The sequence below is a fragment of the Streptomyces sp. NPDC002867 genome, assembly GCF_053591895.1.
The window spans coordinates 1-57,671 of sequence record NZ_JBSFUR010000035.1 but is presented as its reverse complement, the minus strand read 5'-3'; the positions used below and the strand labels follow the sequence as shown (position 1 = coordinate 57,671).

Below are 57,671 nucleotides of genomic sequence, written 5' to 3'. Positions count from 1 at the left end.
CCGCGGTACACCGAGCGGACCCACTCCACCGGTTCGCCCTGGGCGTCGAGCGAGTGGCGCGAGAGCATCAGCATCGGCAGGCCGACGTCCGTGCCGAGCAGCCCCGCCTCGCGCGGGGTGGCGAGAGACGTCTCGATCGTCTCCTCGGCCTCGGCGAGATGGACGTCGTACACCTCCGCGAGGGCGGTGTAGAGCGAGGTGTACTTGACGAGCGACCGCCGCAGCGCGGGGAAGCGCTTGGCCGAGAGGTGCGTGGTCTCGATGGCCATGGGCTCGCCGCTGGCCAGCCGCAGGCGCTCGATCCGCAGGACCCGCCCGCCCGTCGAGATGTCGAGCAGCTCCGCCAGCGTGTCGTCGGCTGTGACGTATCCGATGTCCAGCAGCTGGGACGTGGGCTCCAGGCCCTGTGCCCGCATGTCCTCGGTGTACGAGGTGAGCTGCAGCGCCTGGGAGACCTTGGGCTTGGCGACGAACGTGCCCTTGCCCTGGATGCGCTCCAGCCGGCCTTCCACGACGAGTTCCTGGAGCGCCTGCCGCACGGTCGTGCGCGAGGTGTCGAACTCGGCGGCGAGCGTGCGCTCCGGCGGCACCGGAGTCCCGGGCGGCAGTGTCTCGGTCATGTCGAGCAAGTGCCGCTTCAGCCGGTAGTACTTGGGCACGCGCGCGGTACGGGCGCCTGCTGCCCCGCTCTCGGCTTCGGTGCCGGCCCCGTCCGTGGTCATGACCCGCCTTCCCGACTGCTGCGCTCCTGCCGTCACCGGCTCCTCCGTCTGTAGCGGCTCACATGGTGGCACGGACCGCTCGCGGGTCGTCGCCCTCCCTCAGGTGTCGGTCCGATAACGGACGCGACTGCCCTTCTTATACACCCTTGACACCCCCAAAGGTCTAGGCCAAGCTCCCGGTACTGGTCTAAACCATTAAAGATCAGATCCCGGCCCCAGGGCAGAATCCGGCGCGCCATTGTCAAGTGCTGCGCGACTCCCGGGTGGTGGGGGGGACTCTTGCATCCCTTGAGGAGGGTGGCGTGAAGCGCAATCTCGTAGCAGCGGTGGGTGTGGCGGCCATGATGGCCTCGGTCGCGGCGTGCGGTTCGGACGGCGGCGGCGAGGCGGCCAAGAATCCGAAGGACCGCAAGGAGACGCTGACCGTCTGGCTGATGGTCGACGCGCAGTCCACGTGGCCCGAGCTGGTGAAGGACGTCAATGACCGGTTCAACGCCAAGTACCCGGGCGTGAAGGTCAACGTCCAGTACCAGCAGTGGGCGGACAAGACCAAGAAGCTCGACGCGGCGCTCTCCGGCGACAAGTTCCCGGACGTCGTCGAGCTCGGCAACACCGAGACCATGACGTACATCCTCAACGGGGCGCTCGGCGAGATCGACCCGAAGAAGTACGAGAACGCGGACACCTGGATCGGCGGCCTCAAGGACACCTGCTCCTACGAGGGCAAGCAGTACTGCGTGCCGTACTACGCCGGTGCGCGCGTGGCCATCTACAACAAGGACATGTTCAAGGCGGGCGCGGGCGTCGAGACCCTGCCCACCACCGAGGCCGAGCTGACGGCCGCCCTGGACAAGGTCCAGGAGAAGTACGGCAAGGACAAGGCGTTCTCGCCGCTCTACCTGCCCGGCCGCTACTGGTACGCCGCCATGTCCTACGTCGCCGCGTACGGGGGCGAGATCGCCACCTACGACGAGGGCACGAAGGAGTGGAAGTCCGCTCTGTCCACGCCCGAGGCGCAGAAGGGCATCAAGCACTTCGTCGACCTGGTCGACAAGTACAACCACGGCGACAAGACCAAGGACGAACAGGACCACGCCAACGTCATGGCCAACGAGAAGGCCGCGCTGCTGTACGGCAACGGCTGGGAGGCCGGCAGCGTCACCGACCCGGCGGGCAACGGCAACGCCAAGCTCAAGGACAAGATCCTCACCGCGGGAATGCCCGGCCCGAACGGCAAGGCGCTCCCCTCCTTCATCGGCGGCTCCGACCTCGCCACCATCTCCAAGTCCAAGGTCCAGGACCTCGGCGAGGAGTGGATCTCGATGTTCACCGGCGCCAAGTCGCAGGAGGTGCTGGCCTCCAAGAACATCCTGCCGAACAACACCAAGCAGCTGGAGCCGCTGAAGGCCAAGCCGGAGACCGCTCCGATCGCCAATGCGGTGCCGGACGCCTGGTTCACCCCGATCGCGCCGGGCTGGGCCGCGATCGAGAAGAAGGAGGTCCTGGAGCTGATGCTGCTGGACATCATCAAGGGCACGCCGGTCGAGGAAGCCACCAAGAAGGCCGACGAGGAGATCGACAAGCTGATCAACGAGCAGTCCTGACTCCGGACTTCTCACCGCGTCGACCAGCGGCGGGGGCGGCGGACCGTGCCTCGGCACGCGCACCGCCCCCGCACTCCGGTACCTCCCGGCCCGTACGTCCGAACGGAAGGCTCAGCACCCATGAGTGCCGCCGACATGAAAGCAGCCGACCCGGTGGTGCCCGTAGCGCGGCACCCCGAGGGGCCCGGCACCCAGCAGCCGAAGGGGCAGGCGCCCAGGCCCCGCAAGGCCGGTGCGCTGCTGCCGTACCTGCTCATCGGCCCGACCATCCTCGCGATCGCCGCGGTCTTCGTGTGGCCGCTGGTCAAGACGGCGGTCATGTCCTTCCAGGACGTCGGCCGCAAGGAGCTGTGGACCGGCGAGCCGGCCCCCTGGGTCGGCTTCCAGCAGTTCACCGACATCTTCCGGGACGGCGCCTTCTGGGACTCGGTCGTCCTCACCGTCGTGTTCATGGCCGCCTGTGTCGTCACCACGCTCGCGGCCGGCCTCGCGATCTCGCTGATGATGCAGCGCATGTCCACCTGGGCGCGGCTGCTGCTGACCGCGGCGCTGATCGCCGCCTGGTCCATCCCGCTGATGGTGGCGGCCTCGATCTTCCGCTGGTTCGCCGACTCGGACTACGGCGTCGCCAACATGGTCCTGTCGAAGTACCTGGGACTGGACTTCCAGGGCCACAACTGGTTCCTCGACCACAAGCAGGGCTTCCTCGTCATCGGCGCCGTGGTGGTCTGGGGCGCGATCCCCTTCGTCGCCATCACGCTGTACGCCGCGCTCACCCAGGTCCCCAGGGAGCTGGAGGAGGCCGCGTCCATCGACGGCGTGGGCGCGTTCGGCAACTTCCGCTACGTGATCTTCCCGGTCATCAAGCCGGTGTTCCAGATGGTGGCCACACTGTCCGTCATCTGGGACTTCAACGTCCTCGGCCAGGTCTGGCTGATGCGCGGCACCAAGCCCGAGCCCGAGTACGAGGTGCTCGGCCTCTACGCCTTCAACAAGGCCTTCGAGTCCAACTCCTTCAGCCAGGGCGCCGCGATCTCCCTGATCACGGTGCTCCTGCTGTCCGGCGTGGCCGTCTACTACCTGCGCCAGCTGCTCAAGATCGGAGAGGTCGAGTGAGCGCCCTCAGCTCCGCCCCGAAGGCCATCCGCCCCGACCGCAAGAAGAAGAGCAGGCACGTCTACAACGCCGTCGGGCTGCTGACCTTCGTGGTCATGATCTTCCCGGTGTACTGGCTGATCATCAGTGCCCTGCGCCCGAACGCCGAGATCCGCAGCTACGACCAGACCCTGTGGCCGTCGTCGGTCACCTTCGACAACTTCGGCCGTGCCATGGACCAGGCCGACTTCGGCACCGCCGTCCAGTCCAGCCTCATCATCTGCGTCACCGCGGTCGTCGGCGCGATGGTGATGGCGACCATCGCGGCGTACGCCATCGGCCGCTTCCGGTTCGCCGGCCGCAGACTCTTCATGATCGTGCTGATCCTGGTCCAGCTGCTGCCGCCGACGGCCATGCTCATCCCGATCTACCTCCAGCTCAACGACCTGGGCGCGCTGAACGAGTACTGGGGCGTCATCGTCATCTACCTCGTCTCCACGCTGCCGTTCGCGACCTGGATGATCCGCGGCTTCGTGATCAACATCCCCAAGGAGCTGGAGGAGTCCGCGATGGTCGACGGCTGCAGCCAGATGGGCGCCTTCTGGCGGGTCGTCTTCCCGCTGCTCGCGCCGGGACTGGCCGCCGCGTCCATCTACTCGCTGATCAATGCCTGGAACGAGTACCTGCTCGCCTACATCGTGCTGCAGGACAACGACAAGTACACCCTCAACGTGTGGCTGGCGAACTTCACCACCTCGCGCGGTGTGGACTACGGCGCGCTGATGGCCGCCTCGACGCTCATCGCCATTCCCGTCGTGGCCTTCTTCATGGTCATCCAGAAGAAGATGGCGGCGGGACTCACCTCGGGCGCAGTGAAGGGATAACGCCGCCTCATGACGACTCTCGTACGGGGATCATCCGACACCCTCACCCGCGACGCCCTCACCGTCCTCCAGCCGGGCTTCACCGGCACCACCGCGCCGGACTGGCTGCTGCGCCGGATCGGCGAAGGGCTGTCCTCCGTCGGACTGTTCGGCCGCAACATCGCGACGCCCGGTCAGCTGGCCGCCCTCACCGCCCGGTTGCGGGCCGAACGCGACGACGTCCTCGTCGCCATCGACGAGGAGGGCGGTGACGTCACCCGGCTGGAGGTCCGCACCGGTTCCTCCTTCCCCGGCAACTACGCGCTCGGCTCGGTGGACGACGTGGACCTGACCCGGGCCGTGGCCCGTGAGCTGGGCCGGCGGCTCGCCGAGTGCGGCGTCGACCTCAACTGGGCGCCGTCCGCCGACATCAACTCGAACCCGGACAACCCGGTCATCGGCGTACGGTCCTTCGGCGCCGGGACGGAACTCGCCGCCCGGCACACCGTGGCGTACATCGAGGGACTCCAGTCCGCCGGAGTCGCCGCGTGCACGAAGCACTTCCCCGGACACGGCGACACCAACGTCGATTCGCACCACGCGCTGCCCCGGATCGATGTGGACCTCGCCACACTGCGCGCCCGTGAGCTGGTGCCTTTCCGCGCGGCGATCGCGGCGGGTTCCAAAGCGGTGATGAGCGCGCATATCCTGCTGTCCGCGCTCGACCCCAACCGTCCCGCGACCCTGAGCCCGCAGATCCTCACCGGTCTGCTGCGCGAAGAGCTGGGCTACCAGGGCCTGATCGTCACGGACGGCATGGAGATGCAGGCCATCTCGTCCACGTACGGCATCGAGCGCGGCTCGGTCCTCGCGATCGCCGCCGGAGCCGACGCGATCTGCGTCGGCGGCGGCCTGGCCGACGAGGAGACCGTACTGCGACTGCGCGACGCGCTCGTCACGGCGGTACGGGACGGCGACCTGCCCGAGGAGCGGCTGGCCGACGCGGCGGCGCGCGTGCGCGCCCTCGCCGACTGGACGCGCCGGGCCAGGGGGGCTGCAGCAGAGCCGGGCGCGGCTTCACAGGAGGGGACCGCGCCCGGCTCCGGCACGGAGATCGGCCTCGTCGCCGCGCGGCGCGCGGTGCGGGTCACCGTCGGGGAGCGGCCCTGCGGGCCGGTCACCGCCGCCCCCCACATCGCCGCCTTCACGCCGGTCGCCAACATCGCCGTCGGGGACGACACACCCTGGGGCGTCGCGGCCGAACTGTCCGCGCTGCTGCCCGGCACCACGACCGGTACCTGCACGAGCGAGGTCGGAACATCCGCTTTGGTGGCAGATGTGCTGGCCGCTGCGGCGGACCGTAGGATCGTCGCCGTGGTGCGCGACGTCCACCGCCATCCCTGGATGGCTGCCGCCCTGGACGCCCTGATCGAGGCCCGCCCCGACACGGTCGTGGTCGAGATGGGCGTCGACGCGGCACCGCCGAGGGGGGCCGTGCACATCGCGACCCATGGCGCGGCCCGCGTCTGCGGACGCGCCGCCGCTGAGGTCATCACCGGCAGGGCCGCCGGGATCTGACCGCAGCGGGACCGTGCTGTGCCGGGCGAGCGCCGGGAGCTCCGGCGGCCGGCACCTGGACCGCCCCGATGGAGGCACCCGGCAATGTCCGCCACGACTTCGGCCGAGCACAGCGAGCACGAGCACCCGGGCCGGATCATGTCCGGCGAGATGGCACAGCAGCCCGCGGTCCTGCGGCGCATCCTCGACGAGGGCGCGCCGCGGATCGGCGAGGTGGCGGCACGGGTAGCGGCCCGCAAGCCGCGCTTCGTGCTGCTGACCGCCCGCGGCACGTCCGACAACGCGGCGCTGTACGCCAAGTACCTGCTGGAGATCCGGCTCGGCCTGCCGTGCGGGCTGACCTCCATGTCCACCACGACCGCCTACGGCGCCCGGCCCGATCTCACCGACGTGCTGGTCGTCACCGTCAGCCAGTCCGGCGGCTCGCCGGACCTGGTGGCGTCCACCAAGGCGGCCCGGGAGGCGGGCGCCATCACGCTCGCCGTGACCAACAACCCGGACTCGCCGCTCGCGGCGGTCTCCGAGTACCACATCGACATCATGGCGGGCCCGGAGAGGGCGCTGCCGGCCACCAAGACGTACATCGCCTCGCTGCTGGCCCTCTACCTGTTCGTCGAGGGCCTGCGCGGAGGCGAGGGGCGCCCCCGGCCGGAGGCCGGGGGAGTGTCTGCGGCCGGGGCGCTGCCGGAGCTCGCCGCGCAGATCCTCGGCCGTCAGGACGAGATCCGCGCCCTGGCGGCCCGCTACCGCTTCGCCGAGCCCATGGTGATCACGTCCCGGGGATACGGCTACCCCACGGCGAAGGAGGCGGCGCTCAAGCTCATGGAGACGAGCTACATCCCGGCGCCGGCGTACTCCGGCGCCGACCTGCTGCACGGACCGCCGGCGATGGTCGACAACGTCTCCCCGGTCATCGCCGTGGTCACCAGCGGCAAGGGCGGCGAGGCGCTCCAGCCGGTGCTCGACCGGCTGCGCGGCCGCGGCGCGGACCTCTTCGTGGTGGGCCCGGCCCCCAGGTGGAGGCGGCGTCCGCGGGGTTCGTGCTGCCCACGGAGGGCGTCCCGGAGGAGTTGCAGCCGATCCTGGAGATCCTGCCGCTCCAGCTGATGGCGTACGCGGTGACGATCGCCCGAGGGCAGGACCCGGACGCGCCCCGGGCGCCGGCGAAGGTCACGGAAACGCGCTGATCCGCAGGCCGTCCCTTTTGACCGGTGCATAAGTATGGCGCGGGAACTAAACTCGGCTGGTGCATGGACAGCCCTAGTGGTCTAGTCCAGAATGAACTGACACAAGCGTCCGCCCTCCCCGCACAGGAGGGTGGAACGAGGTCCCCGGCGCTCTCTGCCCTGACTGCGCCGAGACCTCCACACGGCCGAGCGGGACCGCACACCTGCCGGCCGGGCAACTCCGGGCTGCGGTGCCGGACGGGTTGAGGGTCCCGTCACGGCGCCGCGGCCCGCGGGTACCCTCGCAGACGTGCCCTCCATGAACGATCTCGTCCGCCAGCACACCGCTCTGAGTGAGTCCGACCTCGAGTGGCTCCATCTGCTGGTCTCGGAGTGGCAGCTGCTCTCCGACCTGTCCTTCGCCGACCTCGTCCTGTGGGTCCCCACCCGCGACGGCACCCGCTACGTGTCCGTCGCCCAGATGCGGCCCAACACGGGCCCGACCTCCTACCAGGACGACATGGTCGGCCACCTCGTGCCCCGCGGCCGCCGGCCCCTGCTCGACGCCGCGCTCGACGAGGGCCGGATCGTGCGCGAGGGCGACCCGGAGTGGCGCGAGGAGGTGCCCGTACGGGTCGAGTCGATCCCGGTGCGCCGGGAGGGCCGCGTCCTCGGCGTCATCGCCCGCAACACCAACCTGCTCACCGTGCGCACGCCCTCGCGCCTGGAGCTCACCTACCTCCAGTCCGCCTCCGACCTCGCCCAGATGATCGCGGCCGGTGCCTTCCCCTACCCCGGCGAGCAGGTCGAGATGGACGCCTCGCCGCGCGTGGGCGACGGTCTGATCCGCCTCGACGCCGACGGAGTCGTCCAGTACGCGAGCCCCAACGGCCTGTCCGCCTACCACCGGCTCGGTCTCGCCTCCGACCTCGTCGGGCAGCACCTCGGCCAGATCACCGCCGAACTGGCCCCCTCCCGCGGCCCCGTCGACGAGGCGCTGGTCAAACTGGCCAGCGGCTACGCGCCCCGCGAGTTCGAGATCGAGGGCAACGGCGGCGTCATCCAGCTGCGCGCCATCCCGCTCAAGCCCAAGGGCGTACGCATCGGTTCCCTGGTCCTCCTGCGGGACGTCACGGAACTGCGGCGCCGCGAGCGGGAGTTGATCACCAAGGACGCGACCATCCGGGAGATCCACCACCGGGTGAAGAACAACCTCCAGACGGTGGCCGCCCTGCTGCGCCTCCAGGCCCGGCGCATGGACTCCGTGCGTGGCCGCGAGGCACTCAACGAGGCGGTCCGGCGCGTCGGTTCGATCGCCATCGTCCATGAGACGCTGTCCCAGAATCTGGATGAGCGCGTCCAGTTCGACGAGATCGCCGACCGGGTGATCGCGATGGTCGCCGAGATCTCCCCGGGCAAGGTCGACTGCCGGCGCACCGGCCGCTTCGGCATCCTCGACGCCGAGACCGCGACCCCGCTGTCCATGGTGCTCACCGAGGTCCTGCAGAACGCCCTGGAACACGCCTTCGCGCCGGGCGAGCACGGCTCGGTCGAGGTGTCGGCGGTCCGCGGCGACAGCCGCGCGGAGAAGGCCCGACTGCTGATCACCGTCCAGGACGACGGCCGGGGTCTGCCCGAGGGCTTCGACCCCAAGAGCGCGGGCAATCTGGGACTGCAGATCGTGCGGACCCTGGTCGAGGGCGAGCTGGGCGGCAGCTTCGACATGGTGCCGGTCCCCGAGCCGTCCCGCGGCACCCGCGTCGTCCTCGACATCCCCGTACCCGACAAGCGCTAGCGCTGTGCACAGCGAAGAGCCCCGGACCATGTCACACGGTCCGGGGCTCGAAGCTCGTTGCTCGCATTCGCGATGCGCATCGGGGGGTACTGCGCGCTGCGGCTCGAAGGCGGTGAGTGCGTGCTCGCTGCACGCGCCGCCGGCTCAGGCTCGTAGCAGGGGGCGTCAGGCGCTGGCGTTACGCGCCCGGTTGCGAGCGGCACGGCGCTTCATGGCGCGACGCTCGTCCTCGCTGAGGCCACCCCAGACGCCGGAGTCCTGGCCGGACTCGAGCGCCCACTGCAGACACTGCTCCATGACGGGGCAGCGGCGGCAGACGGCCTTGGCTTCCTCGATCTGCAGCAGCGCAGGACCGGTGTTGCCGATGGGGAAGAAGAGCTCGGGGTCTTCCTCGCGGCAAACGGCGTTGTGACGCCAGTCCATGGCTGCTACCTCTCCTTGACATGACATGCGGGTTGCTTGTGAATGTGAACGCTTTCACGAATCCCCCCGCAAGGGAAGGGCCGATCGCCAGTTGCCCGGCGCTGGGTCCTGGATTCGTGGAGGGGTTCCGGCGGTCTGTGGGGCCGTTGTTGCGGGCCGTCCCGATCGCCATGTAGAGATTCGCAAACCTCGGCGGCGGATACAACCCCTTCCGGAAAGTTTTTTTTGATTCCTCGGTGTCGACTAGGTCACAGCCGTACTTCTATGGGGTGGATGGCAGCCCATACGTTCGAGATAAAGGACTTTTGCGCGTTCCGCTCACACAATCACACGCAGTGCACGGCGAACGCCTGTGAACGTCACGCTTGTGCGCAGCCCCAGGTGGTCACCGTCCATCTGGAAGGGCAGCGGGACCTTGGAATGCAAGGTGAAGTCCGTTTGATCATGGAGCGTGACGGCGTGCTTGCCGTGCGGGCCGCGCTCGGGGCTCGACGTCAGCAGCTGGGTCGCGTAGCGGGCCACGGCCGGTGTCGAGAGCCTCGAGAGCCCGAGCACGTCCAGAGCGGTGTCGAAGGAGGCCTTCGGGGACGCGTACACCGGACGATTGCCCAGGTAGGTCCAGGGGGAGGTGTTGCAGACTATGGACAGCACCAGGTCCGTCACCGGGTCCGTCCCGGGCTGCTCCAGCGTGATCGTGCCGTGCCGGCGGTGCGGCTCGTCGAGGAACTGGCGCAGCACCTGGCGGATGTAGAGCGCGTGCGTGGAGCGTCTGCCGCGTTCCCTCTGCTGTTCGACCCGGCCGACGACACCCGCGTCGAACCCGAACCCGGCGCAGAAGGTGAACCAGCGCTGCGGCACCCCCTCGTCCTCGGTCCCCGGCGTGCCGGCGGCCAGGCCCAGACCGACCGTCCGCTCGGTCCGGTCGCGCAGGGCGTCCAGGATCGCGCCCGTCGCCTCGACCGCGTCGTTCGGCAGGCCGAGGGCCCGGGCGAAGACGTTCGTGGAGCCGCCGGGCACGACGGCGAGGCGGGGCAGGCCCTCGGGATGGGGGCCGTTGTGCAGCAGACCGTTCACGACCTCGTTGACCGTGCCGTCGCCGCCGAGCGCCACGACGAGATCGATGTCGTCGGACTCTGCGGCCCGGCGGCCGAGGTCACGGGCGTGCCCGCGGTACTCGGTGGTCACCGCCTCGAGCTTCATCTCGCTCGCGAGCGCGTGGATCAGCACGTCGCGTGTGCGGGCACTGGTGGTGGTTGCTGCCGGATTGACCACGAGAAGTGCGCGCATGCGATGCAGCGTACCTACCGGGGGGTACCTGGCCCAGCCCCGGGTGCGGGGCGACGGCTACCCTGCAGGGGTGAGCAGTGACGACACCACTCCCCGCCCCGCCCGCCTGACGGCCGCAGCCGCCGTGTGCGCCGCCGAGGGGCTGGCGCTCGCCGCCGGAGGCGTCTACATGCTCGTGATGGGCCTGCTGGGCCGGCCCGACAGCCCCTCGCAGGCCGAGACCGGCGGTGTGACACTGATCGCACTCGCTGTGATCCCGCTGCTGGCGGCCTGCGGGCTGCTGCGCCGGCGCTCGTGGAGCCGCGGCCCCGCGATCATCACCCAGCTGATCGCCCTCATCCCCGCCTGGACCCTGCTGCGCGCCTCGGGCGCCCTGATCCCGCTGGGCATCGTGCTGGCGGCGGTGGCCGTGACGGGCCTGGTGCTGCTGGTCAACCCGACCACGGCCCGGGCGCTGGGCATCGGCGTGGCCCGCGACTGACGCGTACCGCGCGGGCCGCGCCCGTGGGCACGGCCCGCTCCGTTACTCCTCGACGAGCAGTTTCTCCCGCAGCTGCGCCAGCGTCCGGGCCAGCAGCCGGGAGACGTGCATCTGCGAGATGCCGACCTCCTGCGCGATCTGCGACTGCGTCATGTTGCCGAAGAAGCGGAGCAGCAGGATGCGCTTCTCCCGCGGCGGCAGGTCCTCCAGCAGCGGCTTCAGCGACTCGCGGTACTCGACGCCCTCCAGCGCCTCGTCCTCCGCGCCGAGCGTGTCCGCCACCGCGGGCGACTCGTCGTCCGTGTCGGGGACGTCCAGGGACAGCGTGGAGTACGCGTTCGCGGACTCCAGGCCCTCCAGGACCTCCTCCTCCGAGATGCCCAGGCGCTCGGCCAGCTCGTGGACCGTCGGCGAGCGGCCGTGCTGCTGGGAGAGCTCCGCCGTCGCCGTGGTCAGGGCGAGCCGCAGCTCCTGGAGCCGGCGCGGCACCCGCACCGCCCAGCCCTTGTCGCGGAAGTGGCGCTTGATCTCGCCCACCACCGTCGGGGTCGCGTACGTCGAGAACTCGACGCCGCGCTCCGGGTCGAACCGGTCCACCGACTTGATCAGCCCGATCGTGGCGACCTGCGTGAGGTCGTCCAGCGGCTCGCCGCGGTTGCGGAAGCGCCGCGCGAGATGCTCGACGAGCGGCAGGTGCATCCGCACGAGCTGGTTGCGCAGCTCCGCCCGCTCGGGTGCTCCCTCGGGCAGTCTGCGCAGCTCTACGAACATCGCCCGTGCCCCGCTGCGGTCGTGGGCGTCGTGGTGATGCCGCTCGTGGCCGTGCTCGTGCTCGCTCATACGGTCCGCCTGATCTGCCCGCGCCTGCTCCGCCGAGGCCGTCCGGCCGTCGGGCTCGTCCACCACCGGGTGCGGCCGTGCGTGCTGCTCCGGGATGCCGGCCGACGCGCTCAGCACCCGGGGGGCACGCTCTTCGTCCTCCCGCATCGGACCATCCCCGTTTCCGTTGCTCACGCCGGCCCGGGTCCCGCGCCGCGCTGTTTGTACAGGCTGATGGAGACAGTACGGTCGTCGGCGACCGAGGAGTCGACCTTGCCGGCCAGTGCCGAGAGCACTGTCCAGGCGAACGTGTCGCGCTCCGGGGCGCGGCCGTCCGTCGTGGGCGCCGAGACCGTCACCTCCAGCGAGTCGTCGACGAGCCGGAACACGCAGCTCAGGACTGACCCGGGAACGGCCTGCTGGAGCAGGATCGCGCACGCCTCGTCGACCGCGATCCGCAGATCCTCGATCTCGTCGAGGGTGAAGTCCAAGCGCGCTGCGAGACCGGCCGTGGCCGTACGCAACACGGACAGGTAGGCACCCGCAGCCGGCAGCCGGACTTCCACGAAGTCCTGAGTCCCGGGCTCGCCTGCGATCTGGGACACCCTCACCTCCAAGGTGGCACAAGCTCTTTCTGGGCCGTGGGTGAAAGCACCCGCGGCCATGCGGTACGTAGTCGATTACGCAGCCGGTACTGGCCTGGCGACGCTATCGCGATCCATGGTGCCGTGTCGCCGGGACCCCCGAGCTGATAACTGTCACTCATGGTAAGCACATGAGTACGGACAGTGGCTAGAGGTCTGCGCCGCCCAATTGCGCAGAACCGGGGGATGGTTGACGTACCCAGGCGTCAGACGATCGAACCGTCGACAAAACACCACCGCCACGCCTGCCCCGGCTCGAAGCTGCGCATCACCGCGTGCGCCGTCTCGCGGAAGTGCGAGCTCGCGTGTTTCAGCGGCGACGAGTCGCAGCAGCCCACGTGGCCGCACACCAGGCACAGGCGCAGCTGGACCGGGTGGCTGCCCGCCGCCAGGCACTCCGGGCAGGTCTCGCTCAGCGGCACCGGCTCTGGCCGTGGCAGTTCTGCTACATGGGGACACTCGCTCATGATTGCCAGGTTACGACGCAGGCGACGATACGAGGTCGGTGTGATGGACGCATTGCCACTGGTGGGACTCATCGCGGCGAGCGCCGCGGTCGCGGGCGCCGCCCGCCGGACACCGGTCGCGGCACCGCTGCTGCTGGTCGCGGTGGGACTGATCGCCTCGTACGTGCCGGGCGTCCCCGACTTCCACCTCGACCCGGACATCGTGCTGCCGCTGCTGCTGCCCCCGCTGCTGCACACCGCCGCCCTGGACAGCTCCTACCTCGACCTGCGCGCCAACATCCGCCCGGTCGCGCTGCTCTCCGTCGGCTACGTCCTCTTCGCGACGCTGGCCGTGGGCTACCTCGCCTACCTCTTCGTCCCCGACCTGCCGCTGACCGCCGCGCTCGTGCTCGGCGCGGTCGTCGCACCGCCGGACGCGGTCGCCGCCACCGCCATCGCCCGCAGGCTCGGACTGCCCAGCCGCATCACCACGATCCTCCAGGGGGAGTCCCTGGTGAACGACGCGACCGCGATCACCGCGTACAAGGTGGCCCTCGCCGCCGCGATCGGCGAGGGCGCGAGCTGGGCCGGGGGCCTGGGAGAGTTCGCGCTCGCCGCGCTCGGCGGCATCGGCGTGGGACTGGTCCTGATGATCCCCATCCACTGGCTGCGCACGCACCTCAGGGAAGCGCTCCTCCAGAACACGCTGTCGCTGCTCATCCCGTTCATCGCCTACGCCGCCGCCGAGCAGGTCCACGCCTCCGGCGTGCTCGCGGTCGTCGTCGTCGCGCTCTACCTGGGCCACCACTCCTCGCAGGTCGACTTCGCGACCAGGCTCCAGGAGGAGGCGGTGTGGAAGATGGTCTCCTTCGTCCTGGAGTCCGTCGTCTTCGCGCTGATCGGGCTGCAACTGGCGATCGTGGTGGAGGGCCTCGGGGAATACGGCGTCGGGGAGGCGCTCTGGTACGCCGCCGGGGTGTTCGTCACCGTCGTGGTCGTGCGGTTCGTCTGGGTCTACCCGGCGACCTTCCTGCCCCGCATGGCGTCCAGGCGGATCAGGGAGCGGGAGCCGGACACCACCTGGACCGCGCCGCTGATCGTCGGCTGGGCCGGCATGCGCGGGGTGGTGTCGCTCGCGATCGCGTTCTCCATCCCGCTGACGACCGCGGACGGCGAGGCGTTCCCCGCCCGCAACCTCGTCCTGTTCCTCACCTTCACCACCGTCATCGGCACCCTCGTGGTGCAGGGCCTGACCCTCCCCGCGCTGATCCGCGCGGTGAAGCTGCCCGGACGGGACACGTACGCCGAGACGCTGGCCGAGGCGCAGGCGCAGAGCGAGGCGTCCGCGGCCGCCGAACGGCGACTGGAGGAGCTGCTGGCCGACGAGCGCAACGCGCTGCCCCAGCCGCTGGCCGACCGGCTGCGCACCGTGCTGGAGCGCCGGCGCAACGCCGTGTGGGAGCGGCTCGGCACGGTCAACGAGGTCACCGGGGAGTCGGCCGACGACACCTACCGCCGCCTCGCGCGGGAGATGATCGCCGCGGAGCGGGACGTCTTCGTCGAGCTGCGCAACCGGCGCCGGATCGACGACGAGATGATGCGCACGCTGCTGCGCCGGCTGGACCTGGAGGAGGCCGCGGCCTACCGCGAGGAGGCCTGATCCGCCCCGTCCTCCCGGCCGGTGACCACGGCGACGACCGTACTGCCGGCCGGGAAGGCGCCCTCGGCGGCGAGCACGCTCAGTCCGTAGAGCGCCTTGGCGACGTAGACACGTTCCACGGGCAGCCCGTGCCGCTCCCCGAAGTCCCGGGCGAACGCGTCGAGTACCGGGCTCGTGCGGGCGTACCCGCCGAAGTGGAAGCGGTCGTCGAGCGACCAGTCACCGGCCGGTCCGCCGAACGCCTCCTGCTGCAGGGCGCGTATCGCCTCGCCGAGGAAGCCGCCGCGCAGGACGGGGAAGCCGAGGGCGCGGCGGCCCTGCCCGAGGCCGGCGGCGAGACCGGCGAGCGTGCCGCCCGTGCCGCAGGCGACGGCCACGACATCGACGTCCTCGTCGTGGTCGCGCAGCTCGCGGCCGAGCTCCGTGCAGCCCTGCGCGGCGAGGGCGTTGCTGCCGCCCTCGGGGACCACGTACACGTCGTCGGTCCCGACGCCGGCGGCCCGGAGGAACCGCGCGAGCACGTCGGGGTCGCCCTTGGCGCGATAGGCGGCGCGGTCGGCGAACAGCAGGCGCATGCCGTCGGCCGCGCAGCGGCTGAGGGACGGGTTCAGCGGGCGCGTGGCCAGTTCGTCACCCCGTACGACACCGATCGTGGGGAAGCCGAGCAGGCGTCCCGCCGCGGCCGTGGCCCGCAGGTGGTTGGAGTATGCGCCGCCGAAGGTGAGCACCGACCGGCCGGCGGCGGCGCGCAGATTCGGAGCGAGCTTGCGCCACTTGTTGCCGGGCAGGTCGGGGTGGATCAGGTCGTCGCGCTTGAGCAGCAGCCGCACTCCGTGCCTCTCGAAACGCTCGTCCCCGACGGGCTGCAGCGGTGAGGGCAGCCGGGGCCGCAGCGCGGCGGCGAGGTCGGACGTCTCCCGGTTCACCTCCTCATTGTCGCCGGGTGTACGAGCCGATCCGGCCACTGCCCCGGTCGCGATGATGCAGTCCCACTCATTTGTGTAATGGTGCGACGACGCACTGTGCTGAAACGCTTGCCTCGCAGGTCAGAGACATGATCGGGAGGGAGTCACATGACGGTCGGTTCGGCAGGTTCCGTCGGCGAGGACGTGCATGAGCAGGGGTCCCAGCAGAGTCTCGGCACCGCCGCCGCGCGGAATCTCGCGACCACCACCAAGTCCGCCCCGCAGATGCAGGAGATCACCTCGCGGTGGCTGCTGCGCATGCTGCCCTGGGTGCAGGTGCAGGGTGGCACGTACCGCGTGAACCGCCGCCTGACCTACTCGGTCGGCGACGGCAGGGTGACGTTCGTGCAGACCGGCGACCAGGTCGCGGTCATCCCCGCCGAGCTGGGCGAGCTGCCGGCGCTGCGCGACTTCGGCGACGAGACCGCCCTCACGGAGCTGGCACGGCGGTGCGAGCAGCGGGAGTTCGCGCCCGGAGAAGTGCTGGCCACCGGCGGGGAGGCGGCGGACAGGGTCTACCTGCTGGCGCACGGCCGGGTCGAGCAGATCGGCGAGGGCCCCTACGGGGACGAGGCCGTGGTCGAAGTCCTCGCGGACGGGTCGTACTTCGGCGATCACTCCCTCACGGACCGCGAGGCCGTCTGGCGGTACACGGCGCGCGCGGCCACGGCCTGCACCGTGCTCGTGCTGACCCGGTACGACGTGCTCAACCTCGCCGACCGCGCGGAGTCGCTGCGCACGCACCTGGCGAGCCTCGCCGCACTGCCCCGGCAGCGGACCAACAAGTACGGCGAGGCGGCGATCGACCTGTCCGCCGGACATGTCGGCGAGGCCGTCGTCCCGCACACCTACGTCGACTACGAAGCGGCCCCGCGCGAGTACGAACTGAGCGTCGCGCAGACCGTGCTGAAGGTGCACAGCCGCGTCGCCGACCTCTACAACCAGCCGATGAACCAGACCGAGCAGCAGTTGCGGCTGACCGTCGAGGCGCTGCGCGAGCGCCAGGAGCACGAGCTCGTCAACAACCGCGAGTTCGGCCTCCTGAACAACTGCGACTACGGCCAGCGACTGCAGCCGCACGACGGTGTGCCGAGCCCGGACGACATGGACGAGCTGCTGTCGCGGCGGCGCGGTTCGAAGCTGTTCCTCGCCCACCCGCGCGCGATCGCCGCCTTCGGCCGCGAGTGCAACAAGCGGGGGCTGGTCCCCGACAGCGTCGAGATCGGCGGTCACCAGGTGCCGGCCTGGCGCGGGGTGCCGATCTTCCCGTGCAACAAGATCCCGATCTCGGACGCCCGCACGACGTCCATCATCTGCATGCGTACGGGCGAGGCCGACCAGGGCGTCATCGGGCTGCACCAGACCGGCATCCCGGACGAGATCGAGCCCAGCCTGTCCGTGCGCTTCATGGGCATCGACGAGCAGGCGATCATCTCGTACCTGGTCACGGCCTACTACTCCGCAGCCGTCCTCGTCCCCGACGCCCTCGGAGTCCTGGAGAACGTCGAGGTGAGCCGCTGGCGCTGACCTTGTGCCGCACCGGGGGCGCGCCCCTGCCGCGCCCCCGGCCCGCACAGCCGACCGTTCCCGAGGAAGGACCGCCCCTTGACCATGCCGTACACCGTCGAGGGCCGCGAGGCCGTCGCGCTGCTGGAGCGCGCCAGCGGTGCTGTCCAGCCCGAGCTCCGTTCCGCCGTCGACACCCTGCCGAGCGCCGTGCGCCGTGTGGCGCGGTACCACTTCGGCTGGGAGCAGGCCGGACGGCAGCCCGGCCGCGGGCGCGGGCGGCAAGGCCGTCAGGCCCGCGCTCGTGCTCGCCGCCTGCCGGGCACTCGGCGGCGACCCCGACCGGGCCCTGCGGGCCGCGGCGGCCGTGGAGCTCGCGCACAACTTCACGCTGCTGCACGACGATGTGATCGACGAGGACGCCACCCGCAGGCACCGCCCCACCGCCTGGACGGTGTTCGGCACGGCGGACGCCATCGTGGCCGGTGACGCCGTGCTCGCCCTCGCGCTGCGGCTGCTGGCCGAGGACCCGGCCCCCTGCTCGGTCGCCGCCTCGGCACGGCTCGCGGCCTGTGTCATCGAGCTGTGCGCGGGTCAGCAGGCCGACTGCGCCTTCGAGGAGCGCGCACCCGAGGAGGTCACGCTGGAGGAGTGCCTCGGCATGGCGACGGCCAAGACCGGGGCGCTGCTGGGCTGCGCGTGCGCGGTGGGCGCGCTGTACGCGGGCGCGGGGGAGGGGGAGGTCGCCGCCATGGACGCGTTCGGGCGCGAGGCCGGTCTCGCCTTCCAGCTCATCGACGACCTGATCGGGATCTGGGGCGATCCGGAGCGTACGGGCAAGCCGGCCGGAGCCGATCTGACGGCGCGCAAGAAGTCCCTGCCGGTCGTGGCGGCCCTCGCGTCCGGCACGCCCGCCGGCGCCGAGCTGGCCGCGCTGTACCGGGGTCCGATGAGCCCCGGCTCGGCGGCACGCGCCGCCGGCGCGGCGGAGAGGCCGGGGGTCGTGACTGGGCGCAGACGCAGGCGGCCGAGCGGATGTCGCGGGCGGTGGGGGAGCTGTCCCGCGCCGTGCCGGACCTGGCGGCGGCGGGCGATCTGCTGGCGCTGGCGGAGTTCGTCACCCGGCGCACGCGCTGAGCGCGCGGGCTTCGCCGGTGGCGGGGCCGGTCCCGGGTGCGAGGGAGTTCCGGACGGCTCGGTCCCGCTGTCCGAGGCGCCCGTAGCGGAATATTCTGGCCATATGGACAGTGAAGGACATGGTTCGCACCGCGTCCCGAGGCGTCCGCAGGAGGAGCGCGTCTGCCCTGCCTGCGGCCGGCCTGTCGGCACGGTCGTCAAACGGCACAAGACGCTCGGGGCGTTCGTACCGGTCTGGGAGCCCGGGCCCTGCCACAACCCCGACTGTCCCCTGAGCGTCGAGAAGGACGGCGACGCATCCGGAGACGGCGCATCCGGCGAAGAGGTCGGTCGGACCTGAGCCCGCCGTCCACGGCGCACGCCCAGGGCGTGAAAGGGCACCTCTTGCGCGCCGGAGGACGGCCTAGCGCTACAGTCCGCGCATGTCATCGGAGTCGACTGAGGTCTGCGCGGGCTGGTACCGCGACCGGGCCGGCGCGGAAGCGGTCAAGATAACCGCGGCCGGCGGCCAAGTGCGCACGCGCATCAGAGGTGTTGAGTACGAGGGCGCGACGTTCGCCGCGCTGCGGGCGGAGGGCGGGGGCGGCGTGCTGTCCTCCTGCGTACTGGAATGGGACATGCCGCTGCCCGTCCACGTCGACGGGGGCGTGCAGCAGGCGACGCTGAGCTGCCTGCTGACCCTGGGGGAGCCTGCGCAGGACGGGGCCGGGCCCGACCGGGCGGAGCTCAACCTGACGCTCCACTGCGGCGGCGCCGCGTACGAAGCGTGCGTCGCGGACGGCGATTTCGACGACGCGCTCGGGCGGATCCGGGGCCAGTTGCCGCCGGGCGCCGCGCTCGGCAGCCGCGAGCCGGCCCAGGCCTGAGCGCCGGACAGGCCTTTCGGACTGCCCTGCGGCGTCAGCGCAGCCCCTCCCAGCTCCGGCGCGGGGTGGGGCGCGGGTCCCCCAGGCGATGTCCGGGCCGGGGCGTGCGAGGGCGCACCGCAGTCGCGCCGCTGGGGCCCGCGACGATGGGGCGACGCGGGCCGCCGTGTCACCGGCAGGGCGGCCGGTAGGGACGGTCCGGCAGGTAGTGCTGCCACTGCTGTCGCGTGAGGGGATCGCCGACCGAGTCGCAGAGGTCGCCGATGATCCGTTCCGGGTTGGTGTCCCACAGCTCGACCCCCGCGGACGCTCTGACGACGGCCAGGAATTCGCCGTCCGGGCTGAACCGGAGCGCGTAGAAATCGGCGGCGCGCGTCGAGGCGGGCAGGTAGGAGAGCCGCGCGGGGGCCGTCGGATCGGTCAGGTCCCAGATCTCGGGTCGTTCGTCGGCGACCACGGTCTCCTTCGCGGTCAGGGCGAGGCGGGTTCCGTCGGGGCTGAAGGCGATGGGGCTGCCGAAGGTGCCCACGGTCACGCGGGACACCTCGTCGGTGACCCGGTGCCCCTCGATGCGCCACAACCTCAGCGTGCCCCCGCTGTCGTACACGGCGAGCAGTTTGCCGTCCGGCCGGAACGCGACGTGCGCCGAGTCGATTCCGCCCGGAAGAGGGCGTGCCCATCGTTTCTCGGGATGTGCCGGGGCGGTGAGGTCCCAGCCCTCCAGCTCGTCGGCGGCCTGGGGCCGGGGATCGTCGGGGTCGGCGAAGGGGGAATCGGTCAGGAGGAGCGTCTCGCCGTCCGGGGAGAAGTCCAGTTTTGTGGTCGACGCCTCGATCCGGGCGATCTGCCGCGGACGTTCGGGATCCGCGATGTCGTATATCCGTACGACCGGCGGCTTGCGGTTGCGGTCCCTCCAGCCGTTCATGTCGGACACGGCCAGGACGGGCCTGGTGGGGCTGAAGGCGATTGCCTGCACGCCGTTGTCCAAGTCGTCGATGGTGGACAGCGGCCGACTGCGTGGGGGCGCCGCGGTGTCGCGCAGCCGGAGGCCGACGTATTGCGGCTTCTTGCCCTTCTTGCCTGCCTTATTGCCCTCGTACACCTCCACATCGGCGAGGAGGCGCCCGTCGGGGCTGAGGGCGATGTCCCCGCCGGTGAACATGTCGGGGGAACGGGTCGTGGCCAGGAGTACGGCCGAGCCCGGCAACTCCGTCACGTCCCACAGGTAGTTCACGCCCACTCCTTGGAGGGCGATCAGTGACTTCTTGCCGGCCAACCGGTAGTCGAACTGGCCTCCGGTTCCGGGCGTGGCCGGGAGAAACGCCTCGGCACCCGGCTGGGCGGAGTTGTTGAGGTACGAGACGCGCACACCCCGGTCGGTGGCCTGCAACAGTCTGCGGGGCTTTCCGGGATCGAACAGGATCATTCCCGCCTCGCCCCATTTGCCCTCGCCGCCGCCCGACGCCCCGGACAGAATCGCACCGGGAACGACGGTCCTCTGATAGATCCACACGTGCCAGGTGCTGCCGCAGGCCGCGACGACGTACTCGCGGATCGGGCTGAACGCCACGGACGTCAGGCCCTCGCCGCAGTAGGTGGGCGTGTCGTCCGTCGAGCCGTCCTTCGGCCCCATGCGCCGGGGCTTGTCCGGAGTGTCCAGCCGCCACAGCCCCAGGTCGCTGCGGTCCCCCTCCGTGACCGGTGCCGCGAGTATCCCCCCGCTGGGGTTGAAGGCCAACCGGTGCAGCGGCCTGGGGTTGACCAGAGTGCTCCGGTCGTACTTCTCCCCTTCGAGCACGGTGACTCGCTCGGGGCGCTCGGCGTCGGCCGTGTTCCAGAGCTGGATCCGGCCGTCCACGCTCATGCTGGCGAGCAGATCACGCTTGGGGGACACAGCCAGGGAGTCGACCCGCGCGGAATGCGCTCGCAGCGTGGGCAGCGGCCTGGGCGCGGCCCGGTCGCCGATGCCCCAGACGCGTATCTCACCGGTCGTCAGGCCGCCGTACAGGGTTTTGCCGTCCGTGCTGAGTGCGAGCGCGTGGACGGCGTGACGCAGTTGCGGCGCGGCGGTCTGCCTGGGGTGCGCGGGATCGGATATGTCCCACAGCCTCACCCATGCCGTCTTCGGCCGACGCTCGTCGTAGGTGACTGCGGCGAGGGTGCGGCCGTCCCGGCTCACGGTGACCGGGCCGACGACGCTCGCTCCGATCCGCGCGGACCCGCCCCGGAAGCGCAGCTCGATCGCGTCGCCGACGGAGATCACGAGTATGCGGCCGTCGTCGCTGTAGGCGAGGTCATGGGCCGCTTCCTCTGCGTTGATCACGCCCGGTGTGCGTCGGCTGTTGAGCAGTGCGCCGCGGCCCGCGTCCTGGTTCATCCGGTACGCGATCAGGCTGAGTTGCTTGGCCAGACCGGGCTGTTGGTCGCGGAGCTCCTCGGCCTCGGCCGCGAGATAGCGGGCCAGGTCGCGCTCGTGTGCCCGCTCGGCCTGTCGCTGGAACACGACGGAGCCGATCAGCCCCGTGGAGGCGAGCACGGCCAGCACCGTGAGGAAGGCGACCGCGGTCCGGCGCCTGCGGACACCCCGGCGTTCCTGCCGCCAGGAGGCGTCCACGAACTCGGCGGGCACGGAGCCGGGTTCGAGCGTCTGGGCCGGGTCCGATGCGGCGCGCTCGCGCAGGGCGGCCAGTCGGTTTCCCCGGTACAGAAGGGACGGATCCCGCCCGGCGCGCTCCCACGCCCCGGCGTCGGCGGTGAGTTGCTGGCGGGCCCGCAGCCGGTCGCGGTCCGCGTCGATCCATTCCCGCAGCCGGGGCCAGGCGCGCAGCAGGGCCTCATGGCTGATCCGGGCGGTGTCGTGGTCGAGGGTGAGCAGCCGCGCCCGGGTCAGCGAGTCGATCGCCCGCCGCGCGGCCTGTGTGTCGGGCAGGCCGTGCAGGAGCGCGGAACGGTCCAGGGGCCGGGCGGTGTCGGCGGAGTCCTCGCCCACGTGCACCAGCCGGGGCAGCATGAACCTGACGGCTTCCCGGCCCGCCGGGTCGAGTGCGTCGTACACGTCGTCGGCGGTGGTCTTGATCGCCTCCGAGATGCCGCCGACGGCGCGGTACTCGGCGACGGTGAGCCGGGATCCCGCGCGCCGCAGCCAGGTGGCCCACAGGACGTGCGACAGCAGCGGCAGCGCCCCGGCCGCCGGCTGCCGGTCGGCTGTCGCGCCGAACTCGTGCAGGATGACGTCCGCGAGCCCGTCGTCGAGCACCAGCCCGACGGCGGCGGCCGGTCGCTCGATGGCCGCGCGGAGTTCGTCGGGGGTCATCGGCTCGACCAGCAGCTGGGCGTCGCGCAGTGAGGCGAGCAGTTCGGGGTGGGCGGCAGCCCGGCCGTAGAAGTCCGCCCGGAGGGCGAGCACCACCAGCGCCCGCGGCCCGCCGTCGCCGGACGTCCGGGCGACGGCGGTCACCGCCCGCAGGAACGCGGTGCGTTCCGAGGGGTCGGGGCAGAGGGTGAACACCTCCTCGAGCTGGTCGACGATCAGGATCAACCGCTGCTCGGGACGGGCGGTCAGCAGCCGGTCGGCCAGCTCGGCGGCGTGGTCGGGATCCGCCCGCAGGAGATCGGCGCTGTCCGGCGGCGCGTCGAGCTGCGCGGCCAGCCGCCGGAGCGGGCTCCGGTCGGGGGTGAGGCGCAGCGGGAGCCAGGAGGTGGACCCGAGCAGGCCCTTCTCGCGCAGCCTCGCCGTCAGCCCGGCGTTGAGCAGCGAGGTCTTCCCCGAGCCGGAGGGGCCGACCAGGACCAGAGGACCGGGCCGGCCGGACCCGGCGACCGTCGCCAGTCCGGCGAGCACCCGCCCGGTCATGTCGTCGCGGCCGAAGAACACGTCGGCGTCGTCCGGCCCGAAGGCGTCCAGGCCCGGATACGGGCAGCGGCCCTGAGCCGGTTCCGTCTCGTCAGGAGGCCGGGGCCGTGCCGGCACCGCCGGGTTGGGCGCGATGACGAGCTGCCCCGAGCGGTCTCCCGCCTGACGCCGGGGCAGCGGCCTCTGCCGGTCCCGCATCATCCGGAAGACCCCGTCGAACACCGCGTCCAGGGTCAACTGGGGCAGTCCACGCGGGTCGCCGTGCGTCAGCAGTTCGATGACTGCTCCGGTGAACGCCGTGTGCACCGCGTCCGGGGGCGCGAGGGCCAATTGCTCGGCGGACCCCATGAGGTACATCCCGTGCGCGGGCGTCATGGCGAGCGAGGGAACGGACGGTCCGCCGCTCAGTGACACACGCCCGGAGAAACAGCAGTCCAGCACCACGGCGACGGACGAGCCCGGGCTGGCGCCGAGCGCCTGCCGCAGCGAGGAGAACGACAGCGCCTGGTGCCCGGCCATACCGGGCGTCAGGCGATCGGTGCTGCTCGCGGCCAGGTACAGCTCGCCGTCCGGGCCGAGCAGACCGTGGCCGATGAACCAGACGAGCAGCACGGAGTCCGCCCGCTGGGCTTCCTCGGTGACGGCCCGCGCCATGGTCTGCGCGTCGGCCGGGTCGAGCAGCGTGCGTAATCGGTCGGGCCGCACCCCGCACCGTTCGACCAGGACCGTGCGCAGATCCCGCAGGGAGGTGGCTGCCGACGGGACCGACGGCAGCAGGGGGCCCTGATGCGTGGACGTGGCGATCAGCAGGACCCGAACGCCCGTGCCGGACAGGTCGGTCACGGCAGCTCGCGACGCTCGGGCTCGTCCTCCTGACGCCCCAACAGTTCCGCGACCTCGGCCACTTGCTGCTGGAGCGCTTCTGTGTCGAGTCCGGCCACACGTTTGGCGTTCAGCTCCAGCGAACTGCGGTCCGGAAGAGTCACTTTGATGTGGACGTCTCCCCGGCGGGTGCGCAGCCAGGCGATGAGCCCGGTGGCGAACGCCGTCGCCGCACCGGCCGGGCCGAGAGCCACCGTCAGTACGTCCAGCACCGGCCCCAGCGTGCCGGGCTCCGGCGGCCGCTCCTTGCCGTCGACGCGGCCCCGCAACTCCTCGACGCCGGCCAGCCATTCCTGAAGGGAACGCAGCCGGTCGCCCGCCTCAGGGCCTTCCGCGATCACTGCAATGTCCATTGCTCCCCCGTCCCTACCGCCACGCACGGTCTCCGAGCTGTCACTGCTGCGAGCGAGGCTAGCGATGTTCCGCCGCGGCTGACCAGAGGCACATGGGCGGCGGTGCGAGGAAAACGACCGCACCCGGTCCGGCATGGACGCCGTGCTCGGCGGCCTGCGGACCGGGTGCGGTCGGGTGGGCGATGGACCCGCGGACGGGCGGGCCGGGCAGCCCGGGCCAGGGGTCAGGCCTTCTTGGTCTCCCAGAAGATCTTGTCGATCTGGGCGATGTAGTCCAGGGCCTTCTGGCCCGTCGCCGGGTCGGTCGACGCCTTCGCGGCCGACAGGGCCTTCAGCGCGTCGTTCACCAGCTGGTGCAGCTCCGGGTACTTCTCGAAGTGCGGGGGCTTGAAGTAGTCGCTCCACAGCACCGACACGTGGTGCTTGGCGAGCTCCGCGCGCTGCTCCTTGATGACCGTGGCGCGGGCGCGGAAGTGCGGGTCCTCGTTGGCCTGGTACTTCTCCTGAACGGCCTTGACCGACTCCGCCTCGATGCGGGCCTGGGCCGGGTCGTAGACACCGCAGGGCAGGTCGCAGTGAGCGCTGACCTTCACCTTGGGGGCAAACAGGCGGGAGAGCATGGAGCTGTCCTTCCTCGTGATCGTCTTCTCAGGTGGGAGATTACTCCGTGACGGTCGGGTTTTCGCGAGTGCCCCCAGGGGCTTAGGACAAAAGTCCGGGGCCGCCATGGGACCGGTGGCGGAACGTACGGTGGAGCCGGAGGTGGCCGATGAGTGAGCAGGGGCATGAGGCGAGAGCGCCGTTCGGCATCGCCGAGGTGACCGGCCGTTCGATGTATCCGACGCTGTGGCACGGCGACCAGTTGCTCGTGCACCACGGCGCCGAGGTGCGCCCGGGGCACGTGGCCGTACTGCGTCATCCCCTGCAGCAGGACCTGCTCATCGTGAAGCGGCTGATCGAGCGGCGTGACGGCGGCTGGTGGGTCCTCGGGGACAATCCGGACGCCGAGGTCGTGGACAGCCGCGCGTTCGGCGCCGTGCCGGACGAGCTGGTTCTCGCGCGGGTGTACGCCCGGTACCGCCCCATGCTGCCCGGGCGTCGGCGCACCCCCTTCTACGTGGGGTCCTGGGCCGTCTCTGCGCTGCGGCTCGTGCTCGCCGACCGCTCGGTCTCCAGGCGCTTGCGGGCGCGGTAGGCCGCCACGTTGGCGCGGGTGGCGCAGCGGTCGGAGCAGTAGCGGCGCGAGCGGTTGGTCGAGGTGTCCAGGTAGGCGTTGCGGCAGGGGGCCGCCTGGCACAGGCCGAGGCGCTCCACCCCGTACTCGGTCAGGTGGAAGGCGAGGCCCATCGCCGCGATGGCCGCGTATCCCGCAGTCGCGTTCGACGGGTGGTCGGCGAGGTGCATGTGCCACTTGGGCCGGCCGTCCTCGTCCCGGTAGTCGTGTCCGGAGATCTGCGGGCTGACCGGGAACTCCAGCAGCAGCGAGTTGAGCAGGTCGACCGCCTGGGTCTCCTCGCCCCCGTCGGCCGCGGCGAAGACGGCGCGCAGCCGGGCGCGTACCGACCGGAAGCGGGTGACGTCCGAGTCCGTGGCGCGGCGCGCGGCCTGCGTCGAGGGGCCGAAGAGGTCCCGGACGGCCTCGACGGAGGTGAGCGAGTCCTGGTTGCGGCCCGGCTCCTCGGTGTTGACCAGGCGCACGGCGTAGTCCGAGTAATAGGCCAGTTCCACTTGTAGTCCTTACCGCAACGGTCTGGTGTCGGCGTAACAGCCGGTGTTGCTTCGAGGGTATTACGGGCGAGAGGGTTACGGTCCGCCGACCACATGAAGGACGAGTCGACGCGCCGCATCAACGCGCGCCGGCACGGAGAAAGGGGCGGTACGGACCTCGCGTCCGTACCGCCCCACTCGCCCGCTCTCCAGGACCTTCGCCAGGACCTTCGCCCTACAGGACCTTCGACAGGAACGACTTCGTGCGGTCGTGCTGCGGGTTCGTCAGGACGTCGCGCGGGTGGCCGGACTCGACCACCACGCCGCCGTCCATGAAGACCAGCGAGTCGCCGACCTCGCGCGCGAAGCCCATCTCGTGCGTCACGACGATCATCGTCATGCCGTCCTCGGCGAGGCCGCGCATGACGTCGAGGACGTCACCCACCAGCTCCGGGTCGAGGGCCGAGGTCGGCTCGTCGAAGAGCATCAGCTTCGGCTCCATCGCCAGCGCACGGGCGATGGCGACGCGCTGCTGCTGGCCGCCGGAGAGCTGCGAGGGGTAGTTCCCGGCCTTGTCGGCGAGCCCGACCCGGTCGAGCAGCCGCTCGGCCCGCTCCCGGGCGACGGCCTTGGTCTCGCCCTTGACCTGGATCGGCGCCTCCATGACGTTGGCGAGCGCCGTCATGTGGGGGAACAGGTTGAAGCGCTGGAAGACCATGCCGATGTCCCGGCGCTGGGCCGCGACCTCGCTGTCCTTCAGCTCGTAGAGCTTGTCGCCCTTCTGCCGGTAGCCGACCAGGTGGCCGTCGACCGACAGCCGGCCGGCGTTGATCTTCTCCAGGTGGTTGATGCACCGCAGGAAGGTGGACTTGCCGGAGCCGGACGGGCCGACCAGGCAGAACACCTCACGCGGTGCGACCTCGAGATCGATGCCGCGCAGGATGTGGGCGGAACCGTAGGACTTGTGGACGCCCTCGGCCTTCACCATGGGGGTCATGTGTCACACCCCCCTGGGGCTGTTGCGGGACAGCAGATTGGCCTTGACCCTCTGCCAGGGTGTCGGCGGCAGCTGCCGCAGCGAGCCGCGGGCGTAGTACCGCTCGACGTAGTACTGACCGACGCTGAACACGCTGGTCAGGGCCAGGTACCAGACGGAGGCCACCAGCAGGGTCTCCATGATGGCGAACGACGTGGAGCCGATGTTCTGCGCGGCGCGCAGCAGCTCCGTGTACTGGACCGCGGAAACCAGGGACGAGGTCTTCAGCAGGTTGATGAACTCGTTGCCGGTCGGCGGCACGATCACCCGCATCGCCTGCGGGAGAACGATGCGCCGCATGGTCTTGCCGCTGGACATGCCGAGCGCGTGCGAGGCCTCGGTCTGGCCCTCGTCGACCGACTGGATGCCGGCCCGGACGATCTCGGCCATGTACGCGCCCTCGTTCAGGCCCAGGCCGAGCAGCGCGACCATGAACGGGGTCATCACGTCGACCATCTCGTCCTTGTAGAACCCAAGGTTGAGGATGGGGAAGATCAGCGCGAGGTTGAACCACAGCAGGAGCTGTACATACACGGGCGTGCCGCGGAAGAACCAGATGTACAGCCAGGCCACCGCACCGGTCACCGGGTTCTTCGACAGCCGCATGACCGCGAAGAGGATGCCCAGGAACAGACCGATCAGCATCGACAGCACGCTGATCAGCAGCGTGCGGCCCATGCCGGTGACGATCCGGTCGTCGAAGATGAGGTCGCCGACCGTCCCCCAGGTGACGTCGCCCTGGGAGAACGAGTAGGCGAGCGTGCCCAGGAGGGCCACGACGACCACACCGCTGATCCAGCGGCCCCAGTGCCGGACCGGGATGGCCTTGATCTGCTCAGGGGGCGTGAAGGCCCCCTTGTCGACCGCCGTCGTCGCCGGTGGCCCGTCGGCGGGTGTCTTGTCGAACTTGTCAGTCACAGTGACTGCCCTTCAGTGGAACGCTTGAGGCTGGTACGTCGGATCACTGGCCGGCGTTGATGGTCGCCTCGGTCACGGCGCTGTCCTTGACGTCCCACTTCTCCAGGACCTTCGCGTACTCGCCGTTCTCGATGATCGCGTTCAGGGCGTCCTTGAGCGCGTCGCGCAGCTGGGTGTTGTCCTTGTCGACGGCGATGCCGAAGGGACCGGCCTCGGTCTGGTCGCCCGTGACCTCGAAGTCGTTGCCGCCGCCCGCGGTCTTCGCGATGTGCGCGGCCACGGGGTAGTCGTTGAGGTCGGCGACGGCGCCACCGGACTTCACACGGGTCTGGGCCTCGGCGTCGGTGTCGAACGCCTCGATGGTGAGCTTGCCCTTGCCGTCCTGCTCACACTTGGTGGCCTGCTTCTTGAACGTGTCGTGGTAGGTCGTGCCGCGCTGGACGGCCACCTTCTTGCCGCACAGGTCGTCGAGGGACTTGATGTTCTCCGGGTTGCCCTTCTTGACGAGCAGTGAGACACCGGAGTTGAAGTAGTCGACGAAGTCGACGCCCTCGCCGGTCTTCTTGCCCTTGTCGTCCAGACCCTGCTGGCGGGCCTTCGTGTCGCTCATGGCGGACATGACGATGTCCTGGCGGCCGGTGTTGAGCGAGGAGATCAGGCCGTCGAAGGTACCGCTGGTGAACTCGAACCGGACGCCGAGTTCCTTGCCCATGGCGGCGGCGATGTCGGGGTCGATGCCGACGATCTTGCCACCCTCCTCGTACTCCATCGGGGCGTAGGCGGCGTCCGTGCCGACCTTGATCACGCCGGAGTCCTGGTACTTCTTCGGAAGCTTGTCGAAGAGCGGGGCGCTCGTGGACTTGGTGCCCTCGGTCTGGGCGGTCTCGGATCCGGAGTTCGTCTGGTCACCGCAGGCGGTGAGCACCAGCGCGCCGGCGACCGCGAGCGCACTGACTGCGGTGATCCGGGACCTGGCGGCAGTCGTACGACGGGTGAAGCTTGCGGTCATGATCGGGGTCCTCCGGCATGTGTAGAGGGGCGTTACGAGCAGCTGTGCACTCACCTTCGAGTGTCGCCAGCTTGTGTGTTTTCGGCATCTTGCCATTCGGACTGGCCCATTCAGGGGGACGCGCATGTCAAAATCGGATAACGGGAAACCCCCGAACCTCAGCGGGCCGGTACATCAAGGCCGGACCATTCGCTGGAATACCACCTTCCGGCCGGAAGATCTCCCGTCGCCCCATGATTCGGACGGGTACATGACAGAGGGTTGAGTTGTCCGTTTTGGCGCTATGAGCCACATCACCGCGCCGATACCGACTCGTCCGCGGTGCGGTCTGTCCGGTATGAAGGATCCTTACACCCCTCATCCGGGGCTACGGGCGCGTTGTGCGGCGCGCCCGCGCGTGCGTGAGAACCCTCTGCCGGGGCGGGCCAACCGCCCGGTGCAGGGGACGGACGCGGTGCCCGCCCACCCCTCCTCAACCAGGAGCGGCCACCCTCAACTGATGAAGACTTAAGGGGTCAACCACAATGGCAGCGGAGATCGTCAATCCTCGCAGCGACAAGGCCGGCACGGAGAGTTCCGACGAGCCCTTCGATCCGGCGTTCGCGCTGCACCGCGGCGGCAAGATGGCCATCCAGGCCACCGTGCCGGTGCGGAACAAGGACGACCTGTCCCTCGCGTACACGCCTGGTGTCGCCAAGGTGTGCACGGCTATCGCCGAGAAGCCCGAGCTCGTTCACGACTACACCTGGAAGTCCCAGGTCGTCGCCGTCGTGACGGACGGGACCGCGGTGCTCGGCCTCGGCGACATCGGCCCGGAGGCGTCCCTCCCGGTCATGGAGGGCAAAGCGATCCTCTTCAAGCAGTTCGGCGGCGTGGACGCGGTTCCGATCGCCCTCGCCACCACGGACACGGACGAGATCGTCGAGACCGTCGTGCGCCTCGCGCCGTCCTTCGGCGGAGTGAACCTCGAGGACATCTCGGCGCCGCGGTGCTTCGAGATCGAGCGCAAGCTCCAGGAGCGCCTCGACATCCCCGTCTTCCACGACGACCAGCACGGCACCGCGGTGGTCACCCTCGCGGCCCTGCGCAACGCGGCCAAGCTGACCGGACGCGGGCTCGGTGAGCTGCGCGCGGTCATCTCGGGCGCCGGCGCTGCCGGTGTGGCCATCGCGAAGTTCCTGCTGGAGGCGGGGCTCGGGGACGTGGCGGTCGCCGACCGCAAGGGCATCGTCAGCCGTGACCGCGAGGACCTGACCCCGGTCAAGCGCGAGCTCGCCGAGCTCACCAACCGGGCGGGCCTGTCGGGCTCCCTGGAGACCGCGCTCGCCGGCGCGGACGTCTTCATCGGCGTCTCGGGCGGCACGGTGCCGGAGGAAGCGGTCGCGTCGATGGCTCCGAACGCGTTCGTGTTCGCCATGGCCAACCCCAACCCGGAGGTCCACCCGGACGTCGCGCACAAGTACGCGGCGGTCGTGGCCACCGGCCGTTCGGACTACCCGAACCAGATCAACAACGTCCTCGCGTTCCCGGGCATCTTCGCGGGCGCGCTCCAGGTCCGGGCCTCCCGCATCACCGAGGGCATGAAGATCGCCGCTGCGAACGCGCTGGCGGACGTGGTCGGTGACGCGCTGTCGGCCGACTACGTGATCCCGTCCCCGTTCGACGAGCGGGTCGCCCCCGCGGTCACCGCGGCGGTCGCCGCCGCCGCGCGCGCGGAGGGTGTCGCCCGGCGCTGACGCGCCGCGACGGGCCGCGGCCATCCCGTGCGGGGGTGGGCCGCGGCCCGTCGCGCATTTCCGGGGGCGCGCTGGGTCGAACGGGTGATGCGGGGGCTGCCGCTCCGGCCGCGTACCGCACAGGGGAGAACCGAGCCACGAAGAAAGCAGCGCGCGTCACACCGATGTGTGGTTCCGCCACGCACCGGGCCGTCCTAGTCTCAAGGTCATGTTCGCCGCCTACGCCGCCCGCATCGACCGCGACCAGCCGCTGAACGGACTCGAACTGGGCGAGCGCCCCGCTCCTGAGGTCCGTCCCGGCTGGACGACCGTGAACGTCAAGGCCGCCTCCCTCAACCACCACGACCTGTGGTCGCTGCGCGGCGTGGGTCTCGGCGAGGACAAGCTGCCGATGATCCTCGGCTGCGACGCCGCCGGCGTCGACCAGGACGGCAACGAAGTGGTCCTCCACTCCGTCATCGGCCAGAGCGGCCACGGCGTCGGCCCCGACGAGCCCCGCTCCATCCTCACCGAGCGCTACCAGGGCACCTTCGCCGAGCAGGTCACCGTGCCGTCCTGGAACGTGCTGCCCAAGCCGAAGGAGCTCACCTTCGAGGAGGCCGCCTGCCTGCCGACCGCCTGGCTGACGGCGTACCGGATGCTGTTCACCAACGCGGGCGTCCGGCCGGGGGACTCCGTCCTCGTGCAGGGCGCGGGCGGTGGCGTCGCCACCGCCGCGATCGTGCTCGGCAGGGCGGCCGGCCTGCGGGTGTACGCCACGAGCCGGGACGAGGCCAAGCGCAAGCGGGCGGTCGACCTCGGCGCCGAGGAGGCGTACGAGCCGGGCGCGCGGCTGCCCCGGCGCGTGGACGCCGTCATCGAGACCGTCGGCGCGGCCACCTGGTCCCACTCGGTCAAGTCGCTGCGGCCCGGCGGCACGCTGGTGATCTCGGGCGCGACGAGCGGCGACCGGCCCTCGCACGCCGAGCTGACCCGCATCTTCTTCCTGGAGCTGAAGGTCGTGGGCTCGACGATGGGCTCCAAGGACGAGCTGGAGGACCTGTTGTCGTTCTGCGCGGCGACCGGTGTGCGGCCGGTGATCGACCAGGTGCTGCCGCTCGACCGGGCCAGGGAGGGCTTCGAGAAGCTGGCCTCCGGCGACCTGTTCGGGAAGATCGTCCTGACCAATCCGTGACGGACTCTTGATGGACCGTCAGTTCTGCTGATGGGATCTCCGGCACTGTCGACCGACCGTGCCGGAGGTCCCATGTACCGCCGTCTGCTCGTCGCCCTGGTCTGCGCCGCCGTCCTGTCCGCGTCAGCCGCTCACGCGAAGAGCGCCGACGGCAGGGAGACACCCCCGGACGTACCCCGCCTCACGGACGACGGGGGCCGCGTCCTCACCCTGCGCGGCTGGAACGTCGAGGACAAGACCCATCGCGGCGAGGCCGCCCTGTCCGCGATCACCGAGCGCCACTTCCGCGACCTGCGCGCCCAGGGCTTCGGCTTCGCGCGGCTGCTCGTCTTCTGGGACGACCTGGAGCCCGAGCGGGGCCGCTACAGCGAGGCGTACCTCCGCCGGATCGAGCGCGTCCTCGGCTGGGCGCACAAGCACCGTGTCCAGGTCCTGATCGACGCCCACCAGGACGTCTTCGGGCCCGCTTTCGGTCACCGCGGCATCCCGGAGTGGGCGACGAGGACCGACGGGCTGCCGTTCACACCACACCCCGACGACTGGTTCGCCGAGTACTTCGAACCGGCCGTGCAGCGCGCGTTCACCCATCTCTACGAGGACCCGGACCTGCGGCGCGCCCAGGCGGACATGTGGCGGGTGCTCGCCGGACGTCTCGCGGACCACCCGGCCGTCGTCGGCTACGACCTGATCAACGAGCCCATGGGCGAGATCGCGCAGGGCGAGGACCTTCCGGCGGCCGCCCGCCGTATCGAGCGCGAGCAGCTCACCCCCATGTACAACCGCCTCGCGGACGCCGTCCGTTCCGTCGACGACGACACCTGGGTCTTCTTCGAGCCGACCCCCATCGTGGGGGAGGGCGTCCCCACCGGCCTCGGCCGTATCGACGACCCCAGGGCCGTCTACGCACCCCACTTCTACAACACGGCGATGGAGGCGGGCGCCGACTACGACCCGTCGGCCGGCTGGATCGAGGCGTACGAGTCGGCCGTGACCGTCTACCCGCGGCAGTACCGCGTCCCGGTCGTCGTGGGGGAGTGGGGCCCGCTCAACAACGCGCTGCCGAACATGGGCCGTTTCTACCGCGACGCCCTGCGGTCCTTGAACCGCTACGGCTCCGGCTGGGCGGGCTACGTCTGGTGCTACGGCGGCGGGTACTGCGCCGTCGACGCCGAGGGGCGGTTCCGGACCAACAAGGAGCAGACCGTGGCCCCGTACGCCCCCGCGGTCGCCGGCCGGATCACCGCCGAGGCGTTCGAGCCGGACACCGCGGCCTACCGGCTCGCGTACCGCGCCGCGGGCGGCGTCACCGAGATCTCCGTGCCGCCCCGGCCCGGCGGCTGGCGCATCGAGCTGACCGGAGCCGCCCGGACCGCCACGCCCGTGCTGCCCGCGGACCGCGCGGCGACCGCGCGCGTGCACGCACGGCCCGGCGCGCACGTCACGGTTCTGGTCACTCCGCGCGCCCCACGATGAACCCCCCGCGCCGGTCGGGTGCGCCGGGCGACGATTGCGCACCGGCCGTGCGGGGCACGACCCTTGACACTCACGTGATCGCGCGTGAAGGGGGAGGAGAACATGTCGACGGGGGATCAGCAGAGCCGTGTCCCGGCCTATCCGGGCGTCGAGAAATTCGTGGACGCCTTCGACAAACTCGTGGTGCAGCCGCGCCGCAGCCGCAGCCGCGTCCCGGTGGTGCTGCTGAGCGAACCGGGGGACGGACAGGCGGGCCGCCGGATCGTCTCCGGCTTACGGTCGCGGCTGCGCGGGCGGGAGGGCCGGCTCGCCCCGCACGCCTGCCTGGACGGGGCCACGGCGGACCCGGCCGCGCCGCCGCTCGACCTCTTCGAGCAGATCGCCTTCCAGCTGGACGCGACGATGCCGCCGGGCACGGGACGGCTGCGCCTGCCGTCCTACCGGCTGCTGCGCGCCGTCGTCACCGCGCCCGCCGTCGGCGGCCTCATGGAGCGCCGCCCCGGCGAACTGCGCGACCACTGCTACGCCGAGCACCGGGAGGTCTCCGCGCTCGCCCGGGGGCTGTGGTGGCTGGGCGGCCGGGACCAGGCCAACGGCGGCACCCTGCTCGAACTGCTGTGGAACTTCGTCGCGGGGCCGCTCTTCCAGCGGCTGCCACGCGCCCTGTACGGCAGGCGGGCGGGCCGCACGATGCTGGGCAGGAGCCGGCACGGAGGCCGCCGCTGGTACGCCGAGTGGGTGCGCCAGCAGCAGGGCACGCCGCCCACCGACTTCTTCCGCTCGGCCCTCGACCTGGTGGGCGGCGGCCCGGACGGCGACCCCGAGCAGCTCGACCGGATCCTGGTGCATGCTCTGCTCGCCGACCTGGAAGGCGCGGCCCGCAAGCGGATGTTCAACCCCTGGCGGCGGCGGCGCGTCAGCCGCTTCGTGCTCCTGGTGGAGGAGGCGGGCCCCGCCGAGTCGCGCGTCCAGCGCTTCCTGCGCGAACTGCGCGCCGCCATGGAGGACCTGCGGTGCACCTCCGTGGTCGCCGTCGCCGCAGGCGTGCGCACGCTCGCCAGCCGTATCCCCGACATCGAGGTCCCCGGCCTGTCCGCCGCCGGCGCCGACCTGGCCAACATCGCCCAGCGCGGCACCCCGCCGGGGCGGCCCTCCGGAATGGTGGTGCCGGTCTCCGAAGGGCCCGCGGACGACCAGGCCGCGACGTACTGGCTGGGCCGCTGGCCCACCCTCGCCCCGCCCGCGACCCGCTGGGGTCCCGGCACCGACGTGGCCGTGGCCGCCACCGGGGGCGTGCTCGCCCTCGCGGTCGTCGCCGGTCTCGTCGCCGGGGTCCCCTTCACCAGGATGGGCCCCGACCCGTGCCTCGGCTCCACGTTCCTCGGCACGGACGGGCAGTGCGTCGGCGTCGCGGAAGGCGCGGCGTCCTTCGGCACGGGGGACAGCGAGCGGGCCGTACGGGACGTCCTGCAGCGCATCGAGCGGCAGAACAAGGAGGTCGAGAAGGAACTCACGGGCCGGGGCGCCGACGACCCGCGGCCGGACGCCCGCACCGTCGTCTACTTCGGCCCGCTCAGCGGCGGCAAGGACGCCGAGGACCCCGTCCGCGGCGGCACCCTCGCCGAACTGCGCGGTCTCGCACTCGCCCAGGCGTACGCGAACGGGCAGGCACTGCGCTCCGGGGAGCGCGTCCCGCTGCGCGTCCTCGCCGCGAACGCCGGCGACCGCTTCAAGGACGCCCCGGCCGTCGCCCACCGGATCGTCGAACTCGCCGACAAGGACCGCTCGATCGTCGGCGTCGTCGGCTTCGGCCAGAGCCGCCGCCGTACGTACGAGGCGATGCGCATCTTCGACGAGGCCGGCCTGCCGATGGTCGGCACCTCGGGCACCGCCGACGAACTGCTGCGCCAGGGCGGGCACTACTACCAGACCGCGCCGACCGACACGCGAGCCGGGCAGGTGATGGCGGCCTTCGCCGAGCACGCCCCCATGGTGGACGGGAAGCCCGCCGTGCGGGTACGGCTGATCGCCGACCCCTCGGACGCGTACAGCGCGAGCCTCGCGGCGGCGTTCCGGGCGGCGTACGACGAGGAGCGGACCGAGGCGCTCCTGTACACGCCGACGGACGCCCCCGAACCCACGCCGATGCCCGGGGCCCCGGCGGGGACCTCGATCGCGGCGGTGGAGGACCTGGCGCGCGAGGTGTGCCGGGCGGTGGCCGAGGAGCCGCGTACGGCCGTGGTGTGGGCCGGCCGGGGCAGCCACTTCCAGCTGTTCCTCGGCGAGTTGAGCCGTGCCGCGCGCGACTGCCCGAAGGTGAGCGTGCTCGGCGGCGACGACGTCACCAACGCCCTGACGGAGGAGCGGCGCCCCTGGGAGGTCTTCGCCGGACTGACCCTCTTCTACGTCTCGCACGGCCGCGCCCCGGCACTGGCCGAGGTCAGCGGCGAGGCGGCGGCCTTCCTCTCGGCGTACGACCGCACGTACGCGGAGGACCACGGCACCCGTACGGGCGCGATGCGGCAGGACGCCCATGTGGCGCTCGCCTGGGACGCGATGCGCTACCTCGCGGAGGGGGTGGACCAGGCGTGGCGGGGCACCGGCGGCCACGACGAGCGCCTCGACCGCAGGCTGCTCCAGGCGGTGCTCTACCAGGGGCTCGGCGGCGGGGGCTTCGACGGCGCCACCGGGCGGATCGACGCGCACGGGGCGGCGGGCGGCGGCCGGGTCAGCGAGAAGAAGCTCATAGCGGTCGAGCGGGGCGGCCCGAAAGGGGCGCAGACAGTGCTGCTGTGCGGGACGGTCGGGCGTGGTGACGTACGCCGGACCTGGGGACCGGAGCGGCATCCCTGCCCGTGACCGCGCGCGGGGCCGGACGGTCGTCCGGCCCCGCCTGCCGCGCTACTCCTTGGGGCCGCGCAGCAGGGCCACGATGTGCGCGGCCGCCGTCGACAGGTGCCGACGGGCCTCGCCCAGCTGCTCCTGTGTCACGCCGTGGTCGCGCGCCGCGTCCCGTACGTCGTCCCGGAAGCGGTCCAGGAGCCGTTCGAGATCACGTGCCGGGTCGGCCGAACCCTTGACGTCCACGGTGTCCTTCGCCCAGTCGGTGTCGGTGCCGGCCGCGTCCGGTTTCGGATACGGCGGCCAGGCGGTGCCCCGCGCCAGCCCGCCGAGCTGACCGGCCAGCTCCGACAGGCCCTCGCGCACGCCGGTCGGCCAGTCGCCCCGCGCGAAGTGATCCTGGACCTGGTCCTGCACCTGCTGGGCGATGCGCTGCATCTCCGCGCGGGCGGCGTCGGCCGTCTCCTGCGCCTGGCGGCGCGCCTGCTTCGCGTCCTCGCGCGCCCGGCGCGACTCGTCCTTGGCGCGCTGCGCCTGCTCCTTCCACTCCTGCTTCGCGCGGCGCAGCTCCTCCTTCGCCGCCCGCCAGGACTCCTTGTCGGCGAAGTCGCCTCCGCCGCTGCGCGGGCCGGCCGACTCCCGGCGGGTCTCGCTCGCCGCGGCCCGCATCTCGCTGCGCAGCTTGCCCGCCGCGCCGCGCACGTCGTCGCGGATCTCCGCGGCGAGTTCGGAGACGGACTCGCGGATCTCCAGCTCCAGATCGGCCAGTTCCCCGCTGCGCCCGGCGAGCTCGGCGCGGCCGGCGTCGGTGATCGAGTACACCTTGCGGCCGCCCTCGGTGGCGTGCGTGACCAGGCCCTCGGCCTCCAGCTTGGCCAGCCGGGGGTAGACGGTGCCGGCGCTCGGCGCGTACAGGCCGTGGAAACGCTCCTCCAGGAGGCGGATCACCTCGTAGCCGTGGCGCGGAGCCTCGTCCAGCAGCTTCAACAGGTAGAGCCGCAAGCGGCCGTGGGCGAATACGGGGGGCATGTCAGAGAACCTTCCCGGTCGGGGCGCCGGCGTACGCCTCGTCCTCGTCGGCCGGTGGCCTGCGCAGCAGCGCGATCGAGCCGGAGACGGTGGTGGCCTTGAGTCTGCCGGTGCCCGCGCCCAGGGTGCCGGTGATCTGCTTCGCCCCCCACCGGCCCGCGACGCGCAGGTCCTCGAAGGCGTTGGAGACGGCGCCGCTCGCGGTGTTCGCCTCGACGCGGGCGTCGGCGGGGTGAGGCAGCCGGATGGCCACCTCGCCCGAGACGGTGCTCAGCGCGATGTCGGTCGGGCCGCAGGCCGCGTCGATGTCGACGACCATGTCGCCGCTGACGGAGTCGGCCCGCACGGAGCGGCCGGAGCCCGCGATGACGGTGAGGTCGCCGGAGACGGAGTGGTAGCGCAGGTCGCCGCTGAGCGACTGCGCCTCGAGGTCGCCGGAGACGGTCTCGGCGCGGACGGCACCGGAGAGCCCGACGAGGGTGGTGTCACCGGTGACGCCGCGTACGACGGCGGGGCCCCGGACGCCGGAGACGACCGCGTTCGCCCCGACGACGCCGACCTCGACGGTGGCCTCGGCGGGGACGGCGAGGGAGACGACCGCGCTGCGGTGCCGGCCCTTGCGGTCGAGCCACGTGAGGAAGCCCTGCCAGGGCAGGTCCGGGTAGGCGACGGTGAGCGTGGCCCCGTTCCGGGTGACGACGAGCGGAGGGCCCTCGATCTCGGAGACCTCCAGCCGGGTGGAACCTTCGTCGGTCCCGACGACGTTGACGGTTCCGTTGACGACGCGCACGTTGACCGTCGTGACCGGTTCGTCGAAGGTGAGCTTCTTGGGCTCGGCGACGTCCCATGTCGTCTCTGCCATGGCGATGACCTCCCGGTCCGGGGCGCGACGCAACATATCGCGTCTCCTGGTGACACGATATATCGCGGTTACGGGTTGTCAAGGGCCGCGCTTCGCTGGGCCTGCGAGGAGGAGATTCATCGGGGTTTGACGCCCCCGTGTCCGACGGCCCGGCGCAGGGGAGCCCCGCCCGGTGCGCCGGCTTCGCGCTGCGGAGGCTTTCCCCCGCCCCTTCCCGTAACTGGGGCTCCGCCCCAGACCCCTCCGGAGGGAGGGGTGGCTTCGCGCCCGCAGGGGGCACGGGCCCGGGCCCTCTGTCAGGGGTGAGGGAGCATGGGGGCTGACGCAACCTTCCGGGCCGTGGTGGAGCCACCGGCAGTTACTGCTCCCACGACGCGGAGGAGACAGGTCCGGATGTAAGGCGTCGCGAAGTACCGACGTCACGTAGGCGGAAAGCCAGTCCGGGTGCCCACGCCGGAGGCCCCTGCGCGGCGTGCCTGAGCAGCGCACTCAGGGCGGCGCGTCCGGTGCCCCGGTAACGGGCGCGCGGCCCAGCGCAGCGGATGCACCGCCGGCGGGCGGCGGCTTACTCCTCGTCGTCCTCGTCGTCCAGGCGGGCCAGCCACGTCGCGAGGCGTTCGACCGGGACCTCGAAGTCCGGGTTGAGGTCCACGAACGTGCGCAGCTGCTCGGCCAGCCACTCGAACGTGACCTCCTCCTCGCCGCGCCGCTTCTCCAGTTCCTCGATGCCGCGGTCGGTGAAGTACAAGACATGCTCCTGGTGGGGACGGGTGTTCCGGCTCCAGGGTATGGCGTCGGCGACGCGGCCGGACAATCGACCGTCCGCCCCCTCGCTCGCCACCGGGCGCCCCTCTTCCCCCGCCGGCACGGGAACGGCCCGCCACCGATCGCATCGGTGGCGGGCCGTTCCCTTCGTGCGAGGCCGGTCAGGCGTCGAACACCTCGTTGACCAGCTGCTCCTGCTCCTGCTCGTGGCGCTTCTTCGAGCCCACGGCCGGAGACGAGGAGTGCGGCCGCGAGATGCGGCGCAGGCGCTCGCCGTGCGGGATGTCCGCGCCGACCGCCAGGTCCAGGTGGTCGATCAGGTTGAGCGCGATGAACGGCCAGGCACCCTGGTTCGCCGGCTCCTCCTGCGCCCACAGGTACTTCTCGGCGTTCGGGAACTTGGCGATCTCGGCCTGCAGCTCCGCACCCGGCAGCGGGTACAGGCGCTCCAGGCGGATGATCGCCGTGTCCGTCGTGCCGCGCTTCTTACGCTCGGCGTCGAGGTCGTAGTAGACCTTGCCGGACGTGAAGACGACCTTGCGGACCGCGGCCGGGTCGACCGAGTCGTCGCCGATCACCGGGCGGAAGCCGCCGGTGGTGAACTCCTCCGCCTTCGACGCCGCAGCCTTCAGACGCAGCATCGACTTCGGGGTGAAGACGATGAGCGGCTTGTGGTGCGGGTTGTGGACCTGCCAGCGCAGCAGGTGGAAGTAGTTCGACGGCAGGGTCGGCATCGCGACCGTCATGTTGTTCTGCGCGCACAGCTGCAGGAAGCGCTCGGGGCGCGCGGAGCTGTGGTCCGGGCCCTGGCCCTCGTAGCCGTGCGGCAGCAGCAGCGTGACGCCGGAGTGCTGGCCCCACTTCTGCTCGGCCGAGGAGATGAACTCGTCGACGACGGTCTGCGCGCCGTTGACGAAGTCACCGAACTGGGCCTCCCACATGACCAGCGCGTCCGGGCGGGCCAGCGAGTAGCCGTACTCGAAGCCCATCGCCGCGTACTCGCTGAGCAGCGAGTCGTAGACGTTGTAGCGGGCCTGGTCCTCGGCCAGGTAGAGCAGCGGGGTGTAGTCCTCGCCGGTCTCCTGGTCGACCAGCACCGCGTGGCGCTGGCCGAACGTGCCGCGGCGGGTGTCCTGGCCGGACAGCCGGACCGGGGTGCCCTCCATCAGCAGCGAGCCGATGGCCAGCGTCTCGCCCATGCCCCAGTCGATCGTGCCGTCCTCGACGGAGGCGGCGCGGCGCTGCATCTGCGGCATGAGCCGCGGGTGCACCTTGATGTGGTCCGGGATGTTGACCTGGGACTCGGCGATCCGCTTGACGACCTCCTGGGAGACCGCCGTGCTCACCGCGACCGGGAACTCGGCCTGGGTGTCCGGGACATGCACCGGGGCCGGGGCGGAGGTGGCCTCGCGGACCTCCGCGAACACCTTCTCCAGCTGGCCCTGGAAGTCCTGGAGCGCCTGCTCGGCCTCTTCCAGCGTGATGTCGCCGCGACCGATCAGCGACTCGGTGTAGAGCTTGCGCACCGAGCGCTTCTTGTCGATCAGGTTGTACATCTGCGGGTTGGTGAACTGCGGGTTGTCGCCCTCGTTGTGACCGCGGCGGCGGTAGCAGATGAGGTCGATCACGACGTCCTTGTTGAACGCCTGGCGGAACTCGAAGGCGAGCCGCGCGACGCGGACCACGGCCTCCGGGTCGTCGCCGTTCACGTGGAAGATCGGCGCCTCGATCATGCGGGCCACGTCGGTCGCGTACATCGACGAACGCGACGACTCCGGGGCGGCGGTGAAGCCGACCTGGTTGTTGATGACGATGTGGACCGTGCCGCCGGTGCGGTAGCCGCGCAGCTGAGACATGTTCAGCGTCTCCGCCACGACACCCTGGCCGGCGAAGGCGGCGTCGCCGTGCAGGGCGACGGGCAGGACGGTGAAGTCCGTGCCGCCCTTGTTGATGACGTCCTGCTTGGCGCGGGCCACACCCTCCAGGACCGGGTCGACGGCCTCCAGGTGGGAGGGGTTGGCGACCAGCGACACCTTGATCTGCTCGCCGTCGAGGCCGGTGAACGTGCCCTCGGCGCCCAGGTGGTACTTCACGTCGCCCGAGCCGTGCATCGACTTCGGGTCGAGGTTGCCCTCGAACTCGCGGAAGATCTGCGCGTACGACTTGCCGACGATGTTCGCCAGCACGTTCAGGCGGCCGCGGTGGGCCATGCCGATGACGACCTCGTCGAGGCGCGACTCCGCCGCGGAGTCGATGACCGCGTCGAGCAGCGGGATGACGGACTCGCCGCCCTCCAGCGAGAACCGCTTCTGGCCGACGTACTTGGTCTGCAGGAAGGTCTCGAAGGCCTCCGCCGCGTTCAGCCGGCGCAGGATGCGCAACTGCTCCTCGCGCTCCGGCTTGTGGTGCGGGCGCTCCACCCGGTCCTGCAGCCACTTGCGCTGCTTCGGGTCCTGGATGTGCATGAACTCGATGCCGGTGGTGCGGCAGTACGACTCACGCAGCACGCCCAGGATGTCGCGCAGCTTCATCATCGACTTGCCGGCGAACCCGCCGACCGCGAACTCCCGCTCCAGGTCCCACAGGGTGAGGCCGTGCTCGGTGATGTCCAGGTCGGGGTGCTTGCGCTGGCGGTACTCCAGCGGGTCGGTGTCGGCCATGACATGGCCGCGGACCCGGTAGGAGTGGATCAGCTCGAAGACGCGCGCGGCCTTGGTGACGTCGTCGTCGTGCGAGGCGTCGATGTCCTTGAGCCAGCGGACCGGCTCGTAGGGGATGCGCAGCGACTCGAAGATCTCGTCGTAGAAGTTCTCCTCGCCCAGGAGGAGGTTGGCGACGATCCGCAGGAACTCGCCCGACGCGGCGCCCTGGATGACGCGGTGGTCGTACGTGCTTGTGAGGGTCATCACCTTGGAGATGCCCAGCTTGTTCAGGGTGTCCTGCGAGGTGCCCTGGAACTCGGCGGGGTAGTCCATGGAACCGACGCCCATGATGACCGACTGTCCGGGCATCAGACGCGGCACGGAGTGGACGGTGCCGAGGCCGCCGGGGTTGGTCAGCGAGACGGTGACGCCGGTGAAGTCGTCCATCGTCAGCTTGTTGTTGCGGGCGCGGCGGACGATGTCCTCGTAGGCCTGCCAGAACTCGAAGAAGTTCAGCGTCTCGGCCTTCTTGATGCCCGCGACGACCAGCTGGCGGTCGCCGTTGGGCTTCACCAGGTCGATGGCCAGACCGAAGTTGATGTGGTCCGGCTTGACCAGGGTCGGCTTGCCGTCCTTCTCCGCGAAGGACCAGTTCATCGACGGCATGGCCTTGATGGCCTGCACCATCGCGTAGCCGATGAGGTGCGTGAAGGAGATCTTCCCGCCACGGGCCCGCTTGAGGTGGTTGTTGATGACGATGCGGTTGTCGAACAGCAGCTTCACCGGGACCGCGCGCACGGACGTGGCCGTGGGCAGCTCCAGCGAGGCGTTCATGTTCTTCGCGACCGCGGCGGCCGGGCCGCGCAGCGTCACGAACTCGGGGCCGGCGGGCGCCTCGGTCTCCGGCTTGGCCGCGGGCTTCGCGGCAGGCGCGGCCTTCGGCGCAGGGGCCGCGGCCTTGGCCGGAGCGGCCGGAGCCGGGGCGGCCTGCGCGGGGGCGGCGGGCTGGGCCGCGGGCTTCGCCGGGGTGGCGGAGGCGGCCTGTGCGGGTGCCGCCTCCTGCGCCGCGGGCGCGCTCGCGGTCGTGGTGGGGGCCGCGGCGGCGGGCGCCGCCTTGTCCTTGTCCGCCGTGCCGGCAGCGCCCGGCTTGTAGTCGGCGAAGAAGTCCCACCAGGCGCGATCGACCGAATTCGGGTCCTGGAGGTACTGCTGGTAGATCTCGTCGACGAGCCACTCATTGGCTCCGAACGCGGCGGCAGGGTTCTGACCCTGCCCGCCTTGGTCGGTCGAGAGACTCGAGTTACTGGGGGACTGAGACGACACGGCGAGAACCGCCCTCTTCCGCTTCACAAGGTGATGGACAGCGGAAATAAAGGCTACGCCTCCCTGGCCGGGAGGTGCAGGCCGGGCGGGGCATCGTCGCGCAAGTCACACCGAAAGGCGAGTTTCGGGGTTGTGAATGGCGGGAAACAAGCGAAGTTCCGGTTCTGTGAGGGTACGCGTCATCGCGGCTGCAGCCCTGTGGCCTGCAGTCTTTCCCTCGCCCCGGACGAGTCCTGCCCCCTTACACGCAGAACAAGCCCCTCCGGTTCGAACCCTACGTCAACCTCTCGGTGACCGGAGGCCGGGAAGGGTGACGCGGATCCGGCAGCCGCGGGCCGATTCGGCCACTCCGATATGGCCACCGTGCAGATCCACCGCCCACCGGGCGATCGCGAGGCCCAGCCCCGTGCCGCCGTCGCTGCCCGGACCGTGCGGCGAGGCGACCCGGCCGCGGTTGAACCGTTCGAAGACCCGGTGACGCTCCTGCTCCGGGATGCCGGGACCCTCGTCGACCACTTCCAGGTCCAGCGACTCCCGGCCCTGGCCGCGCCTGGCCCGTACCGTCACGCGGCCGTGCGGCGGCGAGTGCTTGACCGCGTTGTCGATGAGATTCGCCACCACCTGGTGCAGCCGCTCCGCGTCCGCGTGCGCGGTCAGCTCCGGCGGGGACACGTCCAGGTGCAGGTGGACGTCGGTACGGGTGTGATGGCCGGAGCCGGAGGCGAGGCCGCGCTGGGAGGAGGCGAGATTGGCCTCCTTCAGCACGCCCGACAGATAGGGCCACACCTCGAAGCGGCGGGCCTTCAGCGGCAGCACGCCGTTGTCGAGCCGGGACAGGTCCAGCAGCGTCTCCACGAGCCGGCCGAGACGCTCGGTCTGCTTCAGCGCCGTGCGCATCGTCTCCGGGTCGGCGGCCGAGACCCCGTCGACCACGTTCTCCAGCACGGCGCGCAGCGCGGCGATCGGCGTGCGCAGCTCGTGCGAGACATTGGCGACCAGTTCTTTGCGGTTCTGGTCCACGGCCTCCAGGTCGTCGGCCATGCGGTTGATCGTCGAGGCGAGGTCGCCCAGCTCGTCGCGGCGGTCCGCGCCGCGCACCCGGCGCGTGTAGTCCCCGTGCGAGATCCCCTTGGCGACCGTGTTCATCTCGTCCAGCGGCGCGGTCAGGCCGTGCGCCACGAACTGGGTGATCAGCAGCGTGGCGATGATCGTGAAGACGGTGATGAAGCGGATCTCGGTCTTGCTGTGGAAGGCCATCAGCATCAGACCGGTCGTGATGAAGACCGAGATGACGACGAGCGTGCTGAGCTTGGTCTTGATCGAGATCGCGATGGAGGCGGCGCCCAGCCGCCTGCTCACTCGGCCGCGGGGACGCCGGGTCATGGCGTCGGCGTCTCCAGGGCGTACCCGACGCCGTGGACCGTGCGGATGCGCTCGGCTCCGATCTTCCGGCGGAGCGCCTTGATGTGGCTGTCGACCGTACGGGTGCCGGAGGCGTCCGCCCAGTCCCACACCTCGGCCAGCAGCTGCTCACGGGAGAGCACCGCGCGCGGGGTGTTCGCCAGGCACACCAGCAGGTCGAACTCGGTGGGCGTCAGATGCACGTCCTCGGCCCGCACCCGCACCCGGCGCTGGGCGTGGTCGATCTCCAGCTCGCCGAGGCGCAGAATGCCGCTGCGCGGTGTGACGGCGGCCAGCGCGGCGCGCTCCACGCGGCGCAGCAGCACGTGCACCCGGGCGGCGAGCTCGCGCATCGAGAACGGCTTGGTCATGTAGTCGTCCGCGCCGACCCCGAGACCGACCAGCATGTCCGTCTCGTCGTCACGGGCGGTGAGCATCAGCACCGGGACCGGCCGCTGCGCCTGGACCCTGCGGCAGACCTCCAGGCCGTCGAAGCCGGGCAGCATCACGTCGAGGACCATCAGGTCCGGCTGCCATGCCTCGGCCGCGTCCACGGCCGCGGGGCCGTCGAGGGCCGTCTGGACCAGGAAGCCCTCCGCCCGCAGCCGGGCGGCGATGGCGTCGACGATCGTGGCGTCGTCCTCGACGACCAGCACCCGGCGCTGGGCCCCGGGGGTGGCCGCGACCCCGTTGTGCGTGGTGTGTGTCTGCTCCATCGCCCCGCCCCTGTACCTGTTTCACCGCTAGCTGCACGTGGATCCGGATCGAGGTAGATCCCGTGTGTGTCCCAGCAGCGTAAGGGCATCGACCGCGTCCCGGCTACGCAGGGCTAACACCGAGGTGGACCACGTCGGGTACTCCCCGGGCAAGGCGGATCTCTTCGGTCCTTACCCCGGTGAATCCGGCATTCCGCAACGCGTCCTCGAATGCGGCGGAGGGCTGTGCGGACCACACGGCGAGTACGCCGCCGGGCCTCAACGCCCGCTGACAGGCGGTGAGTCCGGCCGGTGAGTACAGCTCGCCGTTGTCCTCGGTGACCGTCCAGTCGGGCCCGTTGTCGATGTCCAGACACAGGGCGTCGTAGCGGTCGTCCGTCGTCCGCAGATACGCGACGAGATCCGTGTGAAGGATCACGCAGCGTGGATCGGCGAGGGCCTCGCCGGAGATCGCCGCGAGCGGACCCGAGCGGTGCCAGTCGATGATCGCCTGCTCGCGCTCGACGACCGTGATACGCCGCCACTGCTTTCCGGCGGCGGCGTGTGCCAGGGAGAACCCGACCCCGAGTCCGCCGATGAGCACGCTCGGCGCGACGTTCCCCGTCTCCAGGGCGTCGTGCGCGGCGTCGACCAGCAGCCGCTCGGACCGCCCGTCGGAAGTGTCCATCAGGAAGCACCCGTTGGCGATGATCTCGTGCACCGTCGCGTCCCCGTCCCGGCGTCTGCGCAGGACGACCTCCCCGAAAGGTCCCTCGCGCCGGTCGAGGGTGACGGGGGCGTCGCTCGCGGGGAACGGCATCGGGTGACCTCCGGGCGGCAGGCGGGATGACGACAGGGATCGTGCGCCATTGTGTCGGGCGGGCGAGCGGCCGGACAAACCCGTTTCGGGCCGGTTCGGGGCGGGCGTCGGCCGTCTTCCTCGCGTCGTCAGGCCGGGCCGCAGGCCGGGCCGCGGGCCGGGCCGCGCCAGGCGTGGAGAGCGGCGCCGAGTGCGAAGGCGGCGAGCGCCACCGCCCACGCGCCGGCCCGGTCGCCGGGCTGCATCGGCCAGGCCCAGATCGCTGCCGCGCCGCCGTGCGCCCTGGGCGCGCCCAGACAGACCGCGCTGAGATACACGAACGCGGGCAGCCAGCTCAGGCGCGCCCCGATCACGGCGGCCGCGGCCGCCGTGATCCCGACGGCGCCGCGGGTGTTGCGGACCATGGCCGAGGGCCCGAGGGCGCCGTCGTGGGCGGTCACCGCGAGCGCGAGCAGCAGCGCGGCGAACGCCGCGAGGCCGGCCGACTGCCCGAGACGCCTCGGCCACCAGGGGCGTACCGCCGCGCGCTCCAGCTCGGCCATCGGCGTGTGCAGGCTCGTGCCGATCACGGCGGAGGCCATCAGCGGGGCCGGCGCGACCACCGGGACGAGACGCCGGGAATCGATATGGGCGTCCAGCCCGTACGCCGCCCAGACCGCCAGGACGGCGACGGCGACCAGCGAGACGAGCGCGAGCGGGACGGCGCGCGAGCGCGCGAGCAGGAGCGGGCCGATGAGGCGGGGGAAGGAGCGGCCGTATGCGGTGAGGGCGGTCACAGGGCCGGCACGTCCTTCGGGTCGCAGCTGTGGACGGTGGCGAAGTAGCGCGACAGGAAGTCGCGGCGCTCGTCGTCGGGCAGGGCGGCGAGGCGGGCGCGTGCGGCCCGGTCCGCGGTGATGCCGGCGACCGCGGCCTCGTCGCCGCGCTCGCGGGCCCACTCCATGGTGTGCTCGCCCATCTTCTCCATGCGGCCTGGTGCCAGCCAGTCGGTGACCGCCGTGTCGACGCGGACGGCCCGCTCGTCGCCGGCGCGCGCGTCGCAGGCGTCCGTGGCGGCCCGTGATCGCCGCGGCGGCCTCCCACGCGTACTGCTGCGGATCGGTCAGTTCGCCGCGCACGACGGACCAGCCGAGCGGCGTCAGCATCGGCAGGCCGGCCTCACCCGGTCCCGGGTCCGCGCTCAGGTCCTCGAAGCGCACCGGCAGGTGCTCGACTCCTTCGAGGCGGCCGTGGAGGCCGGAGAGGGCGCTCTTCACCTCGGGGAGCAGCCCCGGGTGGAGGGCGTTCACACAGACCTGGGGCCGTACCGAGGTGTCGCACACCTGGCGCTGCGACAACGGGTGCGGGCGCCACATGCCGTCGCCGGTCGCGGCGATGACGACGGCCGCGACGGCCGCGGTGGTGAGCGGCAGCAGGGCGGCCGACCTGCGGCGGGCGGCGCAGGCGAGCACCGCGGCGGCGGCCAGGCCGCCCGTCCACGCGATCGCGGCGACGGGCTGCCACCAGACGGGGACCATCTCACCCATCGTGTCGGCGGATGCCGGGCTGAGATGGCGTGCCCCGTTCGTCGTGTACGACGGGATGCCGAGGAGGGGGTAGCAGCAGACGGCGAGCGCCGGCGCGGCCGCCCGCCACGCCACCAGCCGCCCCACGACATGGCCCAGCAGTGTCATGGCGGTCAGGAACGCGGCGTCCGCCGGCACCCGCGGTTCGCGACGGGCCCTCAGGGCGCGGGTCTTGACCGTGCCCTCCGGTATGCCGAGCAGCTGCGCCGCCTCGCGCGTCGTCAGCCCGTCGACCACCGTCGCCCGCAGCACCTCCCGCAGCTCCGGCGAGATCCGCTCCAGGCCGTGCCCACGTCGCCGTACTCCAGCCCGGCCAGCACCGCTCCTCCGCGGACGGCACGACGCCGGCCGGTTCGTGGACGACGCGTTCCTGGCGGGCCCGTGCGCGCTGGGCGTCGACCAGGCGGCGCGCGGCGATCACCCACAGCCAGCCGCCGGCCTCGCCCCCGCGATGCGAGGCGGCCGAGCGCCACACGGTCACGAACGTGTCCTGGAGCACTTCCCGTACCGTCTCCGGATCGGTGCAGCGACGCGAGAGGCGGACGTGCAGCCAGCCCGCGTGCCGGTCGTGGAGCACGCCGAGCGCCTCCGTGTCCCCGCGGGCGACCGCGCGCAGCAGCGCCGCGTCGTCCCGCTCTCCCCCCGAGGGGCTCATCGGTCTCACGTCTTCCCTATCGCCCCGGCGCGGGCCGCCGGTTCACGCCCTGCCGGACCGGCCGGCGGCGCGTCCGTGCTCCTGTACGTAAGGGGCCGAGCGCGGCGGTCACGGGCGTCGTCGCCGCAGTATCGCGGGGGAGCCGGGCGGGCGGGGCAGCCGGATCCCTCGGCCTCCGCCCGTCCCGCTCTCAGCCGGTGGCGGGGGCGTGGAACAGGCTGACCAGCGGGGCCTGTACCTGCCAGCCCAGCGATTCGTACAGCGCCCGGCCGTCGGGGGTGCCGCCGAGCACGCCGGTCGTCGCTCCCTGCTCCAGCGCGGCGTTGTGGAGTGTGTGCATGACGAGCCGCCCGAGGCCCTTGCGGCGGTGCTCGGGCGCCGTCTCGATCTGGTCGACGACGGCGGTGTCCCCGGTGGGCGCGATCTGGCCGCGCGCGGCGAACGAACCGTCGGCGGCGACCACCAGCAGCCGGGTCACGCCTCCGCGCGTCCAGCGCTTGAGCGTGTAGCCCTCCGGGGCCTCGGGCGCCGGTGTGCGGCGCAGCCGTGTCCGCATGAGCCAGCCTGGCTCGTCGATACGCCAGTCCGATCCCGCCCATGCGACGACGTCCTCGGGCTCGGCGAAGACCTTGAGCCACACGGTCGGTGCGGCGACCTCGGCGGCGACCTTGCGCACGGTGGCCTCGTCGTCGGCCGTCAGGACGTGCCGGGTGGCGTGCGTGACCTGGCCGACGTCGACGGTGAAGCCCCACGGTCTGACCACGGGATCGGCCGCGCCCCGGGACACGACCCAGCCGCGGACCCAGGCCGATGTAATGACTGAAGTCTGCATGGGGCTATTACACATGCTGAGGTGGCCCGGGCGCCAGGCCCAGAGGGCGGGGCGGCGGCTCGGGTGCCCCCCTCGCAGCGCGAGAGAGTGATCGCTCACAGCGAACATCGCCCAGGGAACATCCAGGGGCTCATATGCATTGAGTCGGTACAGCTCAACTTGACTGCCTAAGGGGAGATCATGGCTGCCGATATCACGGCTCACTCACCGCTCACCCTGCCCGTCCTGCCGCTGGACGACGAGGTCGTACTGCCCGGCATGGTCGTGCCGCTCGACCTGTCCGACAACGAAGTACGGGCCGCGGTCGAGGCCGCCCAGGCTGCCGCCCGACCCTCCGGCAGCAAGCCGAAGGTGCTGCTCGTTCCCCGCGTGGACGGCACATACGCCGCGACGGGTGTCCTCGGCACGGTCGAGCAGGTCGGCCGGCTGTCCGACGGCGATCCCGGCGCGCTCATCCGCGGCGTCGGCCGCGTCCGCATCGGCGCCGGGACCACCGGTCCCGGCGCAGCTCTGTGGGTCGAGGGCGCCGTCGTCGAGGAGACCGTTCCCGATCCGCTGCCCGGCGCCGTCACGGAGCTGGTCAAGGAGTACAAGGCGCTGGCCACCGACTGGCTGAAGAGGCGCGGCGCCTGGCAGGTCGTCGACCGCGTGCAGCAGATCGAGGGGATCTCGCAGCTCGCCGACAACTCCGGGTACTCGCCGTTCCTGACCACCCCCCAGAAGATCGAGCTGCTGGAGACCACCGACCCGGTGGCCCGGCTCAAGCTCGCCACCGAGCAGCTGCGCGACCACCTGGCCGAGCAGGAGGTGGCCGAGTCGATCGCCAAGGACGTCCAGGAAGGCGTGGACAAGCAGCAGCGCGAGTTCCTGCTGCGCCGCCAGCTGGACGCCGTGCGCAAGGAGCTGCGCGAGCTCAACGGCCAGGAGGGCGAGGACGAGTCCGACGACTACCGGGCCCGCGTCGAGGCCGCCGACCTGCCCGAGAAGGTGCGGGAGGCCGCCCTCAAGGAGGTCGAGAAGCTGGAGCGGGCGAGCGACCAGTCGCCCGAGGGCTCCTGGATCCGCACCTGGCTCGACACCGTCCTCGAACTGCCCTGGAACGAGCGCACCGAGGACTCCTACGACATCCCGGGCGCCAAGGCGACCCTGGACGCCGAGCACGCGGGCCTGCAGGACGTGAAGGAGCGGATCACGGAGTACCTGGCGGTGCGCAAGCGGCGTGCCGAGCGCGGTCTCGGGGTCGTGGGCGGCCGCAGGGGCGGCGCGGTGCTGGCCCTCGTCGGCCCGCCCGGCGTCGGCAAGACGTCGCTCGGCGAGTCCGTGGCGCACGCGATGGGCCGCAAGTTCGTGCGCGTCGCCCTCGGCGGCGTACGGGACGAGGCGGAGATCCGGGGCCACCGGCGCACCTACGTCGGCGCCCTGCCCGGCCGTATCGTCCGCGCGATCAAGGAGGCCGGTTCCATGAACCCGGTCGTCCTGCTCGACGAAATCGACAAGGTCGGCTCCGACTTCCGCGGCGACCCGGCGGCGGCTCTGCTCGAAGTCCTCGACCCCGCGCAGAACCACACCTTCCGCGACCACTACCTGGAGGTCGAACTCGATCTCAGCGACGTCGTCTTCCTCGCCACCGCCAACGTGCTGGAGGCCATCCCCGAGGCCCTGCTCGACCGGATGGAGCTCGTACGGCTCGACGGCTACACCGAGGACGAGAAGGTCGTCATCGCCCGGGACCACCTCGTGCCGCGCCAGCTGGAGCGGGCGGGCCTGGAGCCCGGCGAGGTCACGCTGGACGACTCGGCGCTGCGCAAGCTGGCGGGGGAGTACACCCGCGAGGCGGGCGTGCGGAACCTGGAGCGGTCCATCGCGCGGCTGCTGCGCAAGGTGGCGGCCCAGCACGAACTGGGCGACCGCGAGCTGCCGTTCACCGTCACCGACGGTGAGCTGCGCGGGCTCATCGGACGGCCGCACCACGTGCCCGAGTCCGCCCAGGACCCGGCCGAGCGCCGCACCGCGGTGCCCGGTGTGGCCACCGGACTGGCGGTGACCGGCGCGGGCGGCGACGTGCTGTTCGTCGAGGCGTCGCTCGCCGATCCGGAGACCGGCGGCGCGGGGCTGACCCTGACCGGGCAGCTCGGCGACGTGATGAAGGAGTCCGCGCAGATCGCGCTGAGCTTCCTGCGCTCGCACGGAGCCGAGCTCGAACTGCCGGTCGCCGACCTCAAGGACCGGGGCGTGCACATCCACTTCCCGGCGGGCGCGGTGCCCAAGGACGGCCCGAGCGCGGGCATCACGATGACCACGGCGCTCGCGTCGCTGCTCTCCGGACGCCAGGTGCGCACGGATGTGGCGATGACCGGCGAGGTGTCGCTGACCGGCCGGGTGCTGCCCATCGGCGGCGTGAAGCAGAAGCTGCTGGCGGCGCACCGCGCGGGCATCACGACGGTCGTGATCCCCAAGCGGAACGAGGCCGATCTGGACGACGTGCCGGCCGAGATCCTCGACAAGCTGGAGGTCCACCCGGTCACGGACGTCCGGCAGGTGCTGGAGCTCGCGCTCTCCCCGGCCGAGGTGTCGGTGACGGCCGCGGCCTGACGGCACGAGGGCGCACGGGCCCGGCTGTGGTGATCCACCGCCGGGCCCGTCCCGTGCTCGCGGTCCCGCGTATCGGCCGGGTCCTCGCCTGTGAGCGGTCCCGCACCATGGCCGGGCCCGTTCCCGTGCTCGCGGTCCCGCGTATCGGCCGGGTCCTCGCCTGTGAGCGGTCCCGCACCATGGCCGGGCCCGTCCCGTGCTCGCGGTCCCGCACAATGGACGGATGAGATCCCTGCAGGCCGATTGCGCGAACTGCTTCGGGCTGTGCTGTGTGGCGCTGCCCTTCACCGCCTCCGCCGACTTCGCCGTGAACAAGGACGCGGGGACACCGTGCGCCCATCTCCGGACCGACTTCGGCTGCGGCATCCACAGCCGGCTGCGCGCGAGCGGTTTCCAGGGGTGCACCGTCTACGACTGCTTCGGCGCCGGTCAGCAGGTCTCGCAGGTCACCTACGGCGGTACGGACTGGCGCCGGGCCCCTGAGACCGCCCCGCAGATGTTCCGGGTCTTCCCCGTCGTCCGGCACCTGCACGAACTGCTCTGGTACGTGAACGAGGCGCTGCGGCTCGACGCCGCTCGCGAGGTCCACGACGCTCTGCGCCGGCAGCGGGAGACGATCGAGCGGCTGACCGGCCTCGACGCCGACGCGCTGCTGAAGCTGGACGTCGCGGCCCACCGCCAGGACGTGAACGTCTTGCTGCTGCGCACCAGTGAACTGGTCCGCGCGGGGAGCGGGCGCAAGAAGAAGGACCGCAGGGGCGCGGACCTGATGGGCGCCCGGCTGCGCGGCGCGGATCTGCGCGGGGCGAGTCTGCGGGGCGCGTATCTCATCGCCGCCGACCTCAGCGGCGCCGATCTGCGGCAGGCCGACCTGATCGGGGCGGATCTCAGGGACGCCGACCTGTCGGGCGCGGACCTGACCGGCAGCATCTTCCTCACCCAGCCGCAGGTGAACGCGGCCCGCGGGGACGGCACCACCCGCCTGCCGGAGGGGCTGACCCGCCCCGCGCACTGGTCGTGACGGCCGGCGCGATACGGGACGGGGCAGCGGGGACGGGATCAGCGGACGGGCCGGTGGGGCGCGACGCGGGGCTCAGCCGTTGGCGAGCGCCTGGAGACGGTCGTACGCGCCGTTGAACTTGTTGTGGTCACCGACGATCGGCCCGGACGACGTGTACTGCCACATCGTGTAGTAGACCCAGCCCGCCGGGAGCTCGCCGGGCGTCGTGTTGTAGCGGGCGATCCAGAGCGGGTTGTACGCGGCGAAGCCGGAGTAGTTGCCGGTGCACTGCTTCCACCAGCCGGTCGCCGTGTAGATGACCGCGTCACGGCCGGTGCGGTACTTGTACCGGTTCAGGAAGTCCCGGATCCAGGTGACCATCCCGGCCTGCGACTTGCCGTAGCAGGCCGGGCCGTACGGGTTCCACTCGATGTCGAGTGCGCCCGGCAGGGTCTTGCCGTCCCGCGACCAGCCGCCGCCGTTGTTGACGAAGTAGTCGGCCTGGGCCGCGCCGGAGGTCGTGTCCGGGGTCGCGAAGTGGTACGAGCCCCGGATCATGCCGATGTTGTACGAGCCGTTGTACTGCTGTGTGAAGTACGTGTTCTTGTAGTACGTGCCTTCGGTGGCCTTGACGTAGGCCCACTTGACGCCGCTGTGCCACAGCGCGGCCCAGTCGACGTTGCCCTGGTGGCTGGAGACGTCGACGCCTTCCGTCTGGACGGCGCGGGTGTCCGGGGGGAGGCCGCCCTGGCCGTCATGGGCGATGACGCCCATGCCCATGTGCGCCGAGCCGCGCTCGGGCCTGGGCTTGGGGTCCGCGGTGGCGGAGCCGGGGGCGACGAGGAGGAGGGAGAGGACTGCGAGGAAAGTGCCGGCCGCAGCGAGTCGCTTGCGTCCGGTCGTTCCGGATCTGTGCACGGGCATGGCGTGCCTCCGAAGACCTCGGTGGAGGAGATCTGACGATGTGTCGACATGTCGTGGCGGACCTGCATGGTGTGGACATGCCATGCAGGACGCTACGCACGTAGAACGCGCCGTGGAAGGGGGCCGGGCCGCCGCCGTTGGTCTACGCCTGCGAAATACTTGCCGAGCTGCGGCGACGCGAGCCGCCGGAAGAAACTTTCATCACCGGGAAAGCGCACGAGGGGTGCTGACGTGCACGAAAGCGGTACGGCGAGCGAAGCCGGCCCCAATGACAGCAGTGGTGTGGACCGCGAGTTCCTCGCGCTGGAGCGGGAGTTGTCGGTCTTCCTGCGCCGCGCGAGGGCCTCGTCCGGAGAGATGGCGCGCGAGGTCCACCCCGACCTGGAACCCGCCGCCTACGGTCTGCTCGTACGCCTGGAGGAGACCGGACAGCAGCGCGCCACCGAACTCGCCGGGTACTTCGGCGTCGGCAAGGCGACCATGAGCCGGCAACTGCGGGCCCTCGAGGAACTCGGGCTGGTCACCCGTGAGCCCGACCCCGCCGACGGCCGCGCCTCCCTCGTACGGCTCACACAGGAAGGGCTGGCGCGATTCCGTCATGTGCGCGATGCCCGCCGCGACCGCTACCGGAGCAAGCTTGCCGGCTGGGACCGGCGCGAGGTCGCGGAACTGGCCCGGCTCCTGCACCAGCTGAACGCGCGCGCGGAGGGCTGAGCACCCGGGCGGCGGCGAACGCCCGGGCGCCTCACAACTCGACGAGAGCCGCCGTGGCGTCGTCGTGGAGCTTGTGGCGGACCGCGTCCGTACGCCGCCGCGCCGTCTCCAGGGCCCGCACCCGGTCGATCAGCGCCTGGGCGCCCTCCTTGCGCAGCACGCCCACGCACGCGGCCCAGTCCCCCTCCGCGAACATGTCCACCCAGCGCGACGCGCCGTCGGTCAGCGCCGCCACCGCCCGTACGTCCTCGCGCGCGACGCCGCCCGTCACCGCCCGTTCCGCCACCGCCGGGTCGGCCGCCGCCGTGAAGAACCCGCCCTCGGCGTTGCGCAGGGCGTCGGCCGACGCGTGCGTGCGCAACGCGCCCCGGGGCAGCCGGTCGAGCCGGTCGTCCAGCACCGCCCGGACCGAGCCGTCGGCCGACTCCAGCAGCAGCGTCGAGTCGGAGAGCACCAGGTACTCCACCTCGTCGGCCGCTCCGCCCCACCGGGCGAGGACCACCGTCGCCTGGGGCGTCCGCACGTGAGAAAGGTCACAGGTGTCCCGGTGGGCGTCCGCGGTGCGCCGGATCGCCTCCGAGAGGACGCCGGTCAGGGGCAGATCACGCCGCGAACCGGACAGTTCGACCAGGCCGCCGCCCAGTCGGGCGGTGAACCACGGAACCCCGTGCACGCATCCCGCGTCGCCCTGAGGTGGAGTCACTCCGTCCAGGACCACCAGCGTTCCGCCCTGTCCCGATGCGGGCAGAGCCACCGAGGCCCAGTCCTCGTTGAGGCGTTCCGGGGCGCCGGGGGCGGTGGCGAGTTCGATGCGCATGTCCTCAGTCTGCATGACTCCTCCGCACTACCCTCACATCGCACGGATTGGCTCGTACCAGCAGGTCAGAGGGGTTGCTTCGACCCAAATGGACCGCTGTGCGAAGCTGCGGGCGCGCATCCTGCCAAAGGGCGGCTCCCAGGTCCAACCCACACGCCGGAAGCCGGGCGTGTCGGCGTTGGGGAAAGTTGTTCGCCAACTCGGGGATGTTGTTCACTCGTTCGGGTGGCGGAGCGGCCGATGCGCGCCTCCCTCCCAAAGGCACTGGAATGGTCGGAAGCCGTACCAGGGGTGGGGCTCTCGCGTGTGACCGGTCGTCATCTCTGCTTCATGGGTGGACGAGTCAAGCAAGATTGCGAGCACCGGTGCAGAAGAAGCGGCCTCGGGGCAAGGGCGACAGGCCCACTGGAACGGCAGGCGAGCTCCAGGTCCCGGCCCCTGCGGCCCCCTTGCCTCCGCAGGGACAGGGCGAAGCCGTCCGGACCTCCGCCGGGGCCTCCGTGTTCCCGGCGCAGTCCACGGGACCCGCGCACACCACCGGTCCCGCGCCGAGCACCGGTCCCGGGCCATCCGCAGGTCCCGCGCCGAGCACCGGCCCCGCGCAGGACACCATGACCCCCTCCGGGCGCCGCGCGCGCGTACGCAGCCGGCTCGTCGCCGGAGTGGCCGTGGTCGGCCTCCTCGTCGTCGGCGCCGGAGCACCCGGCGTCCTCGCGACCTCCGCGGAACTGACCGAGGCCCAGCGCCTGGTGACCCTCGCCGAGCTCGACCGCCAGGCCGTCACCCTCGCGCACTCCCTCGCCGACGAACGCGACGAGGTCACCGCCTACGTCGCCGCCGGCCGCGACTCCGCGAACGACGGCGCGGACGGGGACGAGGACGGCGAGGCCACGGACGCGCCGAAGCTCTCCGCGACCCTCAGCGCCCGCGTCGACCGCCAGATCCGCGAGATCCGCGCCGCCGTGCCGGACGACCACGCCGACCTGCGCCGCGCACTCGCCTCCCTGCCCGGCGTGCGCCGCACCGCCCTCACCGGCACGGGTGCCCCCCTGGAGGTGCACCGCGCCTACACCGCGGTCATCAACCAGCTCCAGGCCCTCGCCGACGAGCTCGCCGAGAAGACCCCGCCGCGCGCCGCCGAGGCCACCCGCGCGCCCGCCGCGCTCGGGCTCGCCGTGGAGCAGGCGTCCGCCGCCCGCGGACTGCTGCTCGCCGCGCTGTCCGTGCCGCAGCCCGAGACCCGGCTGACGTACGACCCGGCCACCGGCCTGCCCGTACAGACCGCCGCCGAGGACTCCGGCGTCGACGCCCGCACCCGCAACGAGCTCACCGCCGCGGCCCAGCAGGCCCGCGTCCGCGAACTCGCCGCCCTCGCCGACTTCGACCAGGCCGCGGGCAAGGACGCCCGCGACAACCTGGCCGCCACCGTCACCGGCCCCGAGGTCAAGGCCGCCGAGAGCCTTCTCGCCCGCCTCACCGACCAGCCCCGCCTCTCCGCGTCCGAGCGCGGCACCGACCGGTCCGAACTGGAGGCCGCGCTCACCGCCCGCATCGAGCAGATGCGCGGCGCCGAGACCGCACTCGCCGCCGACCGGCTGGTGCGCATCGAGCACCTGCGCGACGACGACGTCACCGCGCTCGAAGTACGCATCGCGCTCCTCGGCGGGCTGCTCGTCGTCACCATCGGCGTGCTGGCGGCCGTCTCACGCACGCTCACCCGCCCGCTCGCCGTCCTGCGCATCGGCGCCGCCCGGCTCGCGGAGTCGCCCGAGACGGAGGAGCCGGTCCGCTTCACCGGCCGCAACGACGAGTTCGCCCAGGTCGTACGGTCCCTCAACAGCCTGCACGGGACGCTGCGGGACCTCGGTGCGCGTGTCCGGCACCTCGACGCCGAACGCAGCGGCCTCACCGGCTCGCGCGAGGCGCTCGCCACCGAGTTGGCCGAGGTCCGCGCCGAGCTCGGCGAGCGCACCGAGGAGCTCACCACCGAGCTGCAGCGCCTGCGCCACACCGTCCACCACACCTTCGTCAACCTCTCGCTGCGCACGCTCGGCCTCGTCGAACGCCAGCTGGGCGTCATCGAGAATCTGGAGGAGCGCGAGCAGGACCCCGAGCGGCTCGCCACCCTCTTCAAGCTCGACCACATGGCCACGGTCATGCGCCGGCACAGCGAGAACCTGCTGGTCCTCGCGGGCGCCGAGCACGGCCAGGGCCACGTCGGCCCCGTCCCGCTCGTCGACGTCCTGCGCGCAGCGGTCAGCGAGATCGAGCGCTACGACCGGGTCGTCATCCAGTCCCTGCCGCCGCACGCCCAGGTCGCGGGCTTCGCCGCCGACGACCTCAGCCACCTGGTCGCCGAACTGCTCGAGAACGCCACGTCGTTCTCCCCGCCGGACGCGCAGGTCGAGATGTCGGGCTGGCTGCTGGAGAGCGGCGAGGTGATGCTCTCCGTCCAGGACGCGGGCATCGGCATGACCGAGGCGCGCATCGAGGAGCTCAACGCCCGGCTGAAGAACCCGGAGACGTACGAGAGCGACACCGGCCGCGAGACCGAGGGGCTCGGCCTGCGGGTGGCCGCGCTGCTGGCGGCGCGTCACCGGGTACGGATCCAGCTGCGCGAGCACAAACAGGGCGGGATCACGGCGGTGGTCGTCGTCCCGGCGGCGCTGCTGCCGGACGGCCCGCCGGCGACGGCGTCCCGGCAGACGCCGGTCCCGGGCGCGGGCCCGGCGCTGACCCTGCCGGGCTCGGCGGCGGAGGCGAACTCCAACACCCTGCCCCCGAGCGCCCGCCGCCCCGCCCAGCCGGAGGGTACGTCCGCGGCGGACGGCGACCGTGCGTCGCACGCGGAGCGGCCGGCCGACGCCGACGAGCCTACGTCCGACGCCGACCACGCGTCCGGCGCGGGTCAAGCAGCTCCCGCCGGCTCTGCGCCGCTCGGCGCTCACGGCGCCCCCGTGGCCGACGCCGGCAGGCGCAGCCGGGGCGGCGTCGGC

General features: G+C 71.6%; 42 protein-coding genes and 3 pseudogenes (1 of these 45 running past the window's edge). 20 read left to right on the top strand and 25 right to left on the bottom strand.

From position 1 onward, the window contains the following. Positions 1-722: the 5' portion of a GntR family transcriptional regulator gene (locus tag ACWD0A_RS26350; RefSeq protein ID WP_307713480.1), read on the bottom strand. The gene continues 46 nt to the left of window position 1, outside the view; only the first 722 of its 768 coding nucleotides appear in the window; its start codon is at positions 720-722; its stop codon lies off the left edge, out of view. Positions 723-1,024: 302 nt separating this feature from the next. On the opposite strand from ACWD0A_RS26350, the gene ACWD0A_RS26345 reads away from it, so the two are divergent. The 6 genes and pseudogenes from ACWD0A_RS26345 (at position 1,025) to ACWD0A_RS26320 (ending at position 8,823) form a co-directional block, all read left to right on the top strand. Beyond that, positions 1,025-2,326, top strand: a complete 1,302-nt coding sequence (locus tag ACWD0A_RS26345) for a sugar ABC transporter substrate-binding protein (protein WP_451301962.1) — start codon at positions 1,025-1,027, stop codon at positions 2,324-2,326. Positions 2,327-2,446: 120 nt separating this feature from the next. Continuing rightward, positions 2,447-3,442, top strand: coding sequence for a carbohydrate ABC transporter permease (locus ACWD0A_RS26340; protein ID WP_451301960.1), 996 nt, complete (start codon positions 2,447-2,449; stop codon positions 3,440-3,442). After that, positions 3,439-4,305 carry a carbohydrate ABC transporter permease gene (locus tag ACWD0A_RS26335; RefSeq protein ID WP_451301958.1) on the top strand — a complete coding sequence of 289 codons (867 nt, stop codon included), beginning with the start codon at positions 3,439-3,441 and terminating at the stop codon, positions 4,303-4,305. Before ACWD0A_RS26340 ends, ACWD0A_RS26335 begins: the two co-directional genes overlap by 4 nt. A 9-nt stretch (positions 4,306-4,314) precedes the next feature. Further along, on the top strand, positions 4,315-5,862 hold the full coding sequence (locus ACWD0A_RS26330; protein ID WP_451301956.1) for a glycoside hydrolase family 3 protein: 1,548 nt from the start codon (positions 4,315-4,317) through the stop codon (positions 5,860-5,862). An 84-nt stretch (positions 5,863-5,946) separates the two neighbouring features. Continuing rightward, positions 5,947-7,049, top strand: a pseudogene (locus ACWD0A_RS26325) (SIS domain-containing protein). A gap of 298 nt (positions 7,050-7,347) precedes the next feature. Continuing rightward, positions 7,348-8,823: a sensor histidine kinase gene (locus tag ACWD0A_RS26320; RefSeq protein ID WP_307717713.1), complete on the top strand. Its 1,476-nt coding sequence runs from the start codon at positions 7,348-7,350 to the stop codon at positions 8,821-8,823. 165 nt (positions 8,824-8,988) lie between these two features. Here the strand turns inward: ACWD0A_RS26320 and ACWD0A_RS26315 are convergent, their stop codons facing one another. Both ACWD0A_RS26315 and ACWD0A_RS26310 read right to left on the bottom strand, forming a co-directional pair. Continuing rightward, positions 8,989-9,246: a WhiB family transcriptional regulator gene (locus ACWD0A_RS26315; RefSeq protein WP_003953983.1), complete on the bottom strand. Its 258-nt coding sequence runs from the start codon at positions 9,244-9,246 to the stop codon at positions 8,989-8,991. A 318-nt stretch (positions 9,247-9,564) separates the two neighbouring features. Further along, entirely contained in the window at positions 9,565-10,533 is a 969-nt protein-coding gene (locus ACWD0A_RS26310) for a diacylglycerol/lipid kinase family protein (protein WP_451301954.1), read from the bottom strand. Positions 10,534-10,603: 70 nt separating this feature from the next. Between ACWD0A_RS26310 and ACWD0A_RS26305 the strand changes: the two genes are divergently transcribed. Next, positions 10,604-11,014 (top strand): hypothetical protein, encoded by a 411-nt coding sequence (locus ACWD0A_RS26305; protein ID WP_451301952.1) that lies wholly within the window; start codon positions 10,604-10,606, stop codon positions 11,012-11,014. A gap of 42 nt (positions 11,015-11,056) precedes the next feature. Here ACWD0A_RS26305 and ACWD0A_RS26300 read toward each other — a convergent pair whose 3' ends face one another. The 3 genes from ACWD0A_RS26300 to ACWD0A_RS26290 all read right to left on the bottom strand — a co-directional run bounded on the left by ACWD0A_RS26300 (position 11,057) and on the right by ACWD0A_RS26290 (position 12,944). Continuing rightward, positions 11,057-12,136: an RNA polymerase sigma factor SigF gene (locus ACWD0A_RS26300; RefSeq protein ID WP_451301974.1), complete on the bottom strand. Its 1,080-nt coding sequence runs from the start codon at positions 12,134-12,136 to the stop codon at positions 11,057-11,059. Then, positions 12,025-12,438, bottom strand: a complete 414-nt coding sequence (locus ACWD0A_RS26295) for an ATP-binding protein (protein WP_018845530.1) — start codon at positions 12,436-12,438, stop codon at positions 12,025-12,027. The genes ACWD0A_RS26300 and ACWD0A_RS26295 overlap by 112 nt, the downstream gene beginning before the upstream one ends. Before the next feature lie 245 nt (positions 12,439-12,683). Further along, positions 12,684-12,944, bottom strand: a complete 261-nt coding sequence (locus ACWD0A_RS26290; protein WP_451301950.1) for a UBP-type zinc finger domain-containing protein — start codon at positions 12,942-12,944, stop codon at positions 12,684-12,686. A gap of 43 nt (positions 12,945-12,987) precedes the next feature. Between ACWD0A_RS26290 and ACWD0A_RS26285 the strand changes: the two genes are divergently transcribed. After that, positions 12,988-14,583: a Na+/H+ antiporter gene (locus ACWD0A_RS26285; protein ID WP_451301948.1), complete on the top strand. Its 1,596-nt coding sequence runs from the start codon at positions 12,988-12,990 to the stop codon at positions 14,581-14,583. Here the strand turns inward: ACWD0A_RS26285 and ACWD0A_RS26280 are convergent. Beyond that, on the bottom strand, positions 14,565-15,509 hold the full coding sequence (locus ACWD0A_RS26280; RefSeq protein WP_451301946.1) for a 1-aminocyclopropane-1-carboxylate deaminase/D-cysteine desulfhydrase: 945 nt from the start codon (positions 15,507-15,509) through the stop codon (positions 14,565-14,567). The genes ACWD0A_RS26285 and ACWD0A_RS26280 overlap by 19 nt on opposite strands. A gap of 147 nt (positions 15,510-15,656) precedes the next feature. On the opposite strand from ACWD0A_RS26280, the gene ACWD0A_RS26275 reads away from it, so the two are divergent. From ACWD0A_RS26275 to ACWD0A_RS26265, 3 genes and pseudogenes are all read left to right on the top strand, one after another. Continuing rightward, positions 15,657-17,075: a family 2B encapsulin nanocompartment shell protein gene (locus tag ACWD0A_RS26275; protein ID WP_451301944.1), complete on the top strand. Its 1,419-nt coding sequence runs from the start codon at positions 15,657-15,659 to the stop codon at positions 17,073-17,075. An 84-nt stretch (positions 17,076-17,159) separates the two neighbouring features. Then, positions 17,160-18,191: pseudogene (locus ACWD0A_RS26270) on the top strand (family 2 encapsulin nanocompartment cargo protein polyprenyl transferase). A 422-nt stretch (positions 18,192-18,613) separates the two neighbouring features. Next, the gene (locus ACWD0A_RS26265) at positions 18,614-19,057 is read left to right on the top strand and encodes a DUF6304 family protein (protein WP_451301942.1); all 444 of its coding nucleotides are present in this window, start codon (positions 18,614-18,616) and stop codon (positions 19,055-19,057) included. A gap of 169 nt (positions 19,058-19,226) precedes the next feature. Here the strand turns inward: ACWD0A_RS26265 and ACWD0A_RS26260 are convergent, their stop codons facing one another. The 3 genes from ACWD0A_RS26260 to sodN all read right to left on the bottom strand — a co-directional run bounded on the left by ACWD0A_RS26260 (position 19,227) and on the right by sodN (position 24,765). Then, positions 19,227-23,753: a caspase, EACC1-associated type gene (locus tag ACWD0A_RS26260; RefSeq protein ID WP_451301940.1), complete on the bottom strand. Its 4,527-nt coding sequence runs from the start codon at positions 23,751-23,753 to the stop codon at positions 19,227-19,229. Continuing rightward, positions 23,750-24,145, bottom strand: coding sequence for an effector-associated constant component EACC1 (locus ACWD0A_RS26255; RefSeq protein WP_451301938.1), 396 nt, complete (start codon positions 24,143-24,145; stop codon positions 23,750-23,752). Before ACWD0A_RS26255 ends, ACWD0A_RS26260 begins: the two co-directional genes overlap by 4 nt. Before the next feature lie 224 nt (positions 24,146-24,369). After that, positions 24,370-24,765, bottom strand: coding sequence for a superoxide dismutase, Ni (sodN, locus tag ACWD0A_RS26250; protein WP_089511141.1), 396 nt, complete (start codon positions 24,763-24,765; stop codon positions 24,370-24,372). A 149-nt stretch (positions 24,766-24,914) separates the two neighbouring features. Here sodN and sodX point away from each other — a divergent pair, with 149 nt between their 5' ends. Further along, on the top strand, positions 24,915-25,340 hold the full coding sequence (gene sodX / locus ACWD0A_RS26245) for a nickel-type superoxide dismutase maturation protease (protein WP_451301936.1): 426 nt from the start codon (positions 24,915-24,917) through the stop codon (positions 25,338-25,340). On the opposite strand, the gene ACWD0A_RS26240 is transcribed toward sodX, so the two are convergent. The 4 genes from ACWD0A_RS26240 to ACWD0A_RS26225 form a co-directional block, all read right to left on the bottom strand. After that, the gene (locus tag ACWD0A_RS26240) at positions 25,259-25,873 is read right to left on the bottom strand and encodes a CGNR zinc finger domain-containing protein (RefSeq protein ID WP_451301934.1); all 615 of its coding nucleotides are present in this window, start codon (positions 25,871-25,873) and stop codon (positions 25,259-25,261) included. The genes sodX and ACWD0A_RS26240 overlap by 82 nt on opposite strands. A gap of 214 nt (positions 25,874-26,087) precedes the next feature. Continuing rightward, on the bottom strand, positions 26,088-26,849 hold the full coding sequence (locus ACWD0A_RS26235; RefSeq protein WP_305737814.1) for an amino acid ABC transporter ATP-binding protein: 762 nt from the start codon (positions 26,847-26,849) through the stop codon (positions 26,088-26,090). 3 nt (positions 26,850-26,852) lie between these two features. Then, on the bottom strand, positions 26,853-27,806 hold the full coding sequence (locus ACWD0A_RS26230; protein WP_451301932.1) for an amino acid ABC transporter permease: 954 nt from the start codon (positions 27,804-27,806) through the stop codon (positions 26,853-26,855). A 43-nt stretch (positions 27,807-27,849) separates the two neighbouring features. Further along, a complete protein-coding gene (locus ACWD0A_RS26225) occupies positions 27,850-28,815 on the bottom strand; it encodes an ABC transporter substrate-binding protein (protein ID WP_451301930.1) in 966 nt (321 codons plus the stop codon). Positions 28,816-29,339: 524 nt separating this feature from the next. Here ACWD0A_RS26225 and ACWD0A_RS26220 point away from each other — a divergent pair. The 4 genes from ACWD0A_RS26220 (at position 29,340) to ACWD0A_RS26205 (ending at position 36,057) form a co-directional block, all read left to right on the top strand. Further along, positions 29,340-30,551, top strand: coding sequence for an NAD(P)-dependent malic enzyme (locus ACWD0A_RS26220; RefSeq protein ID WP_451301928.1), 1,212 nt, complete (start codon positions 29,340-29,342; stop codon positions 30,549-30,551). Between the two features lie 208 nt (positions 30,552-30,759). After that, on the top strand, positions 30,760-31,725 hold the full coding sequence (locus tag ACWD0A_RS26215; RefSeq protein ID WP_307713462.1) for a zinc-binding dehydrogenase: 966 nt from the start codon (positions 30,760-30,762) through the stop codon (positions 31,723-31,725). 72 nt (positions 31,726-31,797) lie between these two features. Next, positions 31,798-33,198 carry a glycoside hydrolase family 5 protein gene (locus ACWD0A_RS26210; protein ID WP_451301925.1) on the top strand — a complete coding sequence of 467 codons (1,401 nt, stop codon included), beginning with the start codon at positions 31,798-31,800 and terminating at the stop codon, positions 33,196-33,198. Positions 33,199-33,300: 102 nt separating this feature from the next. Continuing rightward, a complete protein-coding gene (locus ACWD0A_RS26205) occupies positions 33,301-36,057 on the top strand; it encodes an ABC transporter substrate-binding protein (protein WP_451301923.1) in 2,757 nt (918 codons plus the stop codon). 42 nt (positions 36,058-36,099) lie between these two features. Here the strand turns inward: ACWD0A_RS26205 and ACWD0A_RS26200 are convergent, their stop codons facing one another. The 9 genes and pseudogenes from ACWD0A_RS26200 to ACWD0A_RS26160 form a co-directional block, all read right to left on the bottom strand. Continuing rightward, the gene (locus ACWD0A_RS26200) at positions 36,100-37,068 is read right to left on the bottom strand and encodes a helix-turn-helix transcriptional regulator (RefSeq protein ID WP_451301921.1); all 969 of its coding nucleotides are present in this window, start codon (positions 37,066-37,068) and stop codon (positions 36,100-36,102) included. A gap of 1 nt (position 37,069) precedes the next feature. Then, positions 37,070-37,930: a DUF4097 family beta strand repeat-containing protein gene (locus tag ACWD0A_RS26195; protein ID WP_451301919.1), complete on the bottom strand. Its 861-nt coding sequence runs from the start codon at positions 37,928-37,930 to the stop codon at positions 37,070-37,072. Positions 37,931-38,495: 565 nt separating this feature from the next. After that, the gene (locus ACWD0A_RS26190) at positions 38,496-38,678 is read right to left on the bottom strand and encodes a DUF6104 family protein (protein WP_005312030.1); all 183 of its coding nucleotides are present in this window, start codon (positions 38,676-38,678) and stop codon (positions 38,496-38,498) included. Positions 38,679-38,856: 178 nt separating this feature from the next. After that, complete coding sequence (locus tag ACWD0A_RS26185) at positions 38,857-42,660, bottom strand: multifunctional oxoglutarate decarboxylase/oxoglutarate dehydrogenase thiamine pyrophosphate-binding subunit/dihydrolipoyllysine-residue succinyltransferase subunit (protein WP_451301917.1); 3,804 nt, start codon at positions 42,658-42,660, stop codon at positions 38,857-38,859. A gap of 279 nt (positions 42,661-42,939) precedes the next feature. Next, a complete protein-coding gene (locus ACWD0A_RS26180) occupies positions 42,940-44,043 on the bottom strand; it encodes a sensor histidine kinase (protein ID WP_451301915.1) in 1,104 nt (367 codons plus the stop codon). Then, positions 44,040-44,777: a response regulator transcription factor gene (locus ACWD0A_RS26175; protein ID WP_177147533.1), complete on the bottom strand. Its 738-nt coding sequence runs from the start codon at positions 44,775-44,777 to the stop codon at positions 44,040-44,042. Before ACWD0A_RS26175 ends, ACWD0A_RS26180 begins: the two co-directional genes overlap by 4 nt. A 103-nt stretch (positions 44,778-44,880) precedes the next feature. After that, entirely contained in the window at positions 44,881-45,576 is a 696-nt protein-coding gene (locus ACWD0A_RS26170) for a spermine/spermidine synthase domain-containing protein (RefSeq protein WP_451301913.1), read from the bottom strand. Between the two features lie 1,703 nt (positions 45,577-47,279). Further along, positions 47,280-47,796, bottom strand: a pseudogene (locus ACWD0A_RS26165) (RNA polymerase sigma factor); the annotation flags it as partial. A gap of 190 nt (positions 47,797-47,986) precedes the next feature. Then, positions 47,987-48,628, bottom strand: coding sequence for a GNAT family N-acetyltransferase (locus ACWD0A_RS26160; protein WP_451301911.1), 642 nt, complete (start codon positions 48,626-48,628; stop codon positions 47,987-47,989). 180 nt (positions 48,629-48,808) lie between these two features. Between ACWD0A_RS26160 and lon the strand changes: the two genes are divergently transcribed. Beyond that, the gene (gene lon / locus ACWD0A_RS26155) at positions 48,809-51,220 is read left to right on the top strand and encodes an endopeptidase La (RefSeq protein ID WP_451301909.1); all 2,412 of its coding nucleotides are present in this window, start codon (positions 48,809-48,811) and stop codon (positions 51,218-51,220) included. A 223-nt stretch (positions 51,221-51,443) separates the two neighbouring features. Further along, on the top strand, positions 51,444-52,241 hold the full coding sequence (locus ACWD0A_RS26150) for a pentapeptide repeat-containing protein (RefSeq protein ID WP_451301907.1): 798 nt from the start codon (positions 51,444-51,446) through the stop codon (positions 52,239-52,241). Between the two features lie 72 nt (positions 52,242-52,313). Here ACWD0A_RS26150 and ACWD0A_RS26145 read toward each other — a convergent pair whose 3' ends face one another. Beyond that, positions 52,314-53,144 (bottom strand): lysozyme, encoded by an 831-nt coding sequence (locus ACWD0A_RS26145; protein WP_451301905.1) that lies wholly within the window; start codon positions 53,142-53,144, stop codon positions 52,314-52,316. A gap of 231 nt (positions 53,145-53,375) precedes the next feature. Between ACWD0A_RS26145 and ACWD0A_RS26140 the strand changes: the two genes are divergently transcribed. Then, positions 53,376-53,858 (top strand): MarR family winged helix-turn-helix transcriptional regulator, encoded by a 483-nt coding sequence (locus ACWD0A_RS26140; protein WP_451301903.1) that lies wholly within the window; start codon positions 53,376-53,378, stop codon positions 53,856-53,858. Positions 53,859-53,889: 31 nt separating this feature from the next. On the opposite strand, the gene ACWD0A_RS26135 is transcribed toward ACWD0A_RS26140, so the two are convergent. Next, positions 53,890-54,675, bottom strand: a complete 786-nt coding sequence (locus ACWD0A_RS26135; protein ID WP_451301972.1) for a hypothetical protein — start codon at positions 54,673-54,675, stop codon at positions 53,890-53,892. A gap of 611 nt (positions 54,676-55,286) precedes the next feature. Between ACWD0A_RS26135 and ACWD0A_RS26130 the strand changes: the two genes are divergently transcribed. Beyond that, positions 55,287-57,671, top strand: a 2,385-nt coding sequence (locus ACWD0A_RS26130) for a nitrate- and nitrite sensing domain-containing protein (RefSeq protein WP_451301901.1), incomplete at its 3' end; no start/stop codon positions are given.

What these genes read in the sequence shown, in the direction of transcription:
- ACWD0A_RS26200 (WP_451301921.1), bottom strand. Translation starts at nt 37,068, where the DNA reads ATGCCCCCCGTATTCGCCCACGGCCGCTTGCGGCTCTACCTGTTGAAG.
- ACWD0A_RS26310 (WP_451301954.1), bottom strand. Translation starts at nt 10,533, where the DNA reads ATGCGCGCACTTCTCGTGGTCAATCCGGCAGCAACCACCACCAGTGCC.
- ACWD0A_RS26210 (WP_451301925.1), top strand. Translation starts at nt 31,798, where the DNA reads ATGTACCGCCGTCTGCTCGTCGCCCTGGTCTGCGCCGCCGTCCTGTCC.
- sodX (WP_451301936.1), top strand. Translation starts at nt 24,915, where the DNA reads ATGAGTGAGCAGGGGCATGAGGCGAGAGCGCCGTTCGGCATCGCCGAG.
- ACWD0A_RS26145 (WP_451301905.1), bottom strand. Translation starts at nt 53,144, where the DNA reads ATGCCCGTGCACAGATCCGGAACGACCGGACGCAAGCGACTCGCTGCG.
- ACWD0A_RS26215 (WP_307713462.1), top strand. Translation starts at nt 30,760, where the DNA reads ATGTTCGCCGCCTACGCCGCCCGCATCGACCGCGACCAGCCGCTGAAC.
- ACWD0A_RS26315 (WP_003953983.1), bottom strand. Translation starts at nt 9,246, where the DNA reads ATGGACTGGCGTCACAACGCCGTTTGCCGCGAGGAAGACCCCGAGCTC.
- lon (WP_451301909.1), top strand. Translation starts at nt 48,809, where the DNA reads ATGGCTGCCGATATCACGGCTCACTCACCGCTCACCCTGCCCGTCCTG.
- ACWD0A_RS26160 (WP_451301911.1), bottom strand. Translation starts at nt 48,628, where the DNA reads ATGCAGACTTCAGTCATTACATCGGCCTGGGTCCGCGGCTGGGTCGTG.
- ACWD0A_RS26150 (WP_451301907.1), top strand. Translation starts at nt 51,444, where the DNA reads ATGAGATCCCTGCAGGCCGATTGCGCGAACTGCTTCGGGCTGTGCTGT.
- ACWD0A_RS26170 (WP_451301913.1), bottom strand. Translation starts at nt 45,576, where the DNA reads ATGCCGTTCCCCGCGAGCGACGCCCCCGTCACCCTCGACCGGCGCGAG.
- ACWD0A_RS26205 (WP_451301923.1), top strand. Translation starts at nt 33,301, where the DNA reads ATGTCGACGGGGGATCAGCAGAGCCGTGTCCCGGCCTATCCGGGCGTC.
- ACWD0A_RS26290 (WP_451301950.1), bottom strand. Translation starts at nt 12,944, where the DNA reads ATGAGCGAGTGTCCCCATGTAGCAGAACTGCCACGGCCAGAGCCGGTG.
- ACWD0A_RS26180 (WP_451301915.1), bottom strand. Translation starts at nt 44,043, where the DNA reads ATGACCCGGCGTCCCCGCGGCCGAGTGAGCAGGCGGCTGGGCGCCGCC.
- ACWD0A_RS26255 (WP_451301938.1), bottom strand. Translation starts at nt 24,145, where the DNA reads ATGGACATTGCAGTGATCGCGGAAGGCCCTGAGGCGGGCGACCGGCTG.
- ACWD0A_RS26235 (WP_305737814.1), bottom strand. Translation starts at nt 26,849, where the DNA reads ATGACCCCCATGGTGAAGGCCGAGGGCGTCCACAAGTCCTACGGTTCC.
- ACWD0A_RS26220 (WP_451301928.1), top strand. Translation starts at nt 29,340, where the DNA reads ATGGCAGCGGAGATCGTCAATCCTCGCAGCGACAAGGCCGGCACGGAG.
- ACWD0A_RS26320 (WP_307717713.1), top strand. Translation starts at nt 7,348, where the DNA reads ATGAACGATCTCGTCCGCCAGCACACCGCTCTGAGTGAGTCCGACCTC.
- ACWD0A_RS26175 (WP_177147533.1), bottom strand. Translation starts at nt 44,777, where the DNA reads ATGGAGCAGACACACACCACGCACAACGGGGTCGCGGCCACCCCCGGG.
- ACWD0A_RS26285 (WP_451301948.1), top strand. Translation starts at nt 12,988, where the DNA reads ATGGACGCATTGCCACTGGTGGGACTCATCGCGGCGAGCGCCGCGGTC.
- ACWD0A_RS26340 (WP_451301960.1), top strand. Translation starts at nt 2,447, where the DNA reads ATGAGTGCCGCCGACATGAAAGCAGCCGACCCGGTGGTGCCCGTAGCG.
- ACWD0A_RS26275 (WP_451301944.1), top strand. Translation starts at nt 15,657, where the DNA reads ATGACGGTCGGTTCGGCAGGTTCCGTCGGCGAGGACGTGCATGAGCAG.
- ACWD0A_RS26195 (WP_451301919.1), bottom strand. Translation starts at nt 37,930, where the DNA reads ATGGCAGAGACGACATGGGACGTCGCCGAGCCCAAGAAGCTCACCTTC.
- sodN (WP_089511141.1), bottom strand. Translation starts at nt 24,765, where the DNA reads ATGCTCTCCCGCCTGTTTGCCCCCAAGGTGAAGGTCAGCGCTCACTGC.
- ACWD0A_RS26135 (WP_451301972.1), bottom strand. Translation starts at nt 54,675, where the DNA reads ATGCGCATCGAACTCGCCACCGCCCCCGGCGCCCCGGAACGCCTCAAC.
- ACWD0A_RS26330 (WP_451301956.1), top strand. Translation starts at nt 4,315, where the DNA reads ATGACGACTCTCGTACGGGGATCATCCGACACCCTCACCCGCGACGCC.
- ACWD0A_RS26265 (WP_451301942.1), top strand. Translation starts at nt 18,614, where the DNA reads ATGTCATCGGAGTCGACTGAGGTCTGCGCGGGCTGGTACCGCGACCGG.
- ACWD0A_RS26225 (WP_451301930.1), bottom strand. Translation starts at nt 28,815, where the DNA reads ATGACCGCAAGCTTCACCCGTCGTACGACTGCCGCCAGGTCCCGGATC.